General features: G+C 71.6%; 52 protein-coding genes and 2 pseudogenes (1 of these 54 cut by a window edge). 37 read left to right on the top strand and 17 right to left on the bottom strand.

What is annotated here, in order from left to right; genetic code table 11:
• Both G3I60_RS34890 and G3I60_RS34895 read left to right on the top strand, forming a co-directional pair.
• Window positions 1–228, top strand: a pseudogene (locus tag G3I60_RS34890) (M56 family peptidase); the annotation flags it as partial.
• Window positions 229–274: 46 nt separating this feature from the next.
• Complete coding sequence (locus tag G3I60_RS34895; protein ID WP_343241454.1) at window positions 275–1582, top strand: DUF2786 domain-containing protein; 1308 nt, start codon at window positions 275–277, stop codon at window positions 1580–1582.
• A 32-nt stretch (window positions 1583–1614) separates the two neighbouring features.
• Here G3I60_RS34895 and G3I60_RS34900 read toward each other — a convergent pair whose 3' ends face one another.
• Window positions 1615–3342 (bottom strand): von Willebrand factor type A domain-containing protein, encoded by a 1728-nt coding sequence (locus G3I60_RS34900; protein WP_164295745.1) that lies wholly within the window; start codon window positions 3340–3342, stop codon window positions 1615–1617.
• A 240-nt stretch (window positions 3343–3582) separates the two neighbouring features.
• Between G3I60_RS34900 and G3I60_RS34905 the strand changes: the two genes are divergently transcribed.
• The 3 genes from G3I60_RS34905 to G3I60_RS34915 are packed head-to-tail and all read left to right on the top strand — an operon-like array spanning window position 3583 to window position 6584.
• Entirely contained in the window at window positions 3583–4530 is a 948-nt protein-coding gene (locus G3I60_RS34905) for an alpha/beta fold hydrolase (RefSeq protein WP_164295746.1), read from the top strand.
• Window positions 4527–5402 (top strand): metal-dependent hydrolase, encoded by an 876-nt coding sequence (locus G3I60_RS34910; protein WP_138355857.1) that lies wholly within the window; start codon window positions 4527–4529, stop codon window positions 5400–5402. The genes G3I60_RS34905 and G3I60_RS34910 overlap by 4 nt, the downstream gene beginning before the upstream one ends.
• Before the next feature lie 27 nt (window positions 5403–5429).
• Window positions 5430–6584, top strand: coding sequence for a PDR/VanB family oxidoreductase (locus tag G3I60_RS34915; RefSeq protein ID WP_343241455.1), 1155 nt, complete (start codon window positions 5430–5432; stop codon window positions 6582–6584).
• On the opposite strand, the gene G3I60_RS34920 is transcribed toward G3I60_RS34915, so the two are convergent.
• From G3I60_RS34920 to G3I60_RS34930, 3 genes are all read right to left on the bottom strand, one after another.
• Complete coding sequence (locus tag G3I60_RS34920) at window positions 6568–7863, bottom strand: sensor domain-containing protein (protein WP_164295841.1); 1296 nt, start codon at window positions 7861–7863, stop codon at window positions 6568–6570. The genes G3I60_RS34915 and G3I60_RS34920 overlap by 17 nt on opposite strands.
• Before the next feature lie 158 nt (window positions 7864–8021).
• The gene (locus tag G3I60_RS34925; RefSeq protein ID WP_164608141.1) at window positions 8022–9110 is read right to left on the bottom strand and encodes an AI-2E family transporter; all 1089 of its coding nucleotides are present in this window, start codon (window positions 9108–9110) and stop codon (window positions 8022–8024) included.
• 103 nt (window positions 9111–9213) lie between these two features.
• Window positions 9214–10290 carry a PP2C family protein-serine/threonine phosphatase gene (locus G3I60_RS34930; RefSeq protein ID WP_164295748.1) on the bottom strand — a complete coding sequence of 359 codons (1077 nt, stop codon included), beginning with the start codon at window positions 10288–10290 and terminating at the stop codon, window positions 9214–9216.
• A gap of 210 nt (window positions 10291–10500) precedes the next feature.
• On the opposite strand from G3I60_RS34930, the gene G3I60_RS34935 reads away from it, so the two are divergent.
• Together G3I60_RS34935 and G3I60_RS34940 are read left to right on the top strand one after the other, a co-directional pair.
• The gene (locus G3I60_RS34935) at window positions 10501–10716 is read left to right on the top strand and encodes a dodecin (protein ID WP_138355860.1); all 216 of its coding nucleotides are present in this window, start codon (window positions 10501–10503) and stop codon (window positions 10714–10716) included.
• A gap of 292 nt (window positions 10717–11008) precedes the next feature.
• A complete protein-coding gene (locus G3I60_RS34940) occupies window positions 11009–12295 on the top strand; it encodes a murein hydrolase activator EnvC (protein ID WP_164295749.1) in 1287 nt (428 codons plus the stop codon).
• A 94-nt stretch (window positions 12296–12389) separates the two neighbouring features.
• On the opposite strand, the gene G3I60_RS34945 is transcribed toward G3I60_RS34940, so the two are convergent.
• Window positions 12390–14069 carry a SpoIIE family protein phosphatase gene (locus G3I60_RS34945; RefSeq protein ID WP_244809234.1) on the bottom strand — a complete coding sequence of 560 codons (1680 nt, stop codon included), beginning with the start codon at window positions 14067–14069 and terminating at the stop codon, window positions 12390–12392.
• A gap of 238 nt (window positions 14070–14307) precedes the next feature.
• Here G3I60_RS34945 and G3I60_RS34950 point away from each other — a divergent pair, with 238 nt between their 5' ends.
• The 4 genes from G3I60_RS34950 (at window position 14308) to G3I60_RS34965 (ending at window position 17642) form a co-directional block, all read left to right on the top strand.
• Window positions 14308–14790 carry a hypothetical protein gene (locus G3I60_RS34950; RefSeq protein WP_138355862.1) on the top strand — a complete coding sequence of 161 codons (483 nt, stop codon included), beginning with the start codon at window positions 14308–14310 and terminating at the stop codon, window positions 14788–14790.
• Window positions 14787–15815: a rod shape-determining protein MreB gene (gene mreB / locus G3I60_RS34955; RefSeq protein WP_138355863.1), complete on the top strand. Its 1029-nt coding sequence runs from the start codon at window positions 14787–14789 to the stop codon at window positions 15813–15815. Before G3I60_RS34950 ends, mreB begins: the two co-directional genes overlap by 4 nt.
• Window positions 15816–15969: 154 nt before the next feature.
• Window positions 15970–17184, top strand: coding sequence for a helix-turn-helix domain-containing protein (locus tag G3I60_RS34960; RefSeq protein WP_164295750.1), 1215 nt, complete (start codon window positions 15970–15972; stop codon window positions 17182–17184).
• Window positions 17185–17411: 227 nt separating this feature from the next.
• On the top strand, window positions 17412–17642 hold the full coding sequence (locus tag G3I60_RS34965) for a hypothetical protein (protein ID WP_239070631.1): 231 nt from the start codon (window positions 17412–17414) through the stop codon (window positions 17640–17642).
• Between the two features lie 86 nt (window positions 17643–17728).
• Here the strand turns inward: G3I60_RS34965 and G3I60_RS34970 are convergent, their stop codons facing one another.
• Together G3I60_RS34970 and leuE are read right to left on the bottom strand one after the other, a co-directional pair.
• Complete coding sequence (locus G3I60_RS34970) at window positions 17729–19135, bottom strand: glutamate decarboxylase (protein WP_164295751.1); 1407 nt, start codon at window positions 19133–19135, stop codon at window positions 17729–17731.
• A gap of 145 nt (window positions 19136–19280) precedes the next feature.
• On the bottom strand, window positions 19281–19949 hold the full coding sequence (gene leuE, locus G3I60_RS34975; protein WP_164295752.1) for a leucine efflux protein LeuE: 669 nt from the start codon (window positions 19947–19949) through the stop codon (window positions 19281–19283).
• 99 nt (window positions 19950–20048) lie between these two features.
• Between leuE and G3I60_RS34980 the strand changes: the two genes are divergently transcribed.
• Window positions 20049–20807 (top strand): MerR family transcriptional regulator, encoded by a 759-nt coding sequence (locus G3I60_RS34980; RefSeq protein WP_164295753.1) that lies wholly within the window; start codon window positions 20049–20051, stop codon window positions 20805–20807.
• Between the two features lie 106 nt (window positions 20808–20913).
• Here the strand turns inward: G3I60_RS34980 and G3I60_RS34985 are convergent, their stop codons facing one another.
• Entirely contained in the window at window positions 20914–21279 is a 366-nt protein-coding gene (locus tag G3I60_RS34985; RefSeq protein ID WP_164295754.1) for a YbjQ family protein, read from the bottom strand.
• A 149-nt stretch (window positions 21280–21428) separates the two neighbouring features.
• On the bottom strand, window positions 21429–22787 hold the full coding sequence (locus tag G3I60_RS34990) for an ABC transporter ATP-binding protein (RefSeq protein ID WP_164608143.1): 1359 nt from the start codon (window positions 22785–22787) through the stop codon (window positions 21429–21431).
• 256 nt (window positions 22788–23043) lie between these two features.
• Between G3I60_RS34990 and G3I60_RS34995 the strand changes: the two genes are divergently transcribed.
• A complete protein-coding gene (locus G3I60_RS34995; RefSeq protein ID WP_164295757.1) occupies window positions 23044–23748 on the top strand; it encodes a VTT domain-containing protein in 705 nt (234 codons plus the stop codon).
• A 98-nt stretch (window positions 23749–23846) separates the two neighbouring features.
• On the top strand, window positions 23847–25514 hold the full coding sequence (locus G3I60_RS35000) for a threonine/serine exporter ThrE family protein (RefSeq protein WP_138355875.1): 1668 nt from the start codon (window positions 23847–23849) through the stop codon (window positions 25512–25514).
• Between the two features lie 70 nt (window positions 25515–25584).
• Here G3I60_RS35000 and G3I60_RS35005 read toward each other — a convergent pair whose 3' ends face one another.
• Window positions 25585–26088 carry an inorganic diphosphatase gene (locus tag G3I60_RS35005; RefSeq protein WP_138355876.1) on the bottom strand — a complete coding sequence of 168 codons (504 nt, stop codon included), beginning with the start codon at window positions 26086–26088 and terminating at the stop codon, window positions 25585–25587.
• An 87-nt stretch (window positions 26089–26175) separates the two neighbouring features.
• On the opposite strand from G3I60_RS35005, the gene dacB reads away from it, so the two are divergent.
• From dacB to folE, 6 genes are all read left to right on the top strand, one after another.
• Window positions 26176–27585, top strand: coding sequence for a D-alanyl-D-alanine carboxypeptidase/D-alanyl-D-alanine-endopeptidase (gene dacB, locus G3I60_RS35010; RefSeq protein WP_164295759.1), 1410 nt, complete (start codon window positions 26176–26178; stop codon window positions 27583–27585).
• A 100-nt stretch (window positions 27586–27685) separates the two neighbouring features.
• Window positions 27686–28846, top strand: coding sequence for a zinc-dependent metalloprotease (locus tag G3I60_RS35015; protein ID WP_138355878.1), 1161 nt, complete (start codon window positions 27686–27688; stop codon window positions 28844–28846).
• Window positions 28847–28990: 144 nt separating this feature from the next.
• Window positions 28991–29986 carry a tRNA lysidine(34) synthetase TilS gene (gene tilS / locus G3I60_RS35020; RefSeq protein ID WP_164295761.1) on the top strand — a complete coding sequence of 332 codons (996 nt, stop codon included), beginning with the start codon at window positions 28991–28993 and terminating at the stop codon, window positions 29984–29986.
• A gap of 35 nt (window positions 29987–30021) precedes the next feature.
• Window positions 30022–30561, top strand: a complete 540-nt coding sequence (hpt, locus tag G3I60_RS35025; RefSeq protein ID WP_138355918.1) for a hypoxanthine phosphoribosyltransferase — start codon at window positions 30022–30024, stop codon at window positions 30559–30561.
• Window positions 30562–30800: 239 nt separating this feature from the next.
• Complete coding sequence (gene ftsH / locus G3I60_RS35030) at window positions 30801–32876, top strand: ATP-dependent zinc metalloprotease FtsH (RefSeq protein ID WP_138355880.1); 2076 nt, start codon at window positions 30801–30803, stop codon at window positions 32874–32876.
• Window positions 32877–33023: 147 nt separating this feature from the next.
• Complete coding sequence (gene folE, locus G3I60_RS35035) at window positions 33024–33629, top strand: GTP cyclohydrolase I FolE (RefSeq protein WP_138355881.1); 606 nt, start codon at window positions 33024–33026, stop codon at window positions 33627–33629.
• Window positions 33630–33722: 93 nt separating this feature from the next.
• Here folE and G3I60_RS35040 read toward each other — a convergent pair whose 3' ends face one another.
• Window positions 33723–35564, bottom strand: coding sequence for a phosphatidylglycerol lysyltransferase domain-containing protein (locus tag G3I60_RS35040; RefSeq protein ID WP_244809232.1), 1842 nt, complete (start codon window positions 35562–35564; stop codon window positions 33723–33725).
• Window positions 35565–35768: 204 nt separating this feature from the next.
• On the opposite strand from G3I60_RS35040, the gene G3I60_RS35045 reads away from it, so the two are divergent.
• The 8 genes from G3I60_RS35045 (at window position 35769) to G3I60_RS35080 (ending at window position 41369) form a co-directional block, all read left to right on the top strand.
• Window positions 35769–36875 carry an esterase family protein gene (locus G3I60_RS35045; RefSeq protein WP_164295763.1) on the top strand — a complete coding sequence of 369 codons (1107 nt, stop codon included), beginning with the start codon at window positions 35769–35771 and terminating at the stop codon, window positions 36873–36875.
• Between the two features lie 28 nt (window positions 36876–36903).
• Window positions 36904–37776, top strand: coding sequence for a dihydropteroate synthase (gene folP / locus G3I60_RS35050; RefSeq protein ID WP_203674661.1), 873 nt, complete (start codon window positions 36904–36906; stop codon window positions 37774–37776).
• Window positions 37773–38243 (top strand): nuclear transport factor 2 family protein, encoded by a 471-nt coding sequence (locus G3I60_RS35055; RefSeq protein ID WP_138355884.1) that lies wholly within the window; start codon window positions 37773–37775, stop codon window positions 38241–38243. Before folP ends, G3I60_RS35055 begins: the two co-directional genes overlap by 4 nt.
• A gap of 280 nt (window positions 38244–38523) precedes the next feature.
• Entirely contained in the window at window positions 38524–38883 is a 360-nt protein-coding gene (gene folB, locus G3I60_RS35060; protein ID WP_138355885.1) for a dihydroneopterin aldolase, read from the top strand.
• Window positions 38880–39470, top strand: coding sequence for a 2-amino-4-hydroxy-6-hydroxymethyldihydropteridine diphosphokinase (gene folK / locus G3I60_RS35065; RefSeq protein WP_138355886.1), 591 nt, complete (start codon window positions 38880–38882; stop codon window positions 39468–39470). Before folB ends, folK begins: the two co-directional genes overlap by 4 nt.
• A 106-nt stretch (window positions 39471–39576) precedes the next feature.
• Entirely contained in the window at window positions 39577–40056 is a 480-nt protein-coding gene (locus tag G3I60_RS35070; protein ID WP_164295848.1) for a DUF3180 domain-containing protein, read from the top strand.
• Between the two features lie 309 nt (window positions 40057–40365).
• Window positions 40366–40899 (top strand): cysteine dioxygenase, encoded by a 534-nt coding sequence (locus G3I60_RS35075; protein ID WP_164295850.1) that lies wholly within the window; start codon window positions 40366–40368, stop codon window positions 40897–40899.
• Window positions 40896–41369, top strand: coding sequence for a rhodanese-like domain-containing protein (locus G3I60_RS35080; RefSeq protein ID WP_164608145.1), 474 nt, complete (start codon window positions 40896–40898; stop codon window positions 41367–41369). Before G3I60_RS35075 ends, G3I60_RS35080 begins: the two co-directional genes overlap by 4 nt.
• Here G3I60_RS35080 and G3I60_RS35085 read toward each other — a convergent pair.
• Entirely contained in the window at window positions 41338–42498 is a 1161-nt protein-coding gene (locus G3I60_RS35085) for a betaine/proline/choline family ABC transporter ATP-binding protein (RefSeq protein ID WP_138355888.1), read from the bottom strand. The two genes, G3I60_RS35080 and G3I60_RS35085, sit on opposite strands and share 32 nt — an antisense overlap.
• A 197-nt stretch (window positions 42499–42695) precedes the next feature.
• Here G3I60_RS35085 and G3I60_RS35090 point away from each other — a divergent pair, with 197 nt between their 5' ends.
• The 4 genes from G3I60_RS35090 (at window position 42696) to G3I60_RS35105 (ending at window position 46349) form a co-directional block, all read left to right on the top strand.
• Window positions 42696–43373 carry an ABC transporter permease gene (locus G3I60_RS35090; protein WP_138355889.1) on the top strand — a complete coding sequence of 226 codons (678 nt, stop codon included), beginning with the start codon at window positions 42696–42698 and terminating at the stop codon, window positions 43371–43373.
• Window positions 43373–44095, top strand: a complete 723-nt coding sequence (locus tag G3I60_RS35095) for an ABC transporter permease (RefSeq protein ID WP_164295767.1) — start codon at window positions 43373–43375, stop codon at window positions 44093–44095. The genes G3I60_RS35090 and G3I60_RS35095 overlap by 1 nt, the downstream gene beginning before the upstream one ends.
• Before the next feature lie 61 nt (window positions 44096–44156).
• Window positions 44157–45101 carry an ABC transporter substrate-binding protein gene (locus G3I60_RS35100; protein ID WP_164608151.1) on the top strand — a complete coding sequence of 315 codons (945 nt, stop codon included), beginning with the start codon at window positions 44157–44159 and terminating at the stop codon, window positions 45099–45101.
• A 243-nt stretch (window positions 45102–45344) separates the two neighbouring features.
• A complete protein-coding gene (locus tag G3I60_RS35105) occupies window positions 45345–46349 on the top strand; it encodes a hypothetical protein (RefSeq protein WP_138355891.1) in 1005 nt (334 codons plus the stop codon).
• A gap of 42 nt (window positions 46350–46391) precedes the next feature.
• Here the strand turns inward: G3I60_RS35105 and G3I60_RS35110 are convergent, their stop codons facing one another.
• Window positions 46392–47543: an NADH-quinone oxidoreductase subunit D gene (locus tag G3I60_RS35110; protein WP_138355892.1), complete on the bottom strand. Its 1152-nt coding sequence runs from the start codon at window positions 47541–47543 to the stop codon at window positions 46392–46394.
• Between the two features lie 45 nt (window positions 47544–47588).
• Window positions 47589–48623, bottom strand: a complete 1035-nt coding sequence (locus tag G3I60_RS35115; protein ID WP_343241987.1) for an SAM-dependent methyltransferase — start codon at window positions 48621–48623, stop codon at window positions 47589–47591.
• A gap of 237 nt (window positions 48624–48860) precedes the next feature.
• Between G3I60_RS35115 and G3I60_RS35120 the strand changes: the two genes are divergently transcribed.
• On the top strand, window positions 48861–49811 hold the full coding sequence (locus tag G3I60_RS35120) for a carbohydrate-binding protein (protein ID WP_164295771.1): 951 nt from the start codon (window positions 48861–48863) through the stop codon (window positions 49809–49811).
• On the opposite strand, the pseudogene G3I60_RS35125 reads toward G3I60_RS35120, so the two are convergent.
• The 3 genes and pseudogenes from G3I60_RS35125 to G3I60_RS35135 form a co-directional block, all read right to left on the bottom strand.
• Window positions 49801–50731 (bottom strand): annotated as a pseudogene (locus tag G3I60_RS35125) (1-phosphofructokinase family hexose kinase). The gene G3I60_RS35120 and the pseudogene G3I60_RS35125 overlap by 11 nt on opposite strands.
• Before the next feature lie 75 nt (window positions 50732–50806).
• Window positions 50807–51961 carry an N-acetylglucosamine-6-phosphate deacetylase gene (gene nagA, locus G3I60_RS35130; protein ID WP_138355896.1) on the bottom strand — a complete coding sequence of 385 codons (1155 nt, stop codon included), beginning with the start codon at window positions 51959–51961 and terminating at the stop codon, window positions 50807–50809.
• Window positions 51961–52893, bottom strand: coding sequence for an ROK family protein (locus G3I60_RS35135; protein ID WP_164295773.1), 933 nt, complete (start codon window positions 52891–52893; stop codon window positions 51961–51963). Before G3I60_RS35135 ends, nagA begins: the two co-directional genes overlap by 1 nt.
• Window positions 52894–53148: 255 nt before the next feature.
• Between G3I60_RS35135 and G3I60_RS35140 the strand changes: the two genes are divergently transcribed.
• The 4 genes from G3I60_RS35140 to G3I60_RS35155 all read left to right on the top strand — a co-directional run.
• The gene (locus tag G3I60_RS35140; protein WP_164295775.1) at window positions 53149–54429 is read left to right on the top strand and encodes an extracellular solute-binding protein; all 1281 of its coding nucleotides are present in this window, start codon (window positions 53149–53151) and stop codon (window positions 54427–54429) included.
• Between the two features lie 86 nt (window positions 54430–54515).
• Window positions 54516–54755 carry a DUF3263 domain-containing protein gene (locus G3I60_RS35145; RefSeq protein WP_343241988.1) on the top strand — a complete coding sequence of 80 codons (240 nt, stop codon included), beginning with the start codon at window positions 54516–54518 and terminating at the stop codon, window positions 54753–54755.
• 108 nt (window positions 54756–54863) lie between these two features.
• Complete coding sequence (otsB, locus tag G3I60_RS35150) at window positions 54864–55715, top strand: trehalose-phosphatase (RefSeq protein ID WP_164295777.1); 852 nt, start codon at window positions 54864–54866, stop codon at window positions 55713–55715.
• Between the two features lie 217 nt (window positions 55716–55932).
• On the top strand, window positions 55933–57220 hold the beginning of the coding sequence (locus G3I60_RS35155) for a PKD domain-containing protein (protein ID WP_164295779.1). It continues 1556 nt past the right edge of the window; the window shows 1288 of its 2844 coding nt (coding positions 1–1288); it begins with the start codon at window positions 55933–55935; its stop codon lies off the right edge, out of view.

Below are 57220 nucleotides of genomic sequence, written 5' to 3' on the forward strand. Positions count from 1 at the left end.
ACGACCGGCTCGGCCGGCCCAAGCGCCGCGCTCGCCGCCACCACGGGCCCCGTCCCGCGCCGCGTCGCGGCGCTCCTGCACGTCACACCGCCGGCCGGACTGCGGCAGGCCCGTGGCCGGCGCCTCGTGGCCGCCTTCCTCGCCGGCTGTCTCCTGGTGTCCGCGGCGGCGGCCGTCGAGGCCGCCACCGACCTCCACGAGAGCGTGGAGATCGCCCAGGGCGAGTAGCTCCCGGTTCTCCCGCTCCCGGCTCTCCCGCAGAATGGGAGACCGGGTGGGAGAGCTGAAGGGCGAGGCGGCGGACGTGGCGGACGTGGCGGACGTGGCGGAGAACGACGTGGCAGACGTGATCGAGCGGGCGTACCTCCGCGCGCTCAACGCGGCGGACGCCGACGCCGAGGACGCCGTCGACCTCAGCGCCTCGGCCCTGGCCGCCGCCGGCTCCGGTCCCGCCGCCTCGGGAGCCGCTTCCGCCGCGAACGACGCGCTGCTCGCGCTCACCGACCGGCTCGTACGGTCCTGCTGGACCCGCGGCTGGCAGCCCGCCGACGTGGTGCGTATCGCGCGCCGCAGGCTCACGGACGGGCACGCCCGCCTCGCCGCCGACCTGATCACCGCCGAGGCCCGCACGGCCCCCGCGGCGGCCGCGTCCAAGGACCCGCGCTGGGCCGCCCAGCTCGCCGAGCTGGCGGCGGCCGGCCCGTGGAACGGCGACGGCACGCTCCTCGCCGCCCACGGCCGCCGCGAACGGCTCGACGGCTTCTCCGCCGCCGTCTCCGTCATGGAACTGCTGCGGCTGCTCGGACGGCTGCCCCGCATCACGCCGGTGGCGGCGCCCACGGCGGCCGGCGCAGCCGCCCACCGCCACGCGGCCCCGCTGCTCGGCCGGATCCGCGCCCTGCTCGCCAAGGCCGAATCCACCGACTTCCCGGAGGAGGCCGAGGCCCTCAGCTCGAAGGCCCAGCAACTGATGGCCCGGCACAGCATCGACGAGGCCCTCATCGCCTCGGACGCGGGCGCGGGCGGCTCCGACGGTCCGGGAGCCTGCCGTATCGGCATCGACCAGCCCTACGAGGGCGCCAAGGCGCTGCTCCTCGACGCCGTGGCGGCGGCCAACCGCTGCCAGGCGGTGTGGGCGGGCGACGTCGGCTTCTCGACGGTCGTCGGTTTCGAGCCCGACCTGGAGGCCGTCGAGCTGCTCTACACCTCGCTGCTCGTCCAAGCGGACGCCGCCATGCTGCGCACCGCGAAGGGTGCGGGGAACGGCTCGGGGAAGGGCCGCAACGGCAAGGCCCGGCACGGTGGTTCGCGCTCCAAGGACTTCCGGCAGTCCTTCCTCATCGCCTACGCCGGCCGTATCCGCGAACGCCTCGCCGACGCCACCGAGCAGGCCACCCACGCCCCCGACCTCCCGGCGGAACGCCTGCTGCCGGCTCTCGCCGCGCGGGATGTCGCGGTCCGCGACACCACCACCCGCATGTTCCCCACCACCACCTCGCACCGGCTCAAGGGCCGCGACCACGAAGGCTGGACGCACGGCACCGAGGCGGCCGACCGCGCCGTACTCGGCGGCCGCCAGTAGCGCTTTCCGAGCCCGTTCGGTCCGTCAGCCCGTCAGCCCGTCAGGTGCCGTGCCTGCGTCACCGCCTGGGAGAGGTCCCGGACGGCCGGGTCCTCGGTGCTGCTCGCCAGGGTGGTGGCGTGCTCGGCGAGGACCGGCAGCTCCGGGGCGCCGGGGAGGCGGTCGGCGTCGCCGCGGTTGCGCAGCCAGTCGGCGAAGTAGGCCGCCAGGGCGTCGACCTGCAGCCGCTTCGGGGCGGCGGTCCAGAGCGGGGACGTGAGCGCGGCGGCCTCGATCGTGCCGGACTGCTCGTGCGGAGCCCGGGTGGACGGGTCGAGCCACCGGACGGTGGCGGTGGCGACGTGGCCCGAGGCACCGGGCTTGAGGTGGACCGAGTACAGGGCCGTGACGGTGTGCCCGGGGCCGACCTCGCCGCCGTCCACCGCGTCGTTGCGGAAGTCCCCGTTGGCGACGGTCCGGTCGTCGAAGCCGATCAGCCGGTACTCGCTGACGGTCTGCGGGTCGAAGGCGACCTGAGCCTTGGCGTCGCGGGCCCTGAGGTCCACATTGGCGGGCAGTTGCTCGGTGAAGAGCTTGCGGGCCGCTTCGGGCTCCGAGACGTAACTCGTGTGCCCGTCGCCCTTGTCGGCGAGCTGTTCCATCAGCTTGTCGCCGTACTGGCTGCCCACGCCCACCCCGAACAGCGTGATGCCGTGGTCGTGCCGGGCCGTCCCGATCCGGTCGAGGATCGCGGCGGCGGTGGTGTCACCGGAGTTGGCGAGGCCGTCGGAGAGCAGCACGACGCGGTTGGTGACGCCGGGCCGTGCGGCCTTGACCGCCTCGTTGTAGCCCGCCTGCACGCCTGCGGCGAGGTTGGTCTCGTCGCGCGGCTCCAGGCCGTCGACGACCGAGTGGATCCGGCCGCGGCTCTCGACGCTGCCCAGCCGGGTCATCGGCAGTTCCACCCGCGCCTCGCCGCTGAAGGTGACGATGGCGAGGGAGTCCTCCGGGCGCAGCGAGTCGATGGAGCTGCCGAGCGCCTGCTTCACGAGGTCGAGCCTGCCGGGCTCGGCCATCGAGCCGGAGACGTCCACGACGAACGTCATGGCGGCGGGCGGCCGGCTCCCGCTCTGCGCGGAGCGGGTCGCCAGGCCGACGCGCAGCAGCGACCAACTGCCCTCGCTGTCGGTGCCCTTGACGTCGTTCGGGGTGTCGCTCCTGGTGTCGTTCTTGGTGTAGATGCCCTCGCCGTCCGTGCGGGCGCCGTCGGTGGTGACGGTGAATCCGTCGCCCTCGGGCTGCGGGTAGTCCTGCCGGAAGCTGTTGACGAACTCCTCCTGGCGCACGGTCTCGGGGGCCGGCAGCCGGCCGCCGGCCAGGGTGCGTCGGGCGTAGCCGTACGAGGCGGTGTCGACGTCCAGCGCGAAGGTGGACAGATAGCTGGGCACCGCCCGGCTGTGCTTCTGCGCTTCGCCGGAGCTGTCCTTGGCCGCTCCGTCCGGGGCCGCCGACGCGGCAGGTCCGCCGTTCAGGTTCGGCGGTGCGGGCGCCGGTCGTACGGGGGCTCGGTCGGCGCTGCCGTTCCGCGACGCGTCGGGGGTTCCGCTGCTGCACCCGGCGAGCAGCAGCCCGCCGGCGACCGCCGCCGCCACGGCGACCCGGCGCGCGTTCCCGGCCCGCTTCCCCGCCCGCTTGCCGTCCTGCGTTACGGAACGCGTCCCGTCCTGCGTTCCGGAGCGCGTCCCGTACCCCTTGCCGTACCGCTGCTCGTACCGCTTCATGCGATTCCCCCACGGACTCGTCGGCCTTTGCCCCTGTGACGAACGCCGGCCCGTGACGGAGGCATCGGAGGAATTGCGGAAGCGTCTCGATGGGGCAACGACCGGTCGGTATGCCCCGGGTCGTCCGGGAGTGGGCCCGGTACTCCGCCCGCGGACCCCGTTTCCCGCCCGGCGGATCCGGCCGGACGAGTCTCCGCCCACTAGTAGACACGGCGTCAACAAGCTGCCATCGTGACCGCCATGTCGCAGCGATGGGTCACGGCCTCGGACGGCGTCCGGCTGGCCGTCTACGAACACGGCGAACCGACCGCACCGACGGTCGTGTGCGTGCACGGCTTCCCCGACGACCACGGTGTCTGGGACGGCGTCGTGCGGCGCCTCGCGGACCGCTTCCACGTGGTGACGTACGACGTGCGCGGCTCCGGGGCTTCCGGCGTACCGCGCAGGAACCAGGACTACCGGCTCCCGCAGCTCGCCGCCGACCTCACCGCCGTCGCCGACGCCGTCAGCCCGGACGCGCCCGTGCACGTCCTGGCGCACGACTGGGGCTCCGTGCAGAGCTGGCACACGGTGACCGTGCCGGCGACCGCCCACCGCTTCGCGTCGCTGACCTCGATCTCCGGCCCGGACCTGGACCACACCGGCCGCTGGTTCCGGGCGCAGCTGCGCCCGAGCCCGCGCAAGCTCCGGCACTTCACCCGGCAGTCGCTCGCCTCCGGCTACGTGGGCTTCCTCCATCTGCCCGGCATCGCGGAACTCGCCTGCCGCGCGGGACTCCTCGACGCGGTGACCAAGGCCGCGCAGCGGCTGGAGACGGGTGAGCCGCCGGCCGGCTACGGCCCGGGACTGGCCGCCCGCAACCGTGCGGGACTCAAGCTCTACCGGGCCAATGTGCTGCCCCGCACCCTCCGGCCCCGGACCCGCCACGCCGCGCTGCCCGCGCAGGTCCTCGCGCCCCGGCGGGACATGTTCGTGCTCGTGCCGTGGCAGACCGAGATCACCGACTGGGCGCCGGACACCGAGATCCACATCGTGGACGGCGGGCACTGGCTGCCCGCGTTCCGCCCCGATCTGGTCGCGGAGTTCACGGCACGGCTCATCGACCGGATCGACCGGACGCCGGGCGTGACGACGCCCGAGCGGACCGCCGCAAGGACGACCGCCGCACGGAAGGCAGGGCAGGAATGACCGCGACCGAACCGGACAACCTGGTTCTCACCCCCCGCGACGTCCAGTGGGACTGGACGGGCCTGCCGATGCACTACATCGACGGCGACCCGTTCACCACGCACTTCGCGAACGTGCTGAACATTCTGCTGCCCGAGGGCGAGGACTGGTTCATCACGGTCTTCCAGCAGGCCGTCCCGATGATCAAGGACGACCGGCTGCGCGAGGACGTCATCGGGTTCATCGGCCAGGAGGCGACGCACTCCGCCTCGCACCAGACCGTCCTCACGCACTTCAGGAAGGTCGGCTTCGACACCTCGCCCTACACCGATCAACTGCGCTGGTTCTTCAGCAAGATGCTCGGCGACCGGGAGCTGACCGGGAAGAAGGCGCAGGGCTGGATCATCGACCGGATCGCGATCATCGCGGCGATCGAGCACGTCACCGCGTACCTCGGTGACTGGATCCTCAACGCCGAAGCGATCGACCGCACCGACCACAACCCCGAGATCCTCGACCTCTACCGCTGGCACGGCGCGGAGGAGGTCGAGCACCGCGCGGTCGCCTACGACCTGTTCACGCACCTCGACGGCCGCTACCGCAACCGGGTCCGCGCCCATGTCGTCGCCTTCCCCGTCCTCGTCTACTGGTGGGTCCGGGGCCTGCGCTACCTGATGGCCGCCGACCCCGAGCGCATCGCGGGCCGCGACAAGCCGCGCTTCCGCGACTGGTTCCGGGCCTCGCGCAAGGGCGTGCTGCCGAGCCCGAAGAGCCTGGTGCGGCTGTACTTCGGCTATCTGCGCCCCGGCTACCACCCCTCGCAGTACGGCTCGACGACCCAGGCCGTCGCCTACCTCGCCGCCTCGCCCGCCGCGCGCGCCGCCCACCGCTGACCTGTTCCACTCGTCGAAGGACCGAACGTGAGCACCGAGACAGAGACCGGGACAGAGACCAGGACCGGGTCACGGACCAGGACCGGAGCCGGGACCGGGGACGACCTGCGGACGCCGCCACCACGCAGCGCCACCGACCCGCGCCCGGACCCGATCCTCGCCCTGCTGGCGCGCGTCACGCCCTTCCTGCTGTGGCAGAGCGCCCGCCGCAAGCGCCGCGAGCCGCGCCCGGTCGACCGCTCGCTGCGGCTCGTCGTCACCGAGGTGCGGCAGGAGGCCGAGGACGTCGTCAGCCTGCGCTTCACAGCAGCTGACGGCAGCCCGCTGCCGGGCTGGCACCCGGGTTCGCATCTGGACCTCGACCTGCCGTCGGGGCGCCGCCGCCAGTACTCCCTCTGCGGTGACCCCGCCGACCGGACCACGTACCGGATCGCCGTACGGCGCCTCGCGAACGGCGACGGCGGCTCCCGCGAGATCCACGAGACGCTGACCCCCGGCACCGAACTGCGCGCCCACGGCCCGCGCAACGCCTTCGCCTACGCACCGGGCGGCGCCTGCCTGTTCATCGCGGGCGGCATCGGCATCACCCCGATCCTCCCCATGGTCCGCGCCGCCGCCGCGGCGGGCGCCGACTGGCGGCTCGTCTACACCGGCCGCAGCCGCGCGACCCTGCCGTTCCTCGACGAGATCGACGCCATCGGCGCGATGGCCGGTGCCTCCGGCCGGGTCACCGTCCGCACCGACGACACGGACGGCATCCCCACCCCCGAACAACTGCTGTCCGGAGCGGGCCGCGGCACCTCCGTCTACTTCTGCGGACCCCCGCCCCTCATCACCGCCGTGCGCGACGCGTTCCCCACGACCGGCGCCGGCGGCCTCCACTTCGAGCGCTTCGCGGCGGCCCCGGTCGTCGACGGCACCCCCTTCGAACTCCAACTCGGCCCCGACGGCCCGGTCCTCCCCGTCCCCGCCGACCGCTCCGCCCTCTCCGTCCTCGCCGAACAGCGCCCCGAAACCGGCTACTCCTGCCGCCAGGGCTTCTGTGGCACCTGCCGCCTCCCGGTCCTGGCGGGCGAAGTGTCCCACGCGGGCAGCCCGACGGCCCGCCGCACGGACACGAACATGCTGATCTGCGTCTCCAGGGCGGCGTCCGAGGGCGGCAGGATCACGCTCGACGTGTAGGCATCGGTGCGGCCGGGGCCGGGATGCGGATGTGCAGCAAGGTGGGGCCGCCCGGTGGGCTGGTGACGTCGAGGGTGCCGGCCACGACGGAGACACGGTCGGCGAGGCCGGTGAGACCCGTGCCGCCCTGCTTCGCGGGGTCTGCCGGAGGCCCGGCCGGCCGGCCGGCGCCGCCGCGTCCGTTGTCGTGGATCCGTACGTCGAGGTGGGTGCCGTCGTGGCCGCCGGTCACGGTGGCGCGGGTGGCGCCGCTGTGTTTGGCGACGTTGGCCAGGGCCTCGCAGACGGCGAAGTAGGCGGCGGTCTCGACGGCGTCGGGCAGTCGGCCCGGGAGGTCGAAGGAGACGTCGACGGGCACCGGGGAGCGGTCGGCGGCGTCGGCGACGGCGTCGGGCAGGCCGCGGTCGGTGAGGATCTGCGGGTGGATGCCGTTGATGAGTTCGCGCAGTTCGGTGAGGACCTGGCCGGCTTCCCGGTGCGCGACCGCCAGTTGCCCGGCGAGCCGGCTGCCCGGCGGCGCGTCGAGACGGGCCAGGCCGAGCGTCATGGAGAGCGCCACGAGACGCTGCTGCGCACCGTCGTGCAGATCGCGTTCGATGCGGCGCCGTTCGGCCTCGAAGGCGTCGACGAGCCGGACCCGCGAGTCGGTGAGCTCGGTGATCCGCCGCTGTGAGCTGTCGTCGCCGGGCACCAGCAGGAAACGGGCGAGCTCGGCCCGTACCCCGGCGAACGCCGTCAGCGGATAGGAGAAGGCGACCAGCAGCACGGCCCCGAGGAGCGCGAGCGCCCAGGCGTTGCCGTACGAGTCGATGTGCAGCGTCTTGAGCACGTGCACCTCGCCCTCGGTGGCCAGTAGTGCGGGCGTGGCCATCAGCGCACCGGGAACGGCGAGGGCGAACCCGAGGACGAGCAGATCGCACCAGCACAGGACGAACGCGGTGAGCACCGTGTAGCCCAGCTCCCACCACGTGGCGCGCTCCCGGAACCGCAGCCGCGCCCAGGCCGTGAGGCCGGTGCGGTCCGGGGTCCGGTGCGGGCTGGGCGCGGGCCGGGGGTCGATCCAGCGCAGCCTGCGGCGTTCCAGCGCACCGAACGGCAGGCCCGCCAGGGCGAGTGCGGCCAGCAGTGGCAGCCCGACGAGGACGAGCGCGAGCGATCCGCCGACGGCCGTGCCCAGGACCAGGACGGCACACGTGATGGCGCCGGCCAGTCCGCCGGTGAGGAGATACGCCGCGGACCGCCACGGCCGGCCGGACAGGACGAACGCGGGGTCGGCCATCGCCTGCCAGGCGCTCGGGAGCGGGCTCGGGAGCGGGCGCGGAAGTGGAGTTGCGTTCTGCGTGTTCAGGGGCTGCACCCGGCCACGGTAGGCGCCGGGGCGGGACGGGCGCGGTAGTGCCAGCCCTACTCCTGCCCTACTTCTGCTCTACTCCTGCTCTACTCCTCCGCGACCGCCGCCTCGGGAGGTCCCGGCGGCTCAGGTGGCTCCGCCCGCCGCTCGTCCCGCAGTTCGGACAGCACGCCGAAGGCGGCCGCCGCCACCGGTACGGCCATCAGGGTGCCGAGCAGTCCGCCCGCCGCCGCGCCCGCCGTGACGGCGAGCATCACGGCGGCCGGGTGCAGCCGGACCGTACGGCTCTGGACCACGGGTTGCAGCACCGCGCCCTCGATCGTCTGCACGGCGAGGATCACCCCGAGCGTCCACAGCGCCGTCCCCAGCCCCTGGTCGGCGAAAGCGACGAGCACCGCGACCGTTCCGGACAGGAAGGCACCCACGTAGGGGACGTACGCGCCGACGAAGACCAGCACGGCGAGCCCCGGAGCGCCGGGTACGCGCAGGGCGGCGAGCCCGATCAGGATGAACGCCGCGTCGATCGCGGCGATGATCGTCGTACCCCGCATGTAGCCGGACATCGCGGCGAACGCGCGCCGCCCGACCCATAGCAGTCGTTCCGCCACAGGGCCCGGCAGCGCCGTGCGGACCGCGCCCGGCAACCGGTCGCCGTCACGCAGCAGGAAGAACAGCATCGCGAGCATCAGCACGAGCCCCATGAGGAGTTGCGCCGCCACACCCAGCCCGCTGACGAAGCCCTTGGCCACCGCACCGCCCAGCTGCGCGCCGAGGCTGTTGAGTCCCTGCGCGGCGCTGTTCATCGTGTCGCCGGCCGAGCCGAGATCGTCGGCGAGCCGCTGACCCGCCTCTTCGAGGGAGGCGGAGAGTTGGGCGGCGTTGGTCACCAGGGTGTGGACCATCACCCACCCGGCGAAGACGACGACCGCGATCAGGACCACACAGGTCAGCGCCGCCGCCGCGGCCCGGGGCAGCCCGCGCGCCACGAGCTGCCGGGCGAGCGGCCCGAGCAGCGCGGCGCCCAGCAGCGCGAGGAGTACGGGGACGACGGCCGCGCGCAGTTCGACGCACACCCACAGCCCGAGCGCGACGACGGCGGCGCCCAGCAGGATCGCCGCGCACCACTGCGCCATGCGCAGGACCGGAGCCGGAAGCGCCTCGCGCTGGTCGTCCATACGGAGATCTTCACGCGATTCATCCGTACGTCGCATGTTGTGGCGCACCTGGCCCAACCGCGCCGACTCACCCCCCCTGAGGACCGGCCCACCACCGGTCCGGTCAGTGGTAGCTGACGGCCAGTACGGCCATGTCGTCCGTACCGCGGCCGCCGGACCACTCCTCGACGTCGCACACCAGCGCGTCGATCACCTCCCGCGGACCTTGGAACGGCCCGCGGCCGGCCAGTCGTACGACGGGGTCGTAGAACACCCCGGCCTTGTCGCGCGCCTCCGTCACCCCGTCGGTGACCAGCAGCAGGGTGCCGCCGGGCGGCAGCGGGTGGGCGTCCGGCGCCGAGCGGGAGCCGTTGAGCCCGCCCATGCCGAGCGGCAGATCCGGCTCGGCGGCGTCCAGGGCCGACACCGTGCCGCCGACCAGCAGATACGGAGCGGGGTGGCCGCGGTTGAGCAGCCGAAGCGTGCGGCAGTCCGCGGAGAACTCGGCGAGCAGCGCCGTCGTGAAGCCCTCCGTCTGGTCCTCACCCGCCCGGCGGACCCCTTCGCGGATCAGCGAGTGCTCCAGCCGTTCCGCCAACTCCGGCAGGTCGGCCGCCCATTCGGCGGCCTCCCGGAAGGCGCCGAGCAGCACCGACACCGCCCCGACCGCGCCCAGCCCCTTGCCGCGCACATCGCCGATCAGCAGCCGGGTGCCGAACGGGGTGTCCTCGACGGCGTAGACGTCGCCGCCGATCCGCGCCTCGCTCTGCGCGGCGCGGTAGCGGACCGCGATGTCCAGCGGGCCCATCCGCTCGGGCGGGGTGGGCAGGATGGCGCGCTGGGCGGCCTCCGCCACCGTCCGCACGGTGGCCAGGCTCCGGCCGTAGCGGTCGATCAGCCGGTTCACGCCGAGGCCGATGAGACCCGCGAGGAACACGTTGGCGATCTCGGCGGCGCCCAGGACGTGGCCGAAGGACCCGTGCCACACCGTCAGCCCGACCATCGCCCCGAGGGAGACGGCGGAGAGCAGCAGAGTGGAGCCGAACGAGAGCGTCGCCCCGGCCGCCACGCAGGCCACGGCGAGCAGCGGTCCGCCGTGGTAGTCGACGGGGGTGAGGAGGTCGAAGCAGACGCCGATCAGGACGACGGCCAGCGGGACGAAGCGGACGGGGACGGGCCAGCGGCCGGAAAGGCGGTCCACGCGCTTCCTCCGTCATCACTCACACGTCTTCGCTTGCACGTCGTCGCTCGCAGGCCATGGCTGCAGCGCATCCACCGGAACACGGTCGAGTACATGATCTTATGTCCGCTTTTGCGGGAATGCGGAGTGGCGGCCCTTCGGGCACCGTGGACGGAAGGACGGAACGTACACGCCGCCCCCCACCGCCCCTCACTACGCCGGGAGAACGCCATGACCGACCGTACGTACCGCGTGACCGAGATCGTGGGCACCTCGCACGAAGGCATCGACGCCGCGATCCGCAACGGGATCCACCGGGCGTCGCAGACGCTCCGCGCTCTCGACTGGTTCGAGATCACCCAGGTGCGCGGCCACATCGTGGACGGCGAGATCGAGCACTACCAGGTGGGGCTGAAGGTCGGATTCCGGCTGGAGGACTCCGAATAGCGCAAGCGGCGAGGAGACACCGAAGAGCGCCGGGCGGCGAGGACACCGAAGAGCGCCGGGCAGCAGGGAAGGGCGCGGGCGGGCGCGGGAGGACGACAGGGCCGTGACCGCCACCGGGAGACCGTCCCGGGATCCGGCGACGGCCACGGAGACAACAGTTTGTCTGCCTTGACCACGGAAAGTGACCATCCTCGGTGACGCGCCTTCGCGGTACCGGCCGAACGGCGGAGAGCGGACGGCCCGCGGCGTGTCCAGCGGGCGCGGGCGGCGGTCGTGGCGCGATGATCCTCCGATGCCAGGAACCGCGTCCGTCCGCGGGTCGGCCGTCAGGTCGCTCGCCGTCCTGCTCTGCGCCGGACTGCTGACGGCGCTGCCGGTCCTGCCGGTCCTGCCGCTCCTGCCTGATCCCGCGCACGGTTCCCTCGGTGGGCGGCAGGCCCGCGCCGACGACCGGCTCGGGGACGTGTCCGCCGAGGTGGACACCATGTACCGGCAGGCCGCCGACGCCACCACCGCGTACGACAAGGCCCGGCGGGCCGCGGACAAGCAGCGGGCCACGGCCGTCCGGCTGCGGCGGTCGGTGACACTCGGTCAGCGGAAGATGGACGGGCTGCACGAGAGCATCGGCCTGCTGGCCCGGCTGCAGTACCGCTCGGGAGGGCTGCCGGCCGCCGCCGCGCTGATGCTGTCCGATTCCCCCGAGGAGCTGCTCGACCGGATGGGGCGGCTCCGCAAGAGCGACGAGGCCGTGACGGCGCTGCTCAGCACCGTGGCGACGACGACCGCCCATCTGCGACGGGACAGGACCGCGGCCGACCGGGCGCTCGGGGAGCTGGACGAGCAGACCGCGCGCGAGGCCGGGCTCCAGAAGGAGATCACGGCCAAGCTGGCACGGGCCCGCGAACTGCTGCGGCGGCTGGAGGCCGCCAGATCCGCCCGGTTGGCCTCCCCGCAGGAGTGCGCGCACGCCATCCCCGAAGAGATGCCGTCGCCCGGCACCGCCATCCGGGTGCGCGCCCCCTGGATCGCGCCCGTCGACCACTACACCCTGTCCGCCGGCTTCGACGCGCCCGGCGACCACTGGGCGAACCGCCACACCGGCCAGGACTTCGCCGTGCCGGAGGGCACTCCGGTGCGCGCGGTGGGGGCCGGAACGGTCGTCCGGACGACGTGCGGCGACGGGTTCGGCAACCAGATCGTCCTGCGGCACGGCAACGGGTACTTCTCGCAGTACGCGCATCTGTCGCTGATGCAGGTCAAGGTCGGTGAGCGGGTGCTGACGGGCCGGCAGATCGCGCTGTCGGGGAGCACCGGCAACTCCACCGGTCCGCATCTGCACTTCGAGGTGCGGGTGACGCCCGAGCTGGGGTCAGGGGTGGATCCCGTGCCGTGGCTGCGCGAGCACGGCGTGCGCCTCCAGTCCGTGGCAGCCCCGTCCACGGCCCCCGCCGTCACCCAGCTGCCGACGGCCCCCGCCATCACCCTCGCGCCGCCGGCCCCCGCCGTGACCAGCCCGTCAACGCCCCCGGTCGCCACGGTCCCTCCGGTCTCCACAATCCCCACGACTCCAGCCCACTGAAGCGCACTGACGGCCGCGGCTACCGCAGCCACCGCCCCCGCCCACTGAAGCCCGCTGAAGCGCACTGACGGCCGCGGCTACCGCAGCCACCGCGCTACGACGTGACCACCCGGGCCACCAGCACCGCCACGTCGTCCTCCATGGCCCTGTCGACGAGCCGCTCCAGCACCTGGTCGAGGAGCTCTTCCAGGCTGCCCTCCGGGGTCAGCCGCAGTGCCGCGAGCCGGGCCAGGGAAACGTCGATGTCCTCGCCACGGCGCTCGACGAGGCCGTCGGTGTAGAGCAGCAGGACCGAGCCGGGGCTGCAGCGGCCCCTGGCCAGCGTGTAGCCGCCGAACCCGGTGCCCAGCGGCGGGCCGGCGGGGACGCGGATCAGGTCGGCGCTGCCGTCCGGGCCGAGGACGGCGGGCGGCAGATGGCCGGCGCTGGAGTACCAGGTGAAGCCGCGCGGCGGATCCACCAGGACGAGCATGCAGGTGGCGGGCCGGCCCGACTCGGTCGAGGCGATGAGGGCGTCGAGCCGCTCCAGGATGCGGTTCGGGGGCTCGTCGTCGGCGGCGACGACCCGCAGCATCGCGCGGTAGTGGCTCATGTCGACGGCCGCCTCCACGCCGTGCCCCATGACGTCGCCCATCGCCAGCAGTGTTCTGCCGCCCGGCAGCTGGACCGCGTCGAACCAGTCGCCGCCGACCAGCGCGCTGCTGCCGGCCGGCAGATAGCGGGACGCCACCTCGAGGTTCGGGTGCGGGCTGCTGGGCTCGGCCAGCAGGGCGCTCTGCAGCCCGAGCGCGATGTCGTGCTCCCGGGTGAAGCGGCGCGCGTTGTCGAGGCTGATGGCCGCCCGGCGGGCCAGGTCCTGGGCGACGACGACGTCCTCGGCGGTGAAGCCCGGGGAGTCCCCGGCCCGCACCAGGGTCACGGTGCCGATCGGCTGGCCGCGCGCGGCGAGGGGGACGACGAGCGCGGAGTGGATGCCCGCCGCCCGGTACGCGGCGACGCGTTCGGTGTTGGGGGCCGCCCGGACGAGATCCTCGTCGGACAGCAGGTTCTGCATCAGCGGCTTGCCCGTCTCCAGGCAGCGCGGGATGGCGGAGCCGGCCTGGTAGTCCACGTACTCCCCCGGCACGCCGAACACCTGCACGCGCTCCCGCAGCCTCGGCACGGACGACAGCGCGGTCCTGCGCATCCGCAGCGACCCGGGCGCCGGGCGGCCGCTGCCTTCCCCCTGCGTGACCGGCAGCACCTCGACGGAGGCGACGTCGGCGAGCAGCGGCACCAGGAAGTCCGCGAGCTCCCCGCAGGTGGCGTCCATTTCGAGCGTCGTGCCGATGCGGGTGGCGGCGGCGTCCAGAAGGGTGAGCCGTTCGCGGGCCTGCTCCAGATCGCGCTGCTGCTGCCGCGAGGCGGTCACCTCCAGCACGATCCCGACGATGCCGATCACCACGCCCTCCGCCACCAGCCGGTGGTAGGCGCCGTGCCAGTACCGCCGCTCCAGCCCGGACGGTGCCTGGGTGTGCCCGCTGGACGTCACCTCGCGCGGCAGCCCGTCGGCGAGTACGGCGCGCAGCACGTCCTCGCGGCTGTCGATGCCGGGCAGGACCTCGGCGATGGTCCGGCCGAGGTGCGCCTCGGCGGGCACGCCGTTGATCCGGGCCAGCGCCGGGTTGACGTACACGTAGCGCATACCGGGGTCGAGGATGCCCACGCCGGCCGAGGTGCCCTCCAGGATTCCGCGCAGGATGACGTTCGAGTCCGCGTCGGCGTCAGGGTGCACGCGTCCGCCTCCCTCGCCGTCAGTCCGTCACCGCAGGCAGGACCGCCCAGCCACCATCCATCGTGGGCCGACGGGCCGGAATGCGCATCCGTTGGCGGCCCGGAGCGGGCCGCACCCCCCGGACGGCCCATCTCCGGTGGCGGGACCTTTCCGGGCAGCTGATCCTTTTGTCTTTAAGGCGGGAGTTTCATGATCAATGCTCCCGTCGCGCTCGTCGTCGCGATCTCGGGAGCCCGTTGTGAGCCAGGATTCACCCACCGCGTCCACACCGCCACCCACACCGCAGGGGGGTGCCTGGGGCGGCAGCCGCCCACCGGCCGACTCCTCCGCCAACGGGTTGGCCGCCGGTGGCACCGTCTTCGCCGGCATCATGCTGTTCGTCTCCGGTGTGCTGGCGATCCTCCAGGGCATCGTCGCCATCGCCAAGGACGACGTGTACCTCACCACCCCGGCCTACGCCTTCCGCTTCAATCTGACGTCCTGGGGCTGGATCCACCTCATCATCGGCGTCATCGCGGTCGTCGTCGGCTACGGCGTGCTCACGGGCTCCGCGTGGGGGCGGGTCACCGGTATCGCCCTGGCCTCGCTGAGCATCTTCGCGAACTTCATGTTCCTGCCCTACCAGCCCGTCTGGGCGATCACGCTCATCGCGATCGATGTCTTCGTCATCTGGGCCCTCGCCAGCTACCGCCCCACCGACGACGCGGAGGCGCTGCTGTGAACCCGACCCTCGACCAACTCCGCCGCTGCTCGGTCGCCTTCGACATCGGGGCCGCCAGGACCCGCGTCTACCTGAGGAACACCGGTCTGGTCGTCGACGAACCCAGCGTGGTCGCCGTCGACATCAGGACCGGCGCGCTGATCGCGGTCGGCGCCCGCGCCGAGCAGATGGCCGGGCGCACCCCGGAGCACATCCGCGTGGTGCGGCCGGTGTCGAACGGCACCATCGTCGACATCGCCATGGCCCAGCGGATGCTGAAGCACCTCCTCGGCGACAAGCTGCGCAAGTCCTGGCGCCGCGCGCCGATGGTGCGCGCCGCCGTCTGCATGCCGAACGGCAGCGACCCGCTCGCGCAGCGCGCGGCGACCGAGACGCTCTTCGGGCTCGGCGCCCGCAGGGTCGAACTCGTCGACACGCTGATCTCCGCGGCGGTCGGCTGCGGGATGCCCGTCGAACACCCCGAGGCCACCATGATCGTGGTGTGCGGGGCCGGCACCACACAGATCGCGGTCCTGTCGCTCGGCTCGATCGTCGCGGCGGAGACCGTGCCGGTGGGCGGCGACGCCATCGACCACGCGGTCGTGCAGCACCTGCGCAGCCAGCACGAGCTGATGCTCCCGAGCCAGTCCGTGCGCCCGCTGCACCACGTGCTCGGCACCACCGGCCCGACCCTCGACAGCACCGAGGTCTACGGCCGCGACGTCGTCAGCGGCCTCGCCCGCACCGTCCTGGTCGAGACCGACGGCGTCCGGCACGCGATGCGCACCCCGCTCACCGCGGTCCTCGACGCCATCGGCACCGTCCTGCGCCGCTGCCCCCCCGATCTGGTCGCCGACCTCGCCGACCGCGGCATCATGCTCGCCGGCGGCAGCGCCCTGATGCCCGGCCTCGACGCCATGCTCCGCCACGCCACCGGCATCCCGGTCACCATCGCCGAACGCCCGGACGTCTGCGCGGTCCAGGGCCTCGGCGCCATGATCGAGGGCCGCGTCCGCCCGATGGCCCTGGCACCACTGAGCGCGTGAGCGCGTAGTCGTTCGCGAGTGAGCGCCGGCCTGGCTGGAACCTCCAGCCCGGCCGGCGCTCGCGGCCACTCCCGCACCGCCGTTGACGCCTTCGACCGGGTCCGGGTGCGGGGGTTCGCTGCGCCCGGATGAGCGTTGGGCGTAGCTTCAGGGCATGGCATCTGAGCACCTGGGCGACCGTCTGTCGCGGCTTCGCCGGCTCGCGGACCTGACCCAGGAAGGGTTGGCGGAACGGTCGAGCGTGTCCGTCGATGTGGTGCGCAAGCTTGAGCAGAAGCGCAAGAACTCCGCTCGGTTGCCGACCCTGCACGCGCTGGCCCTGGGGCTCGGGGTTGAACTGACGAGCCTGCTGGGCGATCCGCCGGGGGTCCCGTCCAACGGGGAAGCCGATCCGCCTGCACTGGTCGCTGTACGCCGGGCGATCATGCCGCCGTTGTTCGCTCCCGTGCCCGAGTCGTCAGGTGCTGAGGCACTGTCACTTCCGCTGTTGCGTGCGGAGATCGCCGAAGGGTGGACGCTCTATCACGATGCCGACTTCGGCCGGCTGATGGATGCATTGCCGGGGATCATCGCGGATGCCCGGCTGGCCGCTGCCGTCGGCAGTGGGCACGATCGGGCGGCGGCCCAAGCGGCGTTGGGCAAAGCACTCCAATTGGGTGGTCACCTGGCCATCCGCCTGGGCAAGTCCGATCTTGCGCTGTCGAGCCTCGAGCGGGCGATAGCCGCCGCTGAGGCGTCCTCGGATCCGTTGCTGGCGCCGATGGTCTCCAACTCCATTGCGTGGGCGTACCAACGGCAGAACCGCCTGGACGATGCGGCGCACCTTGCGGTGTACGCGGCGGACGGTGTCGAGCGGGACCACGGCGGTACGGCTGAGGGCGTACGGGTGTGGGGCGGTCTTCTGATGTCGGCGGCCACCAGCGCGGCGCGGAGCGGGGATTACGAGACCGCCGACGAGATGATGACGACGGCAGAACGTGCCGCCGGCCGTCTGGTGACGCTGCCTCCCCCGGAGAACGGCAAACTGGTCTCGGTGTTCAGCCGCTCGTCCGTACGAATCGAACGTGTCCGCCTGGCGGTCCAGCACGCCCGGCCGGAGGAAGCCCTTCACCTGGCCAAAGGAATGCGGCTGAGCCCGGACACCCCGCCCTCCTGGCGCACGTGGCTGCTGCTGGACGTCGCCCGCGCCTACGCGGACATCGGTGACGCGGACGGGGCCGTGAAGGCGCTGGAGAAGTTGCACCGGGTGGCGCCCGCCTGGATGCGTCATCACACACTCGCGGTAGCGATCGTGAATGACCTGTGGACGGGTGCGGTCCGACCGCCGGGCCTTCGGAAGCTGGCGGCATTCCTGGGCGTCGCCGAATAGCGTCGCAAAACTAGGACGTTCCATCCCTGTGTCGTCACCGACCGTCGCGACACGCTCTCTGTATGGCGACCAACGGACAAGCCAGGACCGACGCCCCACTCGATACCGGGCGCCGGACGGCAGAGGATCCCATCGATGCGGCAACGGGGCATGCACCGCGATTACTGCCGTGGCCGTCGCCCGAGGGGAAGCGGTGCTATCTCGATAGCGACGTAGGCAACGGTTACGTGTCACGGCTGGCCGACGGCATGGAAGCCCTGCAACTGGCCACGGCGGCGGAGGTACTTCTCCACGCACGCCAGATGCTGGACGGCGCCAACTCGCCGCGGAGTGAGCTGTATTTCGTCAGCGCTCGCCTCTCCGAATGCCTGGCCGACGTTCTACGGGTCGCCGAGAGCAGGGGCGCCCGTCTGCCCCGAGCAGACGCCCCGGACGGACTACGCGGGGACTGCACGTGACGCGCTCGACGAGGCGCTGGCGGCGCACTTGGCGGGCGCCGGGCAGGTTGAACCACAACCCGGCCGGCGAACGGCGCCCCCCGCCCTCAGTGGTGGAACGCCGTTGCCTCCCCCGCCGGGCGGTCCAGGGGGCCGTCCTGTTGGCGGAGTTCGGGGAGGAGGCGGGAGAGTTCCTCGACGAGAAGGTCGGCGAGGTCCTCGGAGAAGCCGTTGCGGCAGACCACGCGCAGGACGGCGAGGTCCTCGCGGTCCGCCGGGTAGGTGTAGGCGGGGACGAGCCAGCCGCTTTCGCGGAGGCGGCGGGAGACGTCGAAGACGTCGTAGTTCTTGATCTCGTCGGTGGTGGTGAAGGCGAAGACCGGCAGCTGGTCGCCCTTGGTGATCAGCTTGAAGTCGCCGAGCGCCTCGATGCGGGAGGCCAGGGACATCGCCACGTCGCGGCTGCTCTGCTGTACGGCGCGGTAGCCGTCGCGGCCCAGGCGCAGGAACGTGTAGTACTGCGCCACGACCTGCGCGCCCGGCCGGGAGAAGTTGAGGGCGAAGGTCGGCATGTCGCCGCCGAGGTAGTTGACGCGGAAGACCAGCTCTTCGGGGAGGGCGTCGTGGTCGCGCCAGAGCGCCCAGCCGACGCCGGGGTAGACCAGCCCGTACTTGTGGCCCGAGGTGTTGATCGAGGCGACGCGGGGGAGCCGGAAGTCCCAGATGAGCTCCTCGTCGAGGAAGGGGGCGACCATCGCGCCCGACGCGCCGTCCACGTGGACGGGTACGTCCAGGCCGGTACGTTCCTGGAGCGCGTCGAGGGCCGCGCAGATCTCCGCGACCGGTTCGTACGATCCGTCGAAGGTGGATCCGAGCACGGCGACTACGCCGATCGTGTTCTCGTCGCAGAGCGCCACGGCCGATTCGGCGTCCAGGTGCAGCCGGTCGCCCTGGACGGGCACCAGGCGCGCCTCGACCTCCCAGAACGCGCAGAACTTCTCCCAGCACACCTGCACGTTGGCGCCCATGACGAGGTTGGGCCTGGCCGTCGCCGGATAGCGGTCCGCGTTGCGGTTCGCCCAGCGCCGCTTGAGGGCCATGCCGGCGAGCATGCACGCCTCGGAGGAGCCGGTCGTCGAGCAGCCGATGACCTGTTCAGGGTCCGGCGCGTTCCAGAGGTCGGCGAGCATCGCCACGCAGCGGCGCTCCAGCTCGGCGGTGCGCGGGTACTCGTCCTTGTCGATCATGTTCTTGTCGCGGCACTCGACCATCAGCACATCGGCCTGCGGCTCCATCCACGTGGTGACGAACGTCGCCAGGTTGAGCCGTGAGTTCCCGTCGAGCATCAGCTCGTCATGGACCAGCTGGTACGCGGTGTGCGGCGACATCGGCCCGTCCGGCAGCCGGTGCTTGGGCGGCGCGGTGCGCATGCTGCCGACAGGGTCGGCGTCGCCGTAGAAGAACGGGTTGACCGCGAGCGGACGGGAGTCCCCGGCTCCCTTGTGCAGCGCCATCAGACGGTGGCCGGGCAGCGGACGACGGCGGCGTTCACGGGAGTGCTCATGATGGTGCCTCCTCAACGGGTTCCCATCGGGACGATACGGCGCCCGTGGCCGTCCCGCCCGTCAGGAAGAGGTCACCCACGCCCCTCCCGCGCGGTCAGACCGTGCCGGCCAGCGACAGCTTCGCCGCGAAGCCCAGGAAGAGTGCCCCCGCGCCCGCCGACAGCCCCGCCGTCAGCCGCCGGCGCCGCCGGAAGGCCGCCGCCAGGTAGGTGCCGCTGAAGATGAGCACCGTCAGATAGGTGAAGCTGAACAGCTGGGCCCAGGCGCCGAGCGCGAGGAACGACAGCGCCGGGTGCGCGTACCCCGGGTCGACGAACTGCACGAAGAACGCGACGAAGAACAGGATCGCCTTCGGGTTGAACAGACTGACCACCAGCGCCCGGCGGAACGGCCGCTCCGCCTTCTCCTGCTTCGCCGGCGCGCCGTCCCCGTCCGGGGCCGCAGCGCTCCGTTCGGTCCGCCCGCGCCACAGCGCCACGGCCCCGCGCAGCATGCCCGCCGCGAGCCAGGTCAGATAGCCCGCGCCGGCGAACTTGACCACGGTGAACGCCAGCGGGCTGGCCTGCAGCAGCGACGCCACCCCGCCCGCGGACAGCGTCATCAGCACGGTGTCGCCGCACAGCACCCCGGCCGCCGCCCGGTAGCCGGTGCGCGGCCCGAGCCGGGCCGCCACCGACACCACGTACAGCGAGTTCGGCCCCGGCAGCAGGATGATCAGGGCCAGCCCCGCCAGGTACGTAGAAAGATCAGTTATCCCGAGCATGCGAACAAGTGTGCCACTTGCACCTCACGCGACGTGAGGCGTCACGGTGGACCCCGGAAGCGCGGCAGGGCAGCGGCAGAGGGAAGGAGCGGGGAAGCGATGGGCTACTCCGTGGGAGAGGTCGCGGGCTACGCCGGCATCACCGTGCGGACCCTGCACCACTACGACGAGATCGGGCTGCTCTCCCCGGGCGGCCGCAGCCACGCGGGCCACCGGCGGTACGACGACGCCGACCTCGACCGGCTGCAGCAGATCCTCTTCTACCGGGAGCTCGGCTTCCCCCTGGACGAGGTCGCCACCCTGCTGGACGACCCGGCCGCCGACCCCTCGGCACACCTGCGCCGCCAGCACCGGCTGCTGACCGACCGGATCACCCGGCTCCGCGAGATGGCGGCCGCCGTGGAACGAGCCATGGAGGCGAAGAAGATGGGCATCAACCTCACACCCGAGGAGAAGTTCGAGGTCTTCGGGGACCACGACCCCGACCGGTACGCCGAGGAGGCCGAGCACCGCTGGGGCGGGACCGACGCGTACGCCGAGTCGCAGCGCCGGGCCGCCTCGTACACCAAGGAGGACTGGCTGCGGATCAGGAACGAGGCCGACGATCTCAACCGGCGGTTCGTCGCGCTGATGGACTCCGGCGCGGAGCCGGACTCCGTCCCGGCGATGGACCTCGCCGAGGAGCACCGCGAACAGATCCGGCGCTTCCACTACGACTGCAGCTACGAGATCCACGTCGGTCTCGCCGAGATGTACATCGCGGACCCGCGCTTCACCGCCACCTACGACGCCGTCCGCCCCGGCCTGGCCGGGTACCTCCGCGAGGCGATCCTGGCGAACGCCGTCCGCAACGTCTGACGGCAACGTCTGACGGCAACGTCCGACGGCGTTCGGCCGTAGGAGCAGCGGCTGCACCCGCTGCCGTAAGCGCAGCGGCTACAGCCCGCTGCCGCAAGACCAGCGGCTACACCGGCACCAGCACCACCGCGGTGCCGTACGCGCACACCTCCGTGCCCACGTCGGCCGCCTCGGTCACGTCGAAGCGCATGGTGAGCACGGCGTTCACCCCGCGGGCCTGGGCCTGCTCGACGAGCCGCTCCATCGCCTGGTTGCGGGTCTGCACCAGGGTCTTCGTCAGACCCTTCAGCTCGCCGCCGATCATCGACTTGAGCCCGGCGCCGATCTGGCTCCCGATGTGCCGGGAGCGCACGGTCAGCCCGAACACCTCGCCGATCACCTTCTCGACCCGGTAGCCGGGCGCTTCGTTCGTGGTCACCACCAGGACGTCGGAGTGCTCTGACTGGCCGCCGCCGAAATCATCGATACCCATGAGGGAACGGTCACCCCTGCGGGCGCCCGCCGCACCCCGGACTACTCCAGTCGCGACACCGCACTGCTCCAGTCGCGACGCCGCACTGCTCCAATCGCGACGCGCACTGCTCCGGTCGCGACACCGGACCACTCCGGTCGCGCCCCGCACTACTCCAGTCGCGGCTGTTCCGCGGGCGCCGGGCAGATCCGGCGGCCGGTGTTGTCGAAGACGTAGAGGTGCGCCAGGTCCACCAGCAGCGGCACCCGGTCCCCGGGCCGGACCCGGATGTCGGGTCCGGTGCGGACCACCAGGTCGCCGGTCGGCTGCTCCGCGCGGTCGGCCGGCGGCGGGTCCAGCACCTTGACCGCGCCCGCGCTGTCCGGTTCCTGGAGCAGCCCAGGGAACCGCCCGGCGGCCTTGCGCGCCAGCTTCCCCAGCCCGCCGGGACCGGCGGCCGCCCGCCGGGCCGCGGAACGGGTGCGCTGGGCGGGCAGCCGGGGTGCCTCCAGTTCCGGCACGACCGCCGGCTTCGCGCCGGTGTTCAGATGCACCAGGCACTCGTGCCCCTGGTACTCCACGTGCTCGACGATGCCGCTGAGTACCACCTCGCCCGCGTGCGCGCTGCTCGGGGCCGCGATCCGGACCGCCTCGGAGCGCAGCCCGACGATGATGTCGCGGCCCTGCTGGATGCGGAGCATCTGGTGGTCCAGGCTCAGCGGCTCCGGCAGTCCCAGCCGCTGCCGCCCGAAGTCGATCCACATGCCGCCGCCCAGCGGCGCCAGCACCGTGGCCTGCAGCAGATTGATCCGCGGGGTCCCGATGAACGCGGCGACGAACACGTTCACGGGCAGGTGGTACGTGTCGCGCGGGCTGCCGACCTGCTGCAGCACCCCGCCGCGCATGACCGCGACACGGTCGCCGAGCGACATGGCCTCCGCCTGATCGTGCGTCACATACACGGTGGTGACGCCCATGCCGCGGGTCAGCCGGGCGATCTCGGCGCGTAGATGCGAGCGCAGCTTGGCGTCCAGGTTCGACAGCGGCTCGTCCATCAGGAACACCGAGGGATGCCGGGAGATGGCGCGGCCCATCGCGACCCGCTGCCGCTCGCCGCCGGACAGCTGCCCGGGGTAGCGGTCCAGGATCTCCTCGATGCCCAGGATCCGCGCGGTCTCCTCGACCCGCGGGTTCTGGTCCTCGCCCGGCATCTCGAAGCGCAGCGGGAACCCGATGTTCTGCCGGCTGGTCATGCTCGGGTACAGCGCGAAGTTCTGGAAGACCATCGCCATCCGGCGGTCACCGGGCGCGAGGTTGTTGGCGTACTCGCCGTCGAGCAGCAGCTCCCCGGAGCTGATGTCCTCCAGCCCGGCGATCATGCGCAGCACGGTGGACTTGCCACAGCCGGAGGGTCCGAGCAGTACCAGGAACTCGCCGGGGGGGATCTCCAGGGAGAACCGGTCGACCGCCGGGGCGGGCTGCTTGGGGTAGGTCTTCGAAAGATCGTGCAGGGAGATGGCGCGCGTCATAACAGGATCCGCCAGAAGGTTCAGATGCTGCGACAGGAGACTTGCCAGTGGTGCACGCGTGGCGTTGCGGAGAACGTAATGCACCGCCCCTGCGTTGGGGAACGTTTCGGCCAAGACGGTTGGCGCGATCTCTACGTCGCCGATCTTTCACCGACCCGTCACGGAGCCCGCACGGATGGGGGCCGGCTGTCACGCACAGATGGCGCCCGGCCGTCACGCACAGGGGGCGCAACGATTCGGTTGGTACTTTTAAACGGTGACCAACATTGCCCTGGGCCCCAGCTGGATCGATCCCGACCACCTGATCAACTCGTTCGGCCTGTGGGGCGTGCTGTTGATCGTCTTCGCAGAGTCGGGCCTGCTGATCGGATTCTTCCTGCCCGGGGACTCGCTCCTCTTCACGACCGGACTCCTGGTCGCGGGCGGCACCCTCAAGACCCCGCTGTGGCTGGTGACGGTGCTGGTCATCGTCGCCGCCATCGTCGGTGACCAGGTCGGCTTCCTCTTCGGCCGCAAGGTCGGACCCTCGCTCTTCCGGCGGCCGGACTCCCGGCTCTTCAAGCAGGAGAATATCGAGAAGGCGCACGCCTTCTTCGAGAAGCACGGTCCGAAGTCGATCGTGCTGGCCCGCTTCGTGCCGATCGTCCGCACGTTCACGCCGATCATCGCCGGCGTCAGCCGCATGAACTACCGGACCTTCGTCACCTACAACATCATCGGCGGAACGCTCTGGGGCGGCGGCGTCACCCTCCTCGGCTACTGGCTCGGCCAGATCGAGTTCGTCCACAAGAACATCGAGCTCATCCTGGTCGCGATCGTGCTCGTCTCGGTCGTGCCGATCGCCATCGAGTTCCTCCGGGCCCGCGCGAAGTCGAAGAAGGAGGGCCCCCGGCCCCCCGCCGACCTGCCTCCGCCGCCCGTCGGCACCGCCGGCCGGGGCGGCCGTCACCGGGCCAAGTAGCGGAGGGCCGGCGTCCGCCGCCGGTGCGGTGAGCGGGGCGGGAATCGCGGTGGGTGCCGTGCGCCCTGCACACTGATCACCGGAGGTGGTCGGTCAACGTGTCGGACGAAGAGAAGCCGGACTCGGACGAATCGCGGTCGGAGTTCACCCCGCCCGTGGGCGTACCGCTGCCGCCTGCCCCGGAATCCGACAGTTCGACGACCTCGGAGTTCGCCGCGCCGACCGGCGTGGAGCTGCCGGCCGGCCCCGAGGCGGAGGGCTCCGCCTTCACCGCGCCCGTCTCCTCAGCCGCCTACGGCGCCGGTCACGGCGGAGCCGGGAACGCGTTCACACCCCCCGACGGGATCCCCGTCATACGGCTCACCAAGGGCGTCGTCCCCTGGCAGGACCGGATGCGCGAGCTGGTCCGGATGCCCGTCACCGAGCGTCCGGTGCCGGAGCTGCCCGCGGACAAGCCGGAGTCCGGGCCGCCGGTGCCCCGTGTGCTCGACCTCACCCTGCGCATCGGCGAGCTGCTGCTCGCGGGCGGTGAGGGCGCCGAGGACGTCGAGGCGGCGATGTTCGGCGTCGCGCACGCCTACGGCCTGGCCCGCGTGGAACCCACGGTCACGTTCACGCTGCTGGGCATCTCGTACCAGCCGTCCCTCGTCGAGCCGCCGGTCAGCGCGAGCCGCACGGTGCGCCGCCGGGGCACCGACTACACGCGGCTGGCGGCCGTCTTCCAGCTCGTGGACGACATCACCGCGCACGAGGCGACGCTGGAGGACTCCTACGGCCGGCTCGCCACCATCCGCCGTAACCGGCACCCGTACAGCGGCTGGGTGCTGACCGGCGCTGCCGGGCTGCTGGCCGGCTCGGCGAGCATCCTGGTCGGCGGTGGTCCGCTGATCTTCTTCGCGGCGGCGCTCGCCGCGATGCTCGGCGACCGGCTGGCCTGGCTCTGCGCCGGGCGCGGGCTGCCGGAGTTCTACCAGTTCGCCGCCGCCGCGATGCCGGCCGCCGCGATGGGCATCGTCGTCAACCTCTACGCCGACCACCTGCCGGGCGCCACCGACCTCCAGGCGTCCGCGGTGATCACCGGTGGACTGTTCACGCTGCTGCCCGGGCGGGCCCTGGTGGCCGGTGTCCAGGACGGCCTGACGGGGTTCTACATCACCGCGTCCGCCCGCCTGCTGGAGGTCATGTACCTCGTCGTCGGCATCGTCTTCGGCGTGACGATCGTGCTGTACGCGGGGGTGCGGCTGGGCGCCGACCTCAACCCGGAACAGGCGCTGCGCGCCTACGACCATCCCTGGGTGCAGCTGCTGTCCGCGATGTCCCTCACCCTCGCCTTCGCGGTGCTGCTGCAGTGCGAGCGCAGTGTGCTGCTGCTCGCCATGCTCAACGGCGGGGTCGCCTGGACGGTCTACGGGGTGCTCCACCAGCAGCTCGGTGCCAACCCGGTCGTCGCCACCGCGGCCGCCGCCGGCCTGGTGGGTCTCTTCGGCCAGCTGATGGCCCGCTACCGGTACGCGTCGGTCCTGCCGTACGTCACGGCCGCGATCGGCCCGCTGCTGCCCGGCTCCGCGACGTACTTCGGGCTGCTCGCCTTCACCCAGAACCACACGTCGGAGGGGTTCGCCTCCCTGACGAAGGCCGCGGCGCTCGCCCTCGCCGTCGCCATCGGGGTGAACCTCGGCGGGGAGATCGCCCGCATGTTCCTCAAGACCCCGGGCTCGGCCGACCCGGCCCGGCGGCGCGCGGCCAAGCGCACCCGAGGCTTCTGAGCGGCGGTGGAACGCGCGGACGCCGGGCGTGCCCGTGAAGGGCCCGCCCGGCGTCCGGTCGTTCTGGGTGTCAGTGGCTGTGGAAGGTCTGACCCGAGTCCTTCAGGCGCTTGTACGACGCCTCGATCTCGGCCTCGGCCTCGATACGGCCGACCCAGTTGGCGCCCTCGACGGACTTGCCGGGCTCCAGGTCCTTGTAGACCTCGAAGAAGTGCTGGATCTCCAGGCGGTCGAACTCCGACACGTGATGGATGTCACGCAGGTGCTCCACGCGCGGGTCGGACGCCGGCACGCACAGCAGCTTGTCGTCGCCGCCCGCCTCGTCGGTCATACGGAACATACCGACGGCGCGGCACTTGATGAGGCAGCCGGGGAACGTCGGCTCATCGAGGATGACCAGCGCGTCCAGCGGGTCGCCGTCCTCGCCGAGGGTGTTCTCGACAAAGCCGTAGTCGGCCGGGTAACTGGTCGAGGTGAAGAGCCGGCGGTCCAAGCGGATACGACCGGTCTCGTGGTCCACCTCGTACTTGTTCCGGGAACCCTTCGGGATCTCGATCGTGACGTCGAACTCCAAGGCCCTACTCCTCCATGATCAGCACATACTTCTGGTGGTTAAGTGTCTCCCACGCAGGTGTGTGGTCGCGAAAGGGGCTGGTCGGGGGTGCCGGACGCCAGAACATGGCAGGTAGTGGCGGGGTCGGCCGCAGTCGGACTGACCGTTTCCTTCGCGGCGGTGGCCGTGGCCGGACCGTGGGAGTCGGGCCAGCGTACGGCGGAACGGGCGGCCGCCGCCTCCCGGGGTCACCAGCCGGACAGCCGCAGCGCCCCCGGGTCGCGCCGGCGGCCGCCCGCCGAGGCCGCGGCCCCGATCGCCGCCAAGGTGCTCACCGCGCCCGCCGCCGACCCGGGAACGCTCCCCACCCAGCAGGCGCTCGCGGCCAGGCTCGCACCGCTGCTGCGCGACCCGGCCCTCGGCACACTGCGCACCGGCGCCGTCATCGACGCGGCCACCGGCAAGCTGCTGTACGGCTCCGGCGCCGCGACCCCGTCCGTGCCGGCCTCGACGATAAAGATCGCGACGGCCGCCGCCGCGCTGTCCGTACTCGGCCCGGACCACCGGATATCCACGACCGTGCTGGCGACCGGGCCGCACAGCACCGTGCTCGTGGGCGGCGGCGACCCCACCCTCACCGCCGCCGCGCTGCGCACCCTGGCCGACGACACCGCGCGCGCCCTCACCGCGCGCGGCACCACCGCCACCTCGCTCGGCTACGACCTCTCGCTGTACTCGGGCCCCGTCCAGCATCCGATCGGCCGCAACAACGAGAACATCGCGCCGGTCACCTCGCTGATGCTCAACGAGGGGCGCCTCGACACGAGCGACCACGGCCCCGCCGACCGCTCCACCGACCCGGCCGCCGACACCGCCACCGCCTTCGCGAAGCTGCTCCGGGCGCGCGGCATCAAGGTGACGGGCACCCCCGCCAGGACGCCCGCCGCCGCGTCCGGCACGCAGCTCGCCAAGGCCGCGTCCGTACCGCTGTCCTCGCTCGTCGAACGGATGCTGACCAACAGCGACAACGACATCGCGGAGGCCCTCGCCCGGCAGACCGCGATCGCCGCGCACCTGCCCGCGAGCTTCAGCGGCGCGCAGCAGGCGGTCACCGCGGCCCTGGGGCGGCTCGGCCTGCCGCTGGCCGGGGCGAAGTTCACCGACGGCAGCGGCCTCAACCGCGCCGACGCGCTGTCCGCCGAACAGCTCGCGCGGCTCCTCGCGCTGGCCGCGTCACCCCGGCACCCCCAACTGCGGCCGATCCTCACCGGCCTGCCGGTCGCCGGCTTCTCGGGCACCCTCTCCGACCGGTTCCGCGGCGGCCCCGCCTCCGGCGCCGGCCTGATCCGCGCCAAGACCGGCACCCTCACCGGCGTCAACGCCATCACCGGCACGGTGGTCGCAGCCGACGGCCGGCTGCTCACCTTCGCGTTCCTCACCCAGGGCACCACGTCCGCGACAGCGGCCCAATCCGCCCTCGACCGGCTGGCGTCCGCCCTCGCCGCCTGCGGCTGCTGAGCCCCGCCCCAGCCCCTTCTCAGCCCCCGTCCCGGCCGCGCCCCCGGACCCCGGGCGTTATCCGACCCCCAAAGCGGGGGCGGCAACGTACCGTGAAGGCATGACGAGCATCGGTGGTGCCGAGATGGTCGACTGGAATCTCGCAGTGGCGACCGCACAGCGGTTGATGCGGCCGGGACCTGAGGTCAGCGGGGACGAGGCGCGGGCGATCGTGGCCGAGTTGCGCAAGCACGCGCGCTCCTCGGAGGAGCACGTGCGCCGGTTCACCCGCATGTACGGGGACGCCGAGGCGCAGACGAACGGCACGCCCGTGCTGATCGTGGACCGGGTCGGCTGGGTGAAGGCGAACGTCGCCGGTTTCCGGGAGATCCTCAAGCCGCTGCTGGGCAAGATGCAGGACCGCCGCCCCGGCGGCATCGGCGGGATGGCGCTGGGCACGGTCGGCGGCAAGGTCACCGGCGTCGAGGTCGGGATGCTGCTGTCGTTCCTGGCGTCCCGGGTGCTCGGCCAGTACGAGACGTTCGCCCCGGCCACCCGCGAGCTGCCGGCCGGCCCCGTCGTCCCCGGCCCGGGAGAGCCCCGCGCGGGCCGGCTGCTGCTCGTCGCTCCGAACATCGTCCACGTCGAGCGGGAACTCGACGTGGACCCGCACGACTTCCGGCTGTGGGTGTGCCTGCACGAGGAGACGCACCGCACGCAGTTCACCGCCGTGCCGTGGCTGCGCGACCACATCGAGGGCGAGATCCAGTCATTCCTCGGCGAGACCGAGATGGACGCCTCCACCGTCATCGACCGCTTCCGGGAGGCCGCCCAGTCCTTCGCCGCCGGCGGCGGCGCGAAGGAGGAGGACGAGGCCGACGAGGGCCGCAGCCTCGTCGATCTCGTCCAGACCCCCGCCCAGCGGGAGATCCTCGCGCGGCTGACCGCCGTCATGTCGCTGCTCGAGGGCCACGCGGACTACGTGATGGACGGCGTCGGCCCCGATGTCGTGGCGTCCGTCGCGGAGATCCGGGAGAAGTTCCAGCAGCGCCGCGCCAGCGGCGCGGGCCGGATGGACCAGGTGCTGCGCAAGGTGCTGGGGCTGGACGCGAAGCTGCGTCAGTACAAGGACGGCGAGCGCTTCGTGCGCGCCGTCGTGGACGAAGTGGGCATGGACGGCTTCAACCGCGTCTGGACGTCGCCGAACACGCTCCCGACGAAGTCGGAGATCGCCAAACCGGCGGAATGGGTCGCAAGGGTGCACCGCCGTAGCGATTCGTGACCACCCAACGCCTCCCGGTTCACCCGTCCGAGGGACCGTAAGCGCAGGGTAAGGCGTGCGATGCTCGGGTACTGCCCCAGCTTCTGTCACCATCTAGCTACTTTGCGTTATCACCCTCACAGCCTCCATAGGAGGGAACCGGACATGGGTCCCCACCCCACGGTCGCCGCGATACGCCTGGCGGTCCGCCGCGTACTTCACGACGTCCTCATCGCCACCCCCGCCCCCAACCCCCTCGTCCTCGCCGCCTGCAGCGGCGGCGCCGACTCCATGGCGCTCGCCGCGGCCCTCGCGTTCGAGGCCCCCAAGCTCGGCGTGCGCGCCGGGGCCGTCACCGTCGACCACGGGCTGCAGCCCGGCTCGACCGGCCGGGCCCTCGAAGTCGCCGCGCGCCTGCGCGGCCTCGGGCTCGACCCCGTGGACGCCGTCGGTGTCACCGTCGGCCGCCAGGGCGGACCCGAAGCCGCCGCCCGTGACGCCCGCTACGGCGCGCTGGACGCCACCGCCGACGCCCGCGGCGCCGCCGCCGTCCTGCTCGGCCACACCCGGGACGACCAGGCGGAAACGGTGCTGCTCGGCCTCGCCCGCGGCTCCGGCACCCGTTCGCTGTCCGGGATGGCCGCCGTATCGGGCGCCGGCGGCCGCTACCGCCGCCCGTTCCTGCTGCTCGACCGCGACACCGTCCGCAAGGGCTGCCTGGCCCAGGGCATCGACGTGTGGGAGGACCCGCACAACCACGACCCGGCGTACACCCGCTCCCGGGTCCGCCACGAGGCGCTGCCGGTGCTGGAGAAGTCCCTCGGCAAGGGCGTCATCGAGGCACTGGCCCGCACCGCCCAGCTCTCCCGTGACGACGCGGACGCCCTGGACCAGTGGGCGGCCACCGCGGAACGTGATGTTGCCGACGGCGACGGCACCCTGGACGCGGACCGGCTGTACGTCCTGCCGGCCGCCGTCCGCCGCCGGATCCTGCGCCGCGCGGTCATCGCGGCCGGTTCCCCGCCCGGATTCCTGTTCGCCCGCCATATCGAGGAGGTCGACCGGCTGGTCACCGACTGGCGCGGGCAGAAAGGTCTCAACCTGCCGGGCGGCGTCGAGGCCCGTCGGCGCAATGGCAGACTGTTCTTCTCACCGTCGTAGACCTTGAGGAACCAAAACAGGTGAACGAGAACGACATGGGCACCGATCTCGAAAAGGTGCTCATCACCAAGGAAGAGATCGACGCCAAGCTCATCGAGCTTGCCGCGAAGATCGACAAGGACTACGCCGGGAAGGACCTGCTGATCGTCGGCGTGCTCAAGGGCGCGGTGATGGTCATGGCGGACCTGGCACGCGCGCTGTCCACCAACGTGACGATGGACTGGATGGCGGTGTCCTCCTACGGCGCCGGCACGAAGTCCTCGGGCGTCGTCCGCATCCTCAAGGACCTCGACACCGACATCGCCGGCCGCGACGTGCTGATCGTCGAGGACATCATCGACTCCGGTCTGACGCTGTCCTGGCTGATCAGCAACCTCGGCTCGCGCGGCCCGGCCTCCCTGGAGGTCTGCACGCTGCTGCGCAAGCCGGAGGCGGCCAAGGTCGAGATCGATGTGAAGTACACCGGCTTCGACATTCCCAATGAATTCGTCGTCGGTTACGGACTCGATTTCAACGAGAAGTACCGCAATCTCCCATTTGTCGGAACACTCGCCCCGCACGTATACGGCGGCTGACGCCCGATTCGTCCGAGGATGTCCCCGTTCGGCGCAGCCCGCGCCGACAACGGGGAACCCCGCACCGTTTCCCGCCGTTGGAGCAGGGGAAGCCGGGATTGTTAACGGTTGGCGGCCGCCTCGGTGGACAATGCTGAGGTACCGTCCGAAGGTCGGGTCATACACCGGATGTGCGCGCGGCCATCGAGCCGCGCTGCCTCACTGTGGCAGGAGGGACGGGGCGTCCGCGCCCCGCATGGATGGACGTCAAGCGCTATTTCCGTGGGCCAGTCATGTGGATCGTGCTGGCTGTCATCGCCGTGGTCGTCCTCATGCAGGTCGTCGGCTCCTCCGGCGGCTACAAGACGGTGGACACCGGCCAGGTCGTGCAAGCGATCCACAGCAAGGACAACATTCTCAAGTCGGCGGAGATCACCACCGGCGACGAGCAGATGATCAAGGTCGAGCTCGTCGACGGTGCCAAGGTCGGCGGTAAGGACCTGGGCACCAAGCTCAAGGCGAGCTACGTCAGCGCCGACCAGAGCACCGCCATCGCGGCTGATCTCCAGAAGAAGGTCGACGGCACGGCGGACGCGGGCGGCACGCTGCCCGACGGTTACACCGTCTCGCCGTCCAAGCAGAACGCGTTCGTCAGCATTCTGCTGTCACTGCTGCCGTTCGTGCTGATCGTGGTGGTCTTCCTCTTCCTGATGAACCAGATGCAGGGCGGCGGATCCCGCGTCATGCAGTTCGGGAAGTCCAAGGCCAAGCTGATCACCAAGGACACCCCCAAGACCACGTTCGCGGATGTGGCCGGGGCGGACGAGGCGGTCGAGGAACTCCACGAGATCAAGGAGTTCCTGCAGGAGCCGGCGAAGTTCCAGGCCGTCGGCGCCAAGATCCCCAAGGGCGTGCTGCTCTACGGGCCGCCCGGTACCGGTAAGACCCTGCTGGCCCGTGCTGTCGCGGGTGAGGCGGGCGTGCCGTTCTACTCGATCTCGGGCTCCGACTTCGTCGAGATGTTCGTGGGTGTCGGCGCCTCGCGTGTCCGTGACCTGTTCGAGCAGGCCAAGGCGAACGCTCCGGCGATCGTCTTCGTCGACGAGATCGACGCCGTCGGCCGGCACCGCGGTGCCGGTATGGGCGGCGGTCACGACGAGCGCGAGCAGACGCTCAACCAGCTGCTCGTCGAGATGGACGGCTTCGACGTGAAGGGCGGCGTCATCCTGATCGCCGCCACGAACCGGCCGGACATCCTGGACCCGGCGCTGCTGCGCCCGGGCCGCTTCGACCGGCAGATCGCCGTGGACCGCCCCGACCTCATGGGCCGGCTGGAGATCCTCAACGTCCACGCCAAGGGCAAGCCGGTCGCTCCGAACGTCGACCTCCGGGCCGTCGCTCGCCGCACCCCCGGTTTCACCGGCGCGGACCTGGCGAACGTGCTCAACGAGGCCGCGCTCCTGACGGCCCGCGGGGACCGCAAGCTGCTCGACAACGAGACCCTCGACGAGGCGATCGACCGGGTCGTGGCCGGACCGCAGAAGCGGACCCGGATCATGTCCGAGAAGGAGAAGAAGATCACCGCGTACCACGAGGGCGGACACGCCCTGGTCGCGGCGGCTTCTCCGAACAGCGACCCGGTGCACAAGATCACGATCCTCTCCCGCGGCCGGGCCCTCGGTTACACGATGGTCCTGCCGGACGAGGACAAGTACTCGACGACGCGCAACGAGATGCTCGACCAGCTCGCCTACATGATGGGCGGCCGGGCGGCGGAGGAACTGGTCTTCCACGACCCGACCACCGGCGCCTCGAACGACATCGAGAAGGCGACCGCGACGGCGCGCGCGATGGTCACCCAGTACGGGATGACCGAGCGGCTCGGCGCGATCAAGTTCGGCTCGGACAACGCGGAGCCGTTCCTGGGCCGTGACATGGGTCACCAGCGCGACTACTCGGAAGAGGTCGCCGGGCTGGTCGACGAAGAGGTCAAGAAGCTCATCGAGACCGCGCACAACGAGGCGTGGGAGATCCTGGTCGAGAACCGCGACGTTCTCGACAACCTGGTTCTGGCGCTCCTGGAGAGGGAGACGCTGAACAAGGAGGAGATCGCCGAGATCTTCAAGGCCATCGTCAGGCGCCCGCCGCGTCCGGCGTGGACCGGGTCCTCGCGGCGTACGCCGTCGACCCGCCCGCCGGTGCTCTCGCCGAAGGAGCTGGCGCTCACCAACGGCAGCCAGTCCGCCAACGGCAGCAGCACCGCCACCCCGGCCATCGAGAAGGCCACCGAGACGGTGGAGCTTCCCGAGGACTCGGGCAGCGGTACCGACAGCTGACCACCGGAAACCGGTCGGCGTCAGCCGGCCGGCGAAGGTGATCCCGGAATGCAGGCCGCGTCCCCAAGGTTTTAGCCTTGGGGGCGCGGCCTTCCGCTTTTGCCCGCACATCAGGTTCTGCAGGTCCGCACGAGGAACGAGGCACAGATGACCGACCCGGTGACGCTGGATGGCGAGGGGGCCATCGGTGAGTTCGACGAGAAGCGCGCCGAGGCCGCTGTGCGCGAGCTCCTCATCGCGGTCGGCGAGGACCCGGACCGGGAGGGCCTGCGGGAGACACCGAGCCGGGTGGCCCGCGCCTACAAGGAGATATTCGCCGGCCTCTGGCAGGAGCCGGAGGACGTCCTGACCACGACGTTCGACCTCGGGCACGACGAGATGGTGCTGGTGAAGGACATCGAGGTGATGTCCAGCTGCGAGCACCACCTGGTGCCGTTCGTCGGGGTCGCGCACGTCGGCTACATCCCGGCCGCCAGCGGGAAGATCACCGGGCTGTCGAAGCTCGCCCGGCTGGTCGATGTGTTCGCCCGCCGCCCGCAGGTCCAGGAGCGGCTCACCACCCAGATCGCCGACTCGCTGATGCGCATCCTGGAGCCGCGCGGCGTGATCGTCGTCATCGAGTGCGAGCACATGTGCATGACGATGCGCGGGGTGCGCAAGCAGGGTGCGAAGACCATCACCTCGGCGGTGCGCGGCCAGCTGCGGGACTCGGCGACCCGCTCCGAGGCGATGAGCCTGATCATCGGCCGCTGAGACCGGCTGCCGCGCTGGCCACGACGAAACCGGCCGGCCCCCTGATGACAGGGGGCCGGCCGGTTTCCGTGGTGACCAGTGGTCACGGAGCGATCAGGCGACGATCTTGACCACCCGCTCCGGCTCCGAGCTGTTGGCGTAGCCGGGCGCGCTGTGCGCGGCCCGCTTGGCCCGGCCCGGCAGGAACCGCTGGAGCGCGTCCGGCAGCGGCAGCGACAGAGTGACGAAGCCCTCCGCCTGCATGGCGGCGAAGCCGATCCGGGGGAGGTCCCGGGAGTTGCGGAACACCAGGAACCGCGGCACCCACTCCGGCTGGAACTTCGCGTTGAACTTGTACAGCGACTCGATCTGGAACCAGCGCGACAGGAAGACCAGCAGTCCCCGCCAGCCGCGCAGCACCGGACCCGCCCCGATCCGCTCACCGCGGGCGAGCGCCGAGCGGAACATCGCGAAGTTGAGCGAGACGTTCTCGACGCCCAGCTCCGGTGCGTGCTGCAGCGCCTCGACGATCAGCAGCTCGTTGAGCCCCGGGTCGGCGCTGCGGTCGCGCCGCATGAGCTCCAGCGACATGCCGTCCTTGCCCCAGGGGACGAAGTGCAGCACGGCCCGCAGGTCGCCCAGCGGCGACTCCACGCCGTCCTCCCGCTCCTTGTGGGCGGTGACGACCACGCAGTCGCCGTCCTCGACATCGCCGAACCGGCCGAGCGCCATGGAGAAGCCGCGCTCGGTGTCCGTGCCGCGCCAGGCGTCGGCGGCCAGCCGGACCTGCTCGCGCTCGGCGTCCGACAGCTCGCGGACCCGGCGCACCTTGCAGACGTAGCCGGACCGTTCGATGCGCTTCACCATCTGCCGGACGTTGCGCATCGCGCGGCCCTGCATGGTGAAGGCGCTGGTGCGCACGATCGCCTCGTCGCCCAGCTCCAGCGCGTCCAGGCCCGTCTCGCGGGTCCAGACCTCGCCGCCGGTCTCGCTGCAGCCCATGACCGCCGGGATCCAGGCGTGCGCCCGGGCCAGTTCCATGAAGCGCTCGATGGCGCCCGGCCAGGCCTCGACGTCCCCGATGGGGTCGCCGCTGGCGAGCATCACCCCGGACACCACCCGGTAGCAGACGGCGGCCTTGCCGCTCGGTGAGAACACCACGCTCTTGTCGCGGCGCAGTGCGAAGTGGCCGAGGGAGTCGCGGGCGCCGTGCTTGGCCAGCAGCTCGCGCAGCTGGTCCTCGTCGGCACCGCTGAGCTCGGCGACCGGCCGTGCCGGACGCAGGATCAGATACGCGGTGGTGCCGGCGATCAGGAAGCCGAGCCCGCCGAGCGAGTAGGCCACGACGTCCGAGGCCCGGTCACTCGTATAGCTCACCGGGCCCTCGAAACCGAAAAGCCCGTACAGCACGTGCTGCAGTCGCTCGATCAGGCTGGGATCGCCCATCTCGACGCGGGGGTGGGCGCTGACGATCAGCAGCCCCAGCGCGAGGGCGACGACGCTGAGCAGCACGAAGTTGGCCGCGGCCCGCCAGCGGGTGCGCGGGTCCGACAGCGCGTTGAACTGCGCCCGGTGGACGATCAGGAGCGCGAGCAGTCCCAGCGAGACGATCGCGCCGACGCCCGAGTGCCGGTACACCAACTGGGTCGCGGCACCGGTCGGCAGCAGCAGCACCGCTGCCCACCAGGCGCGCACCTTCCCGCGTTTGAGGCCATGAGCCAGCATCAGCAGCAGGATGCCGGTGACGACCGACCCGGCCGCCGCGAGCGAACTCATGGTGCCGGGGAAGACCATCGCCATGTGGTGCATCCGGCCGTTGCGGAAACCGGGGAACACGCCGGAGACGACGTCGAGCAGCCCCACCACGGCCCCGGCGGTACCGACGACCGAGGGGACGGAGGAGGAGCGGAGGAACCGCGGACGCCGCGTGCCGGCGTTTGCGCGATCAGTAGACACGGGCACCTGCCCAGGGAACCCGGAAGCCGAGTTCTCCATCTACCTGTACAGACATGGGTCACCAAGCCCCAACATTGCGGGATATGTTCCGCAAACAGCTCTCGTAATGAACAATTTGCGCCCTCTAGGACGCGAAGGAAGGCCCTTAGGTTCCGTCAGAAGGAGCCGGAACCGGGCCGCGGACAGGAAAGTACGTCACTCGACATGGGTCTCACCAGTAAGAAGGTTCTACTGCTGGCGGTCATAGCCGCGGTAGTGCTGTTCGTGGCCACCGTATGGCTCTGGCCGCGGCTGTCCAAGCGGAGTCTCCCGGCGGTGCTGGGGCGGGTCGGGATGATGCTCTTCACCCAGTTGTCGATGATCGCGGCGCTCGGGCTGGCCGCCAACTACTCGTTCGGCTTCTACGCCTCCTGGGCCGACCTGTTCGGACAGGAGTCCGAGCCGGGCGTCGTCGTCAACCACTCGGGAGCCGCGAACCAACTGCAGGTGGTCGGCCACAAGTACGTCAACGTGCCCGGGGGTTCGGTGCCGAAGGTCGGCGGCCAGATCCAGAAGGTGGTGTTCCAGGGCGGGGCGTCCGACATCACCACCCCGGCGTATGTCTATCTGCCCCCCGAGTACTTCCAGGACGCCAAGCGCAGGTTCCCGGCGTCCGTGATCCTCACCGGCTACCCGGGCACCGCCGAGGCGCTCTTCAAGAAGATGAAGTACCCGTCGATCGCCCACCAGCAGGTGCTGGACGGCAAGGCCAAGCCGACCATACTGATCATGATGCGGCCGACGGTGGCCCCGCCGCGGGACACCGAGTGCATGGACATCCCCGGCGGCCCCCAGACGGAGACCTTCTTCACCAAGGACCTGCGCGCCGCCGTGTCCGGTCACTTCCGGGTCGGCACCAACGCCCGGAACTGGGGAATCATGGGCGACTCCACCGGCGGCTACTGCGCCCTGAAGCTCACGATGCGGCACCCCGAGGCGTACTCGACCGCGGTCGGCCTGTCCGCCGACTACAAGGCGCCGCGCGACCGCACGACCGGCGACCTGTTCGGCGGCGACAGGAAGCTCGAACTCCAGAACAACCTGGCGTGGCGGCTGAAAAACCTGCCGCACCCGCCGGTGAACCTCCTGGTGACCAGCAGCAAGAAGGGCGAGCCGAACTACAGGGAGACGCTGAAGCTGATCGGCGCCGCGAAGGCGCCGACGCACATGTCGTCGATCATCCTGGAGAGCGGCGGCCACAACTTCAACACCTGGGGCCGGGAGATCCCGCCCGCCCTGGAGTGGTTGAGCGGCCGGCTCAGCGACCAGTAGTCGACCGGCCAGCGCCTACGCTTGGCGTATGAATACGCTGCGGGGCTTCGTGGACGGTCTTCCTGAGTGGGACCGCTGCGCGGTCATGGGCGTGGTGAATGTCACGCCGGACTCCTTCTCCGACGGCGGCCAGTGGTTCGACCCGGAGCTGGCCGTCAAGCACGGCATGGACCTCGTGGCGTCCGGCGCGGACATCGTGGACGTCGGCGGGGAGTCCACCCGGCCCGGAGCGGCGCGGGTCTCGGAGGCCGAGGAGCTGCGCCGGGTGATCCCGGTGGTGCGGGAGCTGGCCGCCGCCGGAGTGCTGGTCAGCGTGGACACGATGCGGGCGGCGGTTGCCGGGCAGGCGGTCGCGGCCGGTGCGCGGCTGGTCAACGACGTGAGCGGCGGCGGCGCCGACCCCGCGATGATCCCGGTGGTCGCCGACGCGGGGGTGCCGTTCGTCGTCATGCACTGGCGCGGGCAGAGCATCGACATGAACAACCGGGCGGTCTACGGCGACGTGGTCGCCGAGGTCGTCGCCGAGCTGCGCGAGGGCTGCGAGCGGGCGGTCGCCGGCGGTATCGACCCGGGCCGGATCATCCTCGACCCGGGCCTGGGCTTCGCGAAGAACGCCGAGCACGACCTGGCGCTGATGGCGCACCTCGGCAAGCTGCGTGAACTGGGCCGCCCGCTGCTGGTGGCCGCGTCCCGTAAGCGGTTCCTGGGGCGGGTGCTGGCCGGATCGGCCGGGGATCCGCCGCCGGCCAGGGAACGCGACGCGGCGACCGCCGCGGTCTCGGCGATCGCCGCCCGCGAGGGCGCCTGGGCGGTGCGGGTGCACGAGGTGCACGCGAGCGCGGACGCGGTCCGGGTGTCCCGGGCCATCGAAGGCGCGGCCGGCACGGCGGGTGCCGCGTGACGCCTCGTACGGCGGAGGCCGCGAAGGTCGAGGAAGCGAACCAGGCGTTCTACGACGCGGTCGAGACCTCGGACCTGGACGCGCTGGAGGAGATCGTGCTGACCGGGCCGCTGGCCGAGACGGTCTCCGTGGTGCACCCGGGATGGCCGGTGCTGCGCGGGCGCGGCGAGGTGATGCGCTCCTACGCGCTGATCATGGCGAGCACCGAGTACATCCAGTTCTTCCTGACCGATGTCGAGGTCGCGGTCGACGGCGACACGGCCCTGGTCACCTGTACCGAGAACATCCTGACCGGGGGACCGGCCGAGGAGGACGGCTCGGCGGGCACTCTGGTCGGCGCCCTCGTGGTCGCCACCAATGTGTTCCGGCGCACACCGGAGGGCTGGCGGCTGTGGGTGCACCACGGGTCCCCGGTGCTCGCCGACGGTGACGACGACGATGAGGACACGGCCGGCCCCGGCGCCTGAACCTCACTGTCCGACCACCCCGCGTTCACCCACCCGGCCCGGGATCCGGCCGTGTTGGCGACCTCGTCACCCGTTCGCGCCAAGAATCCGCCGGCGGACGGGTAGCCGACCGGCTGGTGGGTAAAGGGCTGGAGTCCGCCCGCTCTGACCTGCGCCGGACCGGCCCCGGACAACCCGTCGGCACGTGCTGTCGGTAGTCGCGGGTAGATTCGATTCCGGCGGGCCCGTACACATGGCGGGACCCTGTCCGTCCGTCCGAACCATCAGCAGGAGTGATCTCGTGGATCGTGTCACGCTGCGCGGCCTCAAGGCCCGCGGTAACCACGGCGTGTTTCCCAGGGAGCGCGAGGAGGGCCAGACCTTCGTCGTGGACCTGGTGCTCGGCCTGGACACGGCTCCTGCCGCGGCCGGGGACGACCTGACCAAGACCGTCCACTACGGCGTGGTGGCCGAAGAGGTCGTGGATGTCGTCAAGGGCGAGCCGGTCGACCTGATCGAGACCCTCGCCCAGCGCATCGCCGACCAGTGCCTCAAGCACGAGGCGGTCCAGGAGGTCGAGGTCACCGTGCACAAGCCGGACGCCCCGATCACCGTTCCGTTCGACGACGTGACCATCACCATCACCCGGAGGCGCCCGTGAGTTCCGACCCCACCGTGCAGCCTGTCCACCCGTCCGTGGTGGCGCAGGTCGACGCCGCCGACACGACGCTGCACAACCCCCAGCGGGCCGTGATCGCGCTGGGCAGCAACCTGGGCAACCGGCTGGAGACCCTCCAGGGCGCCATCGACGCCCTGGAGGACACCCCGGGTGTGCGCGTCAAGGCGATCTCGCCGGTCTACGAGACCGAGCCGTGGGGCGTCGAGCCCGGCAGCCAGGCCAACTACTTCAACGCGGTGGTGCTGGTGAAGACCACCCTGCCGCCGTCCTCCCTGCTGGAACGCGGCCAGGCGATCGAGGAGGCGTTCCTGCGGGTGCGCAGCGAGCGCTGGGGCCCGCGCACCATCGACGTCGACATCGTTGCCTATCAGGGCATCGTCTCGGAGGATCCCGACCTGACGCTGCCGCACCCGCGAGCGCACCAGCGGGCCTTCGTTCTCGCGCCCTGGCACGATGTGGACCCGTCGGCGGAGCTCCCCGGCCACGGCGAGGTGGCAGAGTTGCTCGCAGCGGTCGGCAACGCAGGCGTGGAGGCCCGCGGTGACGTGGAACTCAGGCTGCCCGAATAAGCGTTAAGCGGTCGGGCACGGCGGGCGCCACCGGCACCGACCGCACCACCAGCAGGACCAGCAGGACCACAACCAGCAGATGAACCATGTGAGGGGCGAACACTCGGTGAAGGCGCTGCGCATCAGAACGCTGCTGGGGCTGTTCGCGGTGGCGGGGGTGCTGTCCTGGGCCGGCGCCAAGCTGTGGGACTCGCTCGGCACACTGCCGAGCGTCCCGCTGGCCGCGCCCATCGTGCTCGCGCTGATCGCGGTGGTGCTCACCGCGACCGCCCTGTCACTGCGGACCCGGCTGCGCGCCCAGCGCGACCGCGTCCCCGGCGCCAAGGGCGTCGACCCGCTGCTGGCGGCGCGCGCGGTGGTCTTCGGCCAGGCGAGTGCGCTGGTCGCCTCGCTGGTCGCCGGGATGTACGGCGGCGCCGGCGCCTTCCTGCTGATGTACCAGTTCGACGTCCCGCCGCGCCGGGACCAGGCGGTCTACGCGGGCTTCGCGGTGCTGGCGGGCCTCGCGGTGGTCGCCGCCGCGATCTTCCTGGAGCGGGTCTGCAAGCTCCCCGAGGACCCCGAGGACACCGCGCCCGGCATCTGAGACGCGAGCTCAAATGTTGACCGTCTTGAGGATGGCGTGATTCAGTCTTCGATGTGAGTGGTATCGGACGGCGACTTCACCGGCGAGTGCACCTGGACCTCGTCCGGTACGCGGGCTGCGTGTGTCCGGGTTCACGCTGAACCCCGCCTCCCCGCTCACCTCCGCGTCGTAGCCTGCCGCCGCCGTCCGTTCCCCGGTCGGTGCGGCGCCGTGCCGGCGCCTCCCTCCAGGGTGGTCCCGTTGTCCGCACCAGCGTTTGTTTCCGCATCCCCTTCCGCGGCCGTCGTCGCGTCTCCCGTCACGGCCGTGCTGACCGAACCGGCCTCCGCTCCCGCTGCCGCGCGGCCCGCCGCCGCGCCGACCGCGGCCGAGCTGCTCGACTTCGTCCGCTCCATCGCCTCCGACCCGGAGAAGGTCGCCCAGCTCGCGCTGGACCCGCTGGACCGCACCTGGATCCGGCTGGAGGGGCCCGGCGGCGCCGAAGCGTGGCTGCTGGGCTGGCCGCCCGGCACCGAGACCGGCTGGCACGACCACGGCGGCTCGTACGGCGCCTTCGTGACCGCGGGCGGCGAGCTGACCGAGGAGTCGCTGGCGGTGCCGCTGCCGTCCGAGGGCTGGCGCTCGCTCGAACTGGCGGAGGGCCTGGACCGGACCCGCGCCCTGCCGGCCGGCACGGGCCGCGCCTTCGGCCGCAACCATGTGCACCAGGTCGCCAACCGCTCCGCCGAGCGGCACGCCATCTCGGTGCACGCCTACTACCCGCCCCTGCCGCTGATCCGCCGCTACCTCCGCGACGACCGCACCCTGCGGCTCGACGTCGTGGAACACCCGGAGACCTGGTGACCGAGCCCGCTGCCCGTACCGCCCGCAGCATCGACGACCATCTGGAGCGCGTCAGGACCCGGCTGGAGCGCCTCGACGCACCGGCCGCCGCCGAGGCCGCCGCGAACGGCGCGGTCCTCGTCGACATCCGCTACGCGGCGCTGCGCGACCGGGACGGGCTCATCCCCGGCGCGCTCGTCGTGGAGCGCAACGAACTGGAATGGCGGCTCGACCCGCTCGGTGACTACAAGCTGCCGGAAGCGACCGGGCACGATCTGACGGTCGTGGTGATCTGCAACGAGGGCTACGCCTCCAGCCTCGCCGCGGCCTCGCTGCAGGACCTCGGTCTGCACCGGGCCACCGACCTGGACGGCGGATTCCAGGCATGGCGCGCGGCCGGACTGCCGGTGATCCCGCCGGAAGGGTCCTGGAGCCCGTCCGGCGGGACCATGAACGCTTCTAGCCGGCCCGCTCGATCGACTCGATCGTGACGTCGGCGCGGTCCGCGCCGTTCGCGTCCGCGTCGATCGAGCGGCGCAGCGCCTCGTGCAGCCGTGCCGGGGTCAGTACGCCGAGGAAGTGATCGCCGTCGACGACGGCGATCCACCCGGCGTCGTACTGCAGCATGGCGCTGAACGCCTGCTTGAGCGTCGCGCCGATCGGCACCCACGCCTCCATGCGGCGGGCGTGGTCACGGACCGTGGAGCCCTTGCCGAGCAGCGACTCGACGGTGATCCAGCCGTGCAGCGCGCCGCCCTCGCCCAGGACGACCGCCCAGCGGGAGCCCTCCTTGCGCATCCGCGCGGCGGCCGTCTCCACCGGGTCGTCGAGCCGTACGGTCGGCGGCTGCTCCAGGTCGGCGGGCTGGATCTCCGTCACCGACAGACGCTTGAGCCCCCGGTCGGCGCCGACGAAGTCGGCGACGTACGGGGTGGCGGGTGCGCCCAGCACGGTGGCGGGCGTGTCGTACTGCTCGATACGGCCCTCGCCGTAGACCGCGATGCGGTCGCCGAGCCGGACCGCCTCCTCGATGTCGTGCGTCACGAAGAGCACGGTCTTGCGGACGGTGGCCTGCAGTTTCAGGAACTCCGACTGGAGCCGCTCGCGCACCACGGGGTCGACGGCGCCGAACGGCTCGTCCATCAGCAGCACCGGCGGGTCGGCGGCCAGTGCGCGCGCCACCCCGACGCGCTGCCGCTGACCGCCGGAGAGCTGGTCGGGGTAGCGGTCGCCGTAGACGGACGGGTCCAGACCGACGAGGTCGAGGAGTTCGGCGGCGCGGTCCCTGGCCCGGCCGCGCTTCCAGCCGAGCAGCGCGGGCACGGTCGCGGTGTTCTCCAGCACGCTCTTGTGCGGGAACAGGCCGACCTGCTGGATGACGTAGCCGATCCGGCGGCGCAGCTTCACGGGGTCGATGGAGGCTATGTCCTCGCCGTCCACCAGGATCCGGCCCGAGGTCGGTTCGATGAGCCGGTTGACCATCTTCATGGTCGTCGTCTTGCCGCAGCCGGACGGCCCCACCAGCGTGACCAGTTCCCCTTCCGCGACCTCGAACGACAGGTCGTCGACGGCGGTCGTGCCGTCCGGGTACCGCTTGGTGACGTTCTCGAATCGGATCATCGGTGCCTGGAATCCTCACTGCCGGGTTCTCACGACCGTACTCTTCCCGAGTTCCGGCCCGGAATTGTGGCGGGAGTATTGCAGCTGCATGGCGGGCCGGCCTGATTGTCGTACCTGCCGGATAGGGTCGGGCCACGTGACGACCGCAGTGCTGATGTCGGACGAATGTACGGACCGGAGCGGGGGAGGTGAGGGGCATGGCGAAGCGGAACTGTCTGGTATCCAACGACTGGATCTGCGGTGAATACCTGCGTACGCGCAGTCATGAGCTGACCGATGCCACCGTCCAGCACCTGTGGATCACCGCGGTGTCGGTGGCCATCGGGCTGCTCATCGCGTTCCCGGTGGCCTTGGTCGCGCGGCGCTGGCGGCCCCTCGCGGGCCCCGTGCTCGGGCTGGCCACCGTTCTCTACACCGTGCCCTCGCTGGCCATGTTCTCGCTGCTGCTGCCGGTCTTCGGGATCTCCCCGGCGGTCGTCATCACCGGCCTGGTGCTCTACTCCCTGACGATTCTGGTGCGCAACATCATGGCCGGCCTGGAATCCGTTCCGGAGGACGTCAGAGAGGCCGCCCGAGGGATGGGGTACGGGCCGCTGCGGCTGCTGTTCGCCGTGGAACTGCCGCTGTCGCTGCCCGCGCTGATGGCCGGCCTGCGGATCGCCACGGTCTCGACGGTGGCGCTGACCACGGTCGGCGCGATCATCAACTACGGCGGCCTCGGCAACCTCATCTACACCGGGATCGACACCATCTTCAAGGCGCAGGTGCTCACCGCCTCGGTGATCTGCGTGGCCATCGCCATCGCGGCCGACGTCCTGCTGCTGGGTGTGCAGTGGCTGCTCACCCCGTGGGCGCGGAGCAGGAAGGCGGCCTGATGAACGCGGTATCCGGCGCGTGGGACTGGCTGAACGACAGCGCCAACTGGAACGGTACGGAGGGTGTGTGGCACCGGCTGGGCGAGCATGTCTACTTCACCGTCGTCTGCCTGGCGCTGGCCTGTCTGATCGCCCTGCCGATCGCCATCGTCCTCGGCCACCTCGGCAAGGGCGGGGCGCTCGCGGTGAACATCTCCAACGTGGGCCGCGCGGTGCCCACGTTCGCGATCCTCGTCCTGCTGATGTTCGCGATGGGCTCGGGCACCGACTGGCCGACCATCATCGCGCTGGTGCTGTTCGCCGTGCCGCCGCTGATGACCAACGCCTACGTCGGTATGCGCGAGGCCGACCGCGATGTCGTCGAGGCCGCCCGCGGCATGGGGATGACGGGCAGTCAGCTGATGTTCCGCATCGAGCTGCCGCTGGCCTTTCCGCTGATCTGGACGGGTGTGCGGTCCGCCGCCGTCCAGGTGGTGGCCACCGCGACCATCGCCGCCATGGCGGGCGGCGGCGGCCTCGGCCGGATCATCACGGCCGGCTTCAACCGGCAGATCACCGCGCAGGTGGTGGCGGGAGCGGTCCTGGTGGCAGGACTGGCCCTGCTGATCGAGGGAATCTTCATGGCGCTGCAGTGGTTGCTCGACCCGATGCGGCGCCGTCGCCGCCCCCGGGCCGGCAGCGCCGTCCCCGCCTCGAGCCCCGCGACCCCCGCGACACCCTGACCGTCATGCCTTTCCTTGCACTGTGGATGGAGAACCGATGAACCCGACGCTGCGCGTCACGATGGTGGCCGCTGCCGCCGCACTGCTCCTCACCGGCGTCACCGGCTGCGGCGGCGACAGCCTGGAGAAGTCCGGCTCCGACGCCGCCTCCCCGTCGTCCGGGGAGAAGAAGGGCGCGCTGGTGATCGGCTCCGCCGGATTCACCGAGAGCACGGTGCTCGCCGAGCTCTACGCGCAGGTCCTCAAGAACGCCGGTTACCCGACCTCGGTACAGACGCTGAAGAACCGCGAGCTTTATGAACCGGCCCTGGAAAAGGGGCAGATCGACATCGTTCCCGAGTACGCGGCGACACTCGCCGAATACTTCAACACCAAGGCGAACGGCCCCAAGGCCGCCCCGGTGGCCTCCGCCGATGTGGTGACCACGGTGAAGGCGCTCACCACCTTCGCCGAGCCCAAGGGCCTGAAGGTCCTCGACGCCGGTCCCGCCATCGACCAGAACGCCTTCGCCGTCAACAAGGACTTCGCCGCCGAGCACAAGCTGAAGACCCTCAGCGACCTCGGTGCCGCCAAGGTCCCGGTCAAGCTGGTCGCCGGCGACGAATGCCCGGACCGGCCCTTCTGCTCGCCGGGCCTGAAGAGCAAGTACGGCATCAACATCACCGGTATCGACCCCAAGGGCGTCGGCACCGTGCAGTCCAAGCAGGCCGTCAAGGACGGCACCGACCAGCTGGTGCTGACCACGACCACGGACGCCACGCTCGACCAGTTCAACCTGGTGCTCCTGGAGGACGACAAGAAGCTGCAGAACGCGGACAACCTGCTTCCCGTGGTGAATGCCAGGGACGCCGGCTCCGCCGATATCGCTACCGTCCTCGGAAAGCTCACCAAGGCACTCACCACCGCCGATCTCACCGACCTCAACCAGAAGGTCGACGCGGAGCGCCAGAAGCCGGCCGATGTCGCGGCCGCGTATCTGAAGTCGAAGGGTCTGGTCACCGGCTGACGCCTCCGGCCAAAGGGCTGACGGCTCCTGCCGAAGGCCCGGCGCCGCCGGCCGGCCCGGTGTCGGCCGGCCCGCGGCGCCAAGATCCATAACCGGGTCCTGGCGGGGTACGGAGGGCATTGCGGAAACACATGGTGTCTATCCGGATGCCCTCCGTATTCATCGCGCCATCCATTGCCGGGGAGACGGCGATAAATCGGACCCCAGGCCCCACGCGTCCCCGTCGCACGCTAGTTTCGAGCCATGCCACGAGGACGCCACCGCCATTCACCCCCGCTGCACCGGCTGCTGCCCCCGCTGACGCTGGCCGGGTCCGCGGTGGCCTGCGTCGCCGCCGCCTGGATCAGTTCCGATCCGATGGTGCTGCGCGCGGTCGTCGCGGCAGCCGCGGCTGCCGCCTGCGGCGGTGCGGTCATGGCACGCACGTGGGACCGGGCCGCCGGCCGCCGGGTCGCCGACCTCACCACCGCCCGCGCCCGTGACGAATGGCACGCCGACGAGCGGATAGCCGAGCTCGAAACGGACCTCGACGAGTCCCGCGAGCTGCGCGTGCGCCTCGACACCAAGCTCAGCGCCAAGCGCGCCGAGCTGGGCCGGCTGCGCACCGAACACGCCGATCTGCTCCGCCGCTACGCCACCGCCGAGAGCGAGCGGGCCCGCGCCCTCGAAGGCCGCCGCCAGCTCGCGCTGGAAGCCGCCAAGGCGCCGCTGGCCATCGCCTCCTCGCCCGTCGGCCCGGCCGCGTTCAAGAAGGCGGACGAGGCACTCCTCAACCTCGGCCGCAACGCCGCCCGCCAGCAGGCGCTGCGCACCGTGGAGGAGGCCAGGCGCCGTGACGCCGCGGCCGCCGAAAGCGCCGGCAACGGTGACGACGAACCCCAGGGACGGCACGCGGCGGCCGAGGCCGCCGAGCCGGCCGCGACGCACACCCGCCCGGAGTCCAAGGGCCCCAGGACCGCGGCCAGCCTGCCGATCCGCGAACACCGCCTCGTACCGGCCGTGGCCGCCGCCGTACTGCCCTACGCGCAGCCGCACCGCGCCGGCGGGTCCGCCAGCCGGGCGCTCGGCGGCTTCGACTTCTTCGGCACGCAGAAGCCCGGCGCCGCGCAGGAGGACCTCGCGGACGTCGTCGGCGAGGAGGCGTACGCGGAGCACGAGGCGCAGCTCGCGGCCGAGGTCATCGATCTCACCGAGCACGACGAGACCGAGCAGATCGACGTCAGCGGCCTGCGCGCGCACTCGTCCTGACGGCCGGTCCTGTCGCCGGCCCCGCGCCGGCCACGTGCCGACCTACTTGTCGACGTCCCCGACGACGAAGAACATCGAGCCCAGGATCGCCACCATGTCCGCGATCAGGGTGCCGGGCAGCAGCACCGTCAGCGCCTGGATGTTGTTGTACGACGCCGAGCGCAGCTTGAGCCGGTACGGGGTCTTCTCGCCCTTGGAGACCAGGTAGTAGCCGTTCAGCCCCAGCGGGTTCTCGGTCCACGCGTATGTGTGGCCCTCCGGCGCCTTCAGCACCTTCGGCAGCCGCTGGTTGATGGGGCCCTGCGGCAGTTCGCCGAGCCGGTCCAGGCAGGCGTCCGCCAGGTCCAGCGCGTTGTGGGTCTGCGCGAGCAGCACCTCGAAGCGGGCCAGGCAGTCGCCCTCGGTGCGGGTGACGACCTTCAGGGTGTCCTGCAGCTCCGCGTACGCCAGGTACGGCTCGTCGCGGCGCAGGTCGAAGTCCACGCCCGACGCCCGGGCGATCGGCCCGCTGACGCCGAAGCCGTGCACCGCCTCGGCGGACAGCGTGCCCACACCGCGGGTACGGCCGCGGAAGATCTCGTTGCCGAGCACCAGGTCGTCGAAGCGGCCCATCCGGGACCTGACCTGCGCGACGGCGTGCCGGGCGCGGCCGAGCCAGCCGTTCGGCAGGTCCTCCTTGAGGCCGCCGACCCGGTTGAACATGTAGTGCATGCGGCCGCCGGAGATCTCCTCCATGACGTTCTGCAGTTCCTCGCGTTCCCGGAACGCGTAGAACACCGCGGTGATGCCGCCCAGTTCCAGGGGGTACGAGCCGAGGAACATCAGGTGGTTGAGCACCCGGTTCAGCTCGGCGAGGAGGGTACGGGTCCACACCGCGCGCTCCGGGACCTCCATGCCCAGCATCCGCTCGACGGCCATGACGACGCCCAGCTCGTTGGAGAACGCCGACAGCCAGTCGTGACGGTTGGCCAGCATGATGATCTGGCGGTAGTCCCGGGCCTCGAACAGCTTCTCCGCGCCGCGGTGCATGTACCCGACGACGGGTTCCGCCGTGATGATCCGCTCGCCGTCCAGCACGATCCGCAACCGCAGCACTCCGTGCGTGGAGGGGTGCTGCGGGCCGATGTTCAGCACCATGTCGGTGCCCTCGGCCTGGCCGCCGATGCCGATCGTGGTCTCCGTCATGGACGGCATTCTGTCAGCCCGCCCTCCAACCCCGCTTGCGGGCGGCCGGTTGCGTCAGTCCCCGGCCGGCCCCGTCGCCGGCCCGGTCTCCGGTCCCGTCGGCAGCAGGCCGTGGCAGGCGTCGCCGACGGGGGTGGCGAGCCAGCGGAAGGCGCCGAGGCCGCCGGGGTCGATGAGTTCGGCGGCCTCGCCCGCGGCGGCTAGGCCGCGCAGATAGCCGCGGGGGTCCGTGGTGGCCAGGGCGAGCGGCGGACGGGCCCCGGAGACGCCGAGGGCCCGCAGGGCGGCGCGCTGTGTGACGAGGGGCACCCCGCCGGCGACGGCGTCCAGCGCGACGTGCGAGGTGAGGTCGCAGGAGCCGTCCGGCACCGGCGGCACCTCGCGGCCGTCGCGGAAGCCGGTGAGGGTGCCGTACGGGGGCCGCGCGGCCCGTTCGTGGGCGTAGTCGACGGCGACGGCGAGCCCGGCGTCCAGCGAACCGGCGGCCGCCGCCCAGGCGGCGTCGCGGGGCAGCCCGATCTCGGCGCGGGCGCCGGGCGTCCCGGCGATCGGCCACCAGCGGCGCAGCCACTCCGCGTCCTGGGCGCTCAGCGGCCCGCCGGGGTGCTCCCGGCCGTCGGCGGGGCGGACCAGGACGTAGCGGGGCTCGCCCGCCTCGTCGGTCTCGGCGATGTCGACGGGGATGTTGTCGAGCCATTCGTTGGCGAACAGCAGCCCCCGCACACCCCGCGGCGGGGCGGCGGTCCAGCGGATGCGGCCGTCGAGCCCGGCGGGGGGCGCGGACCGCTCGACGGCGTACGGGGCGACCCGGGCCGCCACCTCGGCCGGCAGGGCGGCCAGGACCCCGGTCAGCAGCTCGGCGGACCCGGCGCCGACGTCGACGAGCGCCAGCCCGTCCGGCCGGCCCAGCGCCTCGTCCACCCGCAGCAGCAGTGCGGCGACGGCCCGTGCGAAGAGCGGCGAGGCGTGTACGGAGGTGCGGAAGTGCGTGGCGGGCCGTTCCCGCACGAAGAAGCCCCCGGGCCCGTACAGGGCGCGTTCTGTGGCGTTCCGCCAGCCGGGCCATGCGGAGCCGTCCTCGTCGATCACGGGACCACCGTAGGACGTGCGTCCCGTCACAGGGGAACCGGAAGTACCAGGTGATGCGTCGAAGGCCAGAGCGGGCAGTCGTCCGACCCGGGTAGGGTTCCGTGGGTCAAACATGTCCGCCCGCGACGCCGCGGAGGCGAGAGCGCAGGCCTTGTGACCGCGCCGCGGACTAATCGATCATGAGCCATGGGTGCACCGCGCTGCGATGGGCATGTGCCATTAGGGAGTGAACAGCGGATGACGGCCGGCAACAACGGCGCCTCTGAGAACGACGACCCGTTCGCGTACCTCTACCGCTCCGAAGGCGGCGAGGGCGAGAGTTCCGGGGCGGCCCCAGAGGGCGCGACGGTGGCACAGCCGGGCGTGCCACGCACGTCGTACAACCAGGTCCAGCGGGTCGGCGAGCGCCGCCCGCCGCAGCAGGGCGGTTACGGCTACCCGCCGCAGCAGCCCCAGCCGCAGCCGGGCCACGACCAGGGCTACGCGCAGCAGCAGCCCCAGCAGGCACAGCCGCCCCAGTACACCCAGCAGCAGACGCAGTACGCCCCGCACGGCGGCGGCAGCGGCGGCGGGTCGCAGGGACCGAACCGCAAGGGGCTGCTCATCGGCGCCATCGCGGTGGTCGTGGCGGTCGCCATCGGCATCGGCTTCGCGATGACGCAGGGCGGCGGCAAGAAGGACAACGCGGAGGACAAGCCGTCCACCCCGCCGTCCTCCAGCGCCCCCGTCACGCCGAGCCAGTCCGCCAGTGCCCCCGAGAAGTTCTCGTCCAAGGTCGTGGACGCCGCCACACTGGTCCTGTCCGGCGGCGCCGCGCGGACCAACGCGATGCCGGGCGCCAAGGCCGCGGGCGGTACGTCCGTGGGCGGTCTGAACGCCGTCGGCGCGAGTGCCGCGTACACCTTCGACGTGCCGAAGGACGGTACGTACACGCTGTTCATCAGCTTCGGCAACGTCGGTGAGGACGCCGGTCTCACGCTCAATGAGAACGGCAAGCTCCGCACCAACCCGGTGAACATGCACAACTACATGAAGACCGCCGACTGGACGAAGGCGTGGGCCACCACCTACGTGTGGGTGGATCTGAAGAAGGGTTCCAACACCCTTGCCCTCACCTGCGCGCCGGGCAACAAGTGCGGCGTCAACCTCGACCAGGTGTGGATGAAGGAAGGCCAGGTCAAGAAGTAGCGCGCGGAACGGCCGTCACTTCGACGCGCCCGAGCAGCTCTTCGTAGACCGTCCGGTCGAACTCGCCCGCCGCGGGCGCCAGTACGGTCGCGGCGGACAGGGCGATGGCGCGGGCCAGCCGGCCCGGCCAGTCCAGTCCCTCGACGAGGCCGGAGCAGTCCCGCGACGGCCGAGTCGCCGGCGCCCGTCGGGTTGCCCGACAGCCGGTCCGGCGGCACCGCCCGCCACGTGGCGTCCTCCGTCACCGCCAGGATGCCCTCGGCGCCCAGTGAGGCCGCCACGGCCCGCGCACCGCGCCTGCGGGCCTCCTCCGCGGCGTGGGCGGGCTCCGTGGAACCGGTGAGCCGGGTCAGCTCGTCGAGGTTGGGCTTGATGAGGTCCGGGCGCGCGGCGAGGCCGCGGCGCAGCGGCTCGCCACTGGTGTCCAGCAGGACGGGGACGCCCGCGGTGCGGGCCTCGCGGATCAGCTCCGCGTACGAGCCCACCGGCAGGCCGGGCGGCAGGCTGCCGCACAGGGCGACGGCGGAGGCCCCGGCCAGCAGCTCCCGGTAGCCGGTGAGGAACGCGGCCCACTCGGCCGCGCTGACGGTGGGACCGGCCTCGTTGAACATCGTGGTGTCGCCGGTCGCGTCGTCGACCACGCCGATGGTGCGGCGGGTGGTGCCCTTGATCGGCACGAGCGCGTCCCGCACGGTGCCGAGCCCGGCCAGCCGCTCGCGCAGCACCTCCCCGGTCGGCCCGCCCGCGAAGCCCGTCACGACGGCCTCGTGGCCGAGCGCGGCGAGCACCCGGGCCACGTTGAGACCTTTGCCGCCGGGCCGTTCAACGGGCTCGGAGACCCGGTGGGTGGTGTGCGGGAGCAGACGCGGAACGCGGTAGGTGATGTCCAGTGCGGCGTTCGGCGTGACGGTGATGATCACGCGTCGATGATGGCAAAGGAACGGCGGCCCGCCCAGGGGGTGGCGAACCGCCGTCACGAAGGGGTCCCGGCGGCCTCAGGAGGGCCGCACGATCCATTCGCCCTTGCGCATCACGCCGACCAGGTCGTACGAGGCGTCGAGCACCACCAGGTCCGCGTCCTTGCCGGCCTCCAGCGAGCCGATCCGGTCGTACTGGCCCAACAGCCGCGCCGGGTTGGCCGAGATCGCCCGCACGGTGTCGGCCAGCGACAGCCGGTCGACGGTGACGGCGCGCTTGAAGGCGGTGTCCAGCGTGAGGGTGGAGCCGGCGATGGAGCCGTTCTCGACGAGCCGGGCCACCCCGTCCTTGACCTCGACGGCCATCGGGCCGAGGTCGTAGTGCCCGTCCCCGAACCCGGCCGCGTCCATCGCGTCGGTGATGAACGCGACCCGGTCCGCGCCCGCGCTGCCGAAGGCGAGCTCCAGCACGGCGGGGTGCAGATGCGTGCCGTCGTTGATCAGCTCGACGGTGACCCGCTCGTCCTCCAGCAGCGCCGCGATCGGGCCGGGGGCACGGTGGTTGAGCGTGGGCATGGCGTTGAACAGGTGCGTGGCGACGGTCGCGCCCGCCTCGATGGCCTCGATCGTCTGCTCGTACGTCGCGTCGGTGTGGCCGATGGCGGCGATCACGCCGTGCTCGACGAGCAGCCGCACCGAGTCCAGGCCGCCGGGCAGTTCGGTGGCGAGGGTGACCATCTTGGCGGTGCCGCGGGCGGCGTCGATGAGCTTGCGGACCTCGGCCGGATCGGGGTCGCGCAGCAGCGACTCCATGTGCGCGCCCTTGCGGCACGGCGAGATGAACGGGCCCTCGAAGTGGATGCCGGCCAGATCGCCCTGCTCGACGAGCTCGGACAGCAGCGCCGCGCGCTGCGCCAGGACGTCCATCTCGCCGGTGACGGTCGACGCGACGACGGTGGTCGTGCCGTGCTCGCGGTGGGTGCGGACGCCGGTGAGGATCTCCTCCGGAGTCCCCGAGGTGAAGGACGCCCCGCCGCCGCCGTGGTTGTGGATGTCGACGAAGCCGGGAACGACCGTGCAGCCGCTGAGGTCGACCGTACCGGCCTCGGCGGACTCGTCGGCCACGATCCGGCCGCCGTCGACGGTCACCCGGCCGTTCTCCACCACGCCGGACGGCAGCACCACACGGGCACCGGTCAGTACCGTGCGCTGCGTTGTCGTTACGGGGGCCATCAGGCGGTTACCTCCACGGAGAGAAGATCCCAGGCGAGCAGACCCGCGCCCAGGCATCCGGCGGTGTCCCCGAGGGCGGCGGGGACGATGAGCGGGAGCTTCTGGAACGTGATGCGCTCCTCGACCGCCGCGCGCAGCGGGCCGAAGAGTGTGTCCCCAGCTTCGGCCAGACCGCCGCCGATGATGAGGACCCGGGGGTCCAGAAGAGTGAGGCCGGTGACCAGGCCGTCGGCGAGCGCGTCGATCGCCTCGCGCCAGACGGCCAGCGCGCGCGGGTCGCCGGATTCGACCGCCTTGGCGCAGTCGGCGGCGTCGGCGTCCGGGTCGCCGCTGGCCGCCGCCCACGCGCGGGAGACGGCGGAGGCGGAGGCCAGCGTCTCCAGGCAGCCGCGCTGCCCGCAGCCGCACAGGGGTCCGCCGGGCCGGACGACGATGTGACCGATCTCGCCCGCGTAGCCGTGCGCGCCCGCCTCGATGCGGCCGTCGATGCCGATGGCGCCCGCGATGCCGGTGCCCAGCGGGAGGAAGAAGAACCGGTCGGCGCCGTTGCCCGCCCCGATGCGGCCCTCGGCGAGACCGCCGGTGCGCACATCGTGCCCGAGGGCGACGGGGATGCCGCCGAGCCGTTCGGAGACCAGCGCGCGCAGCGGTACGTCGCGCCAGCCGAGGTTGGCGGCGTAGACGGCGATGCCGGCCGTGTCGTCCACGATCCCGGGCACGGCGACGCCGGCCGCGGCGGCGGGTTCGCCGTACTCGCGGATGCCGTGGTCCCGCAGATCGGCGGCGAAGCCGAGGATGGTGGCGACCACGGCCTCGGGGCCGCGGTCCCGTCCGGTCGGACGGCGCGCCTCATGCAGAAGCGTGCCGTCCTCCCCGACCAGGGCGGCCTTCATTCCGGTGCCGCCCACATCGAGCGCGATGACGTGTCTCACGCAGGACAGTGTCCCCTCTCCTCAGGGAAAGGTCTAGTCCACTTACGCCATGAAGATCACCCTTCGGGCGCAGGCGAATCGCCTGGTCTGCGGGCTTCCATCCCTTCTGTCCCCGCTGTTGGGCAAGGGTGTTGCCGAAGCGAGACAGCCGTGGTGTAGACCTTGGGTGGGCAGCGCGGGCAGACTCGGGCACTTGACGCCCCCGGAAACGCGCGGGGGCGGGCGCATGAAGCGGATGAAGGCGGTAGGACAACGGTGCACCGGCGACGACTCCTGGGCACGGCGGCAGCGGGTATCGCAGCGGCGCTGGCTCTGACGACACTCAGTGGATGCGGTGGCAGCAGCGCACTCGGCGGTGATGTCACCCTGCACATGGTCGCGGCCGACTACGGCACCGACGCGGCCACCAGCTCCAAGAAGTACTGGGACGAGCTCGGCCGCGCCTTCGAGGCCAAGAACCCCGGCATCAAGGTGGACATCCAGGTCATCGACTGGGACCACGTCGACACCAAGGTCGCCGAGATGGTCAAGGCCGGCAAGGCGCCGGACATAGCCCAGATCGGCTCCTACGCCGCCTACGCGTCCAAGAGCCAGCTGTACAGCGCCGACGAGCTGTTCCCGATCAGCACCCAGGCCGACTTCATCCCCTCCCTCGCCGCGGCGGGCGAGCAGAACCGCACCCAGTACGGCATCCCCTTCGTCTCCAGCTCCCGGATGTTCTTCTACAACCAGACGCTGTTCGACGACGCGGGCATCAAGGGCGCCCCCAGGACCTGGGCCGACATCGAGGCCGACGCGAAGAAGCTCAAGGAGCACGGCGTCAAGATGCCGTACGGGCTGCCGCTCGGCCCCGAGGAGGCGCAGGCCGAATCGCTGATCTGGATGCTCGGCAAGCAGGGCTCGTACACCGACACCGTCGGCAGCTACACCCTCGACTCGCAGCCGAACGTCGAAGCGATGGAGTGGCTCAAGGAGAAGCTCGTCCAGCCCGGCCTGACCGGCAGCAGCGACCCGGCCAAGACCAACCGCCGCACCGTCTTCGACGCCTTCCTGGCAGGCAAGGCCGGCATGGTCAACGGCCACCCGACGCTGCTCAAGCAGGCCCTCGCCAAGGGCATCAAGGTCAAGGCCGTGCAGATCCCCGGCGAGGGCGGCCAGATGGCGGAGACCCTCGGCGTCGCCGACTGGATGATGGCCTTCAAGCAGAACGGCCACCGCGGCGAGATCGGCAAGTTCCTGCAGTTCTCCTACAGCCCCGAGAACTCGATCAAGTTCCTCGACGAGTACGGGCTGCTGCCGGTGACCAACTCGGCGATGCAGGCGATGCGCAAGGACCCGAAGGACAAGGACCTCATCGAGTTCATCGACCTGCTGCCGTCCGCCCAGTTCTACCCGGTCGACAAGACCTCGTGGGGACCGGTCAGCGACCAGATGAAGAAGGTCCTCGGCAGCGCCGTGCACGCCGACCCCAAGACGGTTCTGAGCGACCTGCAGCGGTTCGCCGAGAACCAGGACGCCGCGGAGAAGGTCAAATAGTCACGGGTCGGGTGGCCACGGGTGAAGTGACCACGGGTCACGTTGTGGCCGGACAAGTGGCCGCCGGTCATGTGGAGGAGACGCGGGTGGAGAGCGAGAGCGAGAGCCTGACCGGCCAGGACCGGGCCGTCCTCGACCGCGCCGCCCGCACCTGGGCGGGGCCCGGGGCGAAGGAACGCGCCATCAGGGAGCAGCTGGGCATGTCGGCCACCCGCTACTACCAGCTCCTCAACGCCCTCCTCGACGATCCCCGGGCACTCGCCCACGACCCGGTGACCGTCAACCGGCTGCGCCGCGCCCGGGACACCCGCCGCGATTCGCGCTGAACGCGCGCATGCTCCCGTGTGCCCGCCCGTCGCCCGCCACCACCCTTCCAACGAAGTGCTTCGCACGCCCCCTCCTCTGCCCCTCCTCCCCTCGGTAGGGTCGGGGTCATGAGCAGTCACCTGCTGACCTCGTCCACGTCCGACGGCAAGGAAGGGCTCGCGGCGTTCCTCGCGAACCCCGAACGTGCCGTGGTCGCCCTCGATTTCGACGGCACCCTGGCGCCGATCGTGCCCGACCCCGAGAGCGCCCGCGCCCACCCGGGCGCGGTGCCCGCACTCGCCCGGCTCGTCCCCCACCTCGGGGCGGTCGCGGTGATCACCGGCCGCCCGGCGGGCGTCGCGGTCCGGTACGGCGGCTTCGCCGGCGTCCCGGGACTGGAGCGGCTCGTCGTCCTCGGGCACTACGGCGCGGAGCGCTGGGACGCGGTCAGCGGCGAGGTGAAGTCCGCGGGCGACCACTCCGGCGTCGACGCGGTACGGGCCGAGCTGCCCGGCTTCCTCGACCGGATCGGCGCCTGGCGCGGCACCTGGATAGAGGACAAGGGACGCGCGGTCGCCGTCCACACCCGCCGCACCGAGAACCCGGAAGCCGCGTTCGAAGCCCTCCGCGACCCCCTCGGCGAACTCGCCGCCCGTCACGGCCTCATCGTCGAGCCCGGCCGCCTCGTCCTGGAACTGCGGCCCCCCGGCATGGACAAGGGCGTCGCCCTCGCCTCCTACCTCCGCGAGGCCGACGCCGGTTCCGTGCTCTACGCCGGCGACGACCTCGGCGACCTCGCCGCCTTCGGCGCCGTCGAACGCCTCCGCGGCGAAGGCCTCCCCGGCATCCTCGTCTGCAGCGGCACCGCCTCCGGCGAGGTCCCCCCAGAACTCGTCGCCCGCTCCGACCTCGTCGTGGACGGCCCGAAGGGCGTGGTGGATCTCCTCAACGCCCTGGCGGACGCGCTCGAAGCACACTGACCCGCCTCCGGCGGGGGCGCGGGCGGTGCCGAGGGTTTCTGCGGCGCGCCCGCATCGCTCCCCGCACGGGAGGCCGGGGTCGGTCGCGTGACGTTCCGGGGCTGTGCCGGCGGCGCCTGATCTGCGAAGATCTGTCAGCTGCACGATGCCGCAGCCGCCGGGGGGCGGCCCATGCGCCGTGGGAGCGTCCATCGCGACTTTTCTGGGGGTCAATGCCGTGCGCAAAGCACGCATAACGGGGCTTGCTGTATCGGCCCTGCTCATCGGTACCGGCCTGCCGGCACTCGGCGTCATGGCGCAGGCCGCGCAGGCCGACGCGGGCAATCTGTACGTCGACAACGGCTCCGCCACCTGCTCGGACGCCAGTGCCGACGCGGGGAGCCAGGCCGTACCGTTCTGCACCATCTCGGCGGCGGCGAAGATCGTCGAGCCGGGTCAGACGGTGCGGATCGCCAAGGGCAACTACCGGGAGTCGGTGGAAGTCACCCGGTCCGGTACGCCCGAGGCGCCGATCACCTTCACCGGGCCGGGGTACGAGAAGACCGTCGTGCCCGGCGCCGTGGTGATCGGCATCCAGCAGGACCTGCTGCATGCCGTCAGCTTCAAGGGCGTCCATGACGTCACGTTCGAGCACTTCACGCCCAAGAGCGGGCATGAGGCCGTGCTCGTCACGGATTCCGGCCGGATCACGGTGAACGACGCGTGGATCCAGAGCTCGGGCTGGAAGAGCGTGACCGGCGGAGTCACCTATCCCGCTGTCCGGGTGACCGGGCAGAGCAGCGATGTGACGGTGAGCCGGAGCCGGGTCACCATGACGCCGGGCGACGCCATCAGCGTCGATCCGGGAGTGGTGCGCGCTGTCGTTTCGACCAACCAGATGGTCACCAACATCGGTCGCGCGGTGGCCGTGACCGATGCGCCGGGCACGGTGGTCACCAGCAACACGATCGGCGCGAACTGCGGTGCCGGCGTGGAGCTGGCGGGAGATTCTTCCGGGTCGACGGTCGAGAACAATGTTCTCCTGAAGCTCTCGGGCCGCTCCCCCGCAGGATGTTCCTCCAACCAGTATCTGACCCTTGTGGTGTCGGCCGCTTCAACCAGTGGTACGACAGCGGACTACAACGTCGTGACGAGCGACGCGCCGAACGCGTACCGCTGGGCGGACCAGACGTATGGCGGTATTCCCGCATTCCAGCAGGCTTCCGGACAAGGGGCGCACGACGTTGCTGTTCCCCGCGCGTTCATGACGCCCCAAGAGGGTTCGCCCATGATCGACTCGGCCGACGCGAACGCGCCGGGTCAGCTGGACACCGACCTGCACGGCTCTCCCCGTGTCGACGACCCGGTCGTCGCCGACACCGGGACCGGCGCGGGTCATCACGACCGGGGCGCGTTCGAGTTCCAGGACCCGATGGCGCTGACCTACAACGTCACACCGAAGGCGGGCCAGGCTCCGCTGGATGTGACCGTGACCGGCGCGGCGACCGCGACCTGGGTGCCCATCA

It is taken from the genome of Streptomyces sp. SID13666 (genome assembly GCF_010548325.1).
In the GTDB taxonomy this organism is placed as follows: Bacteria; Actinomycetota; Actinomycetes; order Streptomycetales; family Streptomycetaceae; genus Actinacidiphila; species Actinacidiphila fildesensis.

What these genes read in the sequence shown, in the direction of transcription:
- G3I60_RS34900 (WP_164295745.1), bottom strand. Translation starts at nt 3,342, where the DNA reads ATGAAGCGGTACGAGCAGCGGTACGGCAAGGGGTACGGGACGCGCTCC.
- G3I60_RS34905 (WP_164295746.1), top strand. Translation starts at nt 3,583, where the DNA reads ATGTCGCAGCGATGGGTCACGGCCTCGGACGGCGTCCGGCTGGCCGTC.
- G3I60_RS34910 (WP_138355857.1), top strand. Translation starts at nt 4,527, where the DNA reads ATGACCGCGACCGAACCGGACAACCTGGTTCTCACCCCCCGCGACGTC.
- G3I60_RS34920 (WP_164295841.1), bottom strand. Translation starts at nt 7,863, where the DNA reads ATGGCCGACCCCGCGTTCGTCCTGTCCGGCCGGCCGTGGCGGTCCGCG.
- G3I60_RS34925 (WP_164608141.1), bottom strand. Translation starts at nt 9,110, where the DNA reads ATGGACGACCAGCGCGAGGCGCTTCCGGCTCCGGTCCTGCGCATGGCG.
- G3I60_RS34935 (WP_138355860.1), top strand. Translation starts at nt 10,501, where the DNA reads ATGACCGACCGTACGTACCGCGTGACCGAGATCGTGGGCACCTCGCAC.
- G3I60_RS34940 (WP_164295749.1), top strand. Translation starts at nt 11,009, where the DNA reads ATGCCAGGAACCGCGTCCGTCCGCGGGTCGGCCGTCAGGTCGCTCGCC.
- G3I60_RS34960 (WP_164295750.1), top strand. Translation starts at nt 15,970, where the DNA reads ATGGCATCTGAGCACCTGGGCGACCGTCTGTCGCGGCTTCGCCGGCTC.
- G3I60_RS34970 (WP_164295751.1), bottom strand. Translation starts at nt 19,135, where the DNA reads ATGGCGCTGCACAAGGGAGCCGGGGACTCCCGTCCGCTCGCGGTCAAC.
- leuE (WP_164295752.1), bottom strand. Translation starts at nt 19,949, where the DNA reads ATGCTCGGGATAACTGATCTTTCTACGTACCTGGCGGGGCTGGCCCTG.
- G3I60_RS34980 (WP_164295753.1), top strand. Translation starts at nt 20,049, where the DNA reads ATGGGCTACTCCGTGGGAGAGGTCGCGGGCTACGCCGGCATCACCGTG.
- G3I60_RS34985 (WP_164295754.1), bottom strand. Translation starts at nt 21,279, where the DNA reads ATGGGTATCGATGATTTCGGCGGCGGCCAGTCAGAGCACTCCGACGTC.
- G3I60_RS34990 (WP_164608143.1), bottom strand. Translation starts at nt 22,787, where the DNA reads ATGACGCGCGCCATCTCCCTGCACGATCTTTCGAAGACCTACCCCAAG.
- G3I60_RS35015 (WP_138355878.1), top strand. Translation starts at nt 27,686, where the DNA reads ATGACGAGCATCGGTGGTGCCGAGATGGTCGACTGGAATCTCGCAGTG.
- tilS (WP_164295761.1), top strand. Translation starts at nt 28,991, where the DNA reads ATGGGTCCCCACCCCACGGTCGCCGCGATACGCCTGGCGGTCCGCCGC.
- hpt (WP_138355918.1), top strand. Translation starts at nt 30,022, where the DNA reads ATGGGCACCGATCTCGAAAAGGTGCTCATCACCAAGGAAGAGATCGAC.
- ftsH (WP_138355880.1), top strand. Translation starts at nt 30,801, where the DNA reads ATGGACGTCAAGCGCTATTTCCGTGGGCCAGTCATGTGGATCGTGCTG.
- folE (WP_138355881.1), top strand. Translation starts at nt 33,024, where the DNA reads ATGACCGACCCGGTGACGCTGGATGGCGAGGGGGCCATCGGTGAGTTC.
- G3I60_RS35045 (WP_164295763.1), top strand. Translation starts at nt 35,769, where the DNA reads ATGGGTCTCACCAGTAAGAAGGTTCTACTGCTGGCGGTCATAGCCGCG.
- folP (WP_203674661.1), top strand. Translation starts at nt 36,904, where the DNA reads ATGAATACGCTGCGGGGCTTCGTGGACGGTCTTCCTGAGTGGGACCGC.
- G3I60_RS35085 (WP_138355888.1), bottom strand. Translation starts at nt 42,498, where the DNA reads ATGATCCGATTCGAGAACGTCACCAAGCGGTACCCGGACGGCACGACC.
- G3I60_RS35090 (WP_138355889.1), top strand. Translation starts at nt 42,696, where the DNA reads ATGGCGAAGCGGAACTGTCTGGTATCCAACGACTGGATCTGCGGTGAA.
- G3I60_RS35095 (WP_164295767.1), top strand. Translation starts at nt 43,373, where the DNA reads ATGAACGCGGTATCCGGCGCGTGGGACTGGCTGAACGACAGCGCCAAC.
- G3I60_RS35100 (WP_164608151.1), top strand. Translation starts at nt 44,157, where the DNA reads ATGGTGGCCGCTGCCGCCGCACTGCTCCTCACCGGCGTCACCGGCTGC.
- G3I60_RS35105 (WP_138355891.1), top strand. Translation starts at nt 45,345, where the DNA reads ATGCCACGAGGACGCCACCGCCATTCACCCCCGCTGCACCGGCTGCTG.
- G3I60_RS35110 (WP_138355892.1), bottom strand. Translation starts at nt 47,543, where the DNA reads ATGCCGTCCATGACGGAGACCACGATCGGCATCGGCGGCCAGGCCGAG.
- G3I60_RS35120 (WP_164295771.1), top strand. Translation starts at nt 48,861, where the DNA reads ATGACGGCCGGCAACAACGGCGCCTCTGAGAACGACGACCCGTTCGCG.
- nagA (WP_138355896.1), bottom strand. Translation starts at nt 51,961, where the DNA reads ATGGCCCCCGTAACGACAACGCAGCGCACGGTACTGACCGGTGCCCGT.
- otsB (WP_164295777.1), top strand. Translation starts at nt 54,864, where the DNA reads ATGAGCAGTCACCTGCTGACCTCGTCCACGTCCGACGGCAAGGAAGGG.